Source organism: Ramlibacter sp. MAHUQ-53, assembly GCF_052600055.1.
Genome location: NZ_JBQWTS010000005.1, coordinates 107,499 through 161,377, shown reverse-complemented (window position 1 = coordinate 161,377; position 53,879 = coordinate 107,499). Strand labels below are relative to the sequence as shown.

The window sequence follows — 53,879 nt, the reverse complement described above, 5'->3', positions numbered from 1 at the left end:
GGGGTTCCGCGACCTGCGGGTGCAGCTCGAGGGAACCGAGAACCGCATCACCGTGGCCCGCAACCGCTACATCCAGGCGGTGCAGGAGTACAACGTGCTGGCGCGCAGCTTCCCGAGCAACCTCACCGCCATGGTCTTCGGCTACCAGCCCAAGCCCAACTTCGCCGTGCAGAACGAGGCCCAGCTGGCCACGCCCCCGAAGGTCGACTTCGGCGCAGACAAGAAGTAGGCGCGGGCATGACCTGGCTGCGGCTGGCGCTGCTGGCGCTCGCCCTGTGGCTGCCGGGCGTCGCGGCGCACGGCCAGGCGCTGCTGCCGGTACCGCCGCTCACCGCCCGCGTGGTCGACACCGCGGGCCTGCTGGAGGCCCCGGTCCGCGAGCGCATCGAGGCCACCCTGGCGGCGCTGGAACGCGAGAAAGGCGCACAGGTGGTGTTCCTGCTGGTGGCCACCACTGCGCCCGAGGACATCGCGGCCTATGCCAACCGCGTCGGCAACACCTGGAAGGTCGGCCGCCAGGGCGTCGGCGACGGCCTGCTGCTGGTGGTCGCGCGGGACGACCGCCGCGTGCGCATCGAGGTGGCCAAGACCCTGGAGGGCGCCATCCCCGACCTCGCCGCCAAGGTCATCATCGACGAGGCCATCACCCCCGCCTTCCGCCGCGGCGACTACGGCGGCGGTCTGCAGGCCGCCGCCGACCGCATCGGGGCGCTGGTGCGCGGCGAGGCCCTGCCCGAGCCGGCCCGCGGCGGCGGGCGCGAGGCGGGCTTCAACCTGGAGGACCTGGCGGTCTTCCTGTTCGTCGCCGTCCCGGTGATCGCCGCCGTGCTGCGCGGCCTGTTCGGGCGCAAGCTCGGCTCGCTGCTGGCGGGTGGCGGGGCCGGCGCCATCGCCTGGCTGGTCACGACCAGCCTGGGCATCGCCCTGGTCGCGGCGCTGGTCGGCGGCGTGCTGTCGCTGGCCGGGGTCGCGCCCTTCATGCGGCGCGGCGGGCACCGCGGCGGCTGGAGCCCGCCCCTGGGCGGCGGCTGGAGTGGCGGGGCCGGAGGCGGCTGGAGCGGCGGGAGCGGCGGCGGCTTCAGCAGCGGCGGCGGCGGCGATTTCGGGGGCGGCGGCGCCTCGGGAGACTGGTGATGTGGAAGAAGCTGCGGCGCATCCTGCGCCATCGCTGGCTCGACGAAGCGGACCTGCGCCGCGCCCTGCCGGCCGACCTGCTCGGGCGGCTGGCGGCGCGCGTTGCCGCCAGCGAGCGGCGCCACGGCGGCGAGATCCGCATCCACGCCGAGGCCGGCCTGCCCTGGAGCTACCTGTGGCGCGACGCCACGCCGCGCGAACGCGCGGTCACGCTGTTCGGCAAGCTGCGGGTGTGGGACACGGAGCAGAACAACGGCGTCCTGATCTATCTGCTGCTCGCCGAGCACGCGATCGAGATCGTCGCCGACCGGGGGCTGGCGCGCCAGGTGCCGCCCGCGCAGTGGCAGGCCATCGTCGGCGGGATGTCGCGGGCCTTCCGCGAGGGACGCTTCGAGGACGGCCTCACCCAGGCCCTGGAGGAGGTCTCGGCGCTGCTGGTGCAGCACTTTCCGCAGGCCGGAGTTGCAGCGGCCGGCAACGAGCTGCCCGACCACCCCACGCTGGGCGACTGAGGCCCGCGCCGCGCGATGCGGCGGCCCGCAAACAAAAAAGCCCCGCTCTTTCGAGCGGGGCCGAGTGCGCGGTTTTTAGCGCTTCTTGTGCTTAACGCTTCTGGCGGAACTTGCGCAGTGCGGCGAGCTGGGCCGCCATGACGGCCAGTTCGGACTGGGCCTTGGCCAGGTCGATGTCGCTCTTGGCGTTCTTCACCGCCTCTTCGGCGGCGCGGCGCGCCTCATTGGCCTTTTCTTCGTCGAGGTCCTTGCCGCGGATGGCGGTATCGGACAGGACGGTGACGGCGTTGGGTTGCACCTCGAGGATGCCACCGGCGACGAAGACGAATTCCTCGTTGCCGTCAGCCATCTCGATGCGCACCGAACCAGGACGGATGCGCGTGATCAGCGGGGTGTGGCGGGGGTAGATACCCAGCTCGCCGGCCTCGCCGGGCAGCGCGACGAAGCGGGCCTCGCCCGAGAAGATGGACTCCTCGGCCGAAACCACGTCGACGTGGATGGTGTGGGTGCTATCGACCATGGCTTAGGCCGCCAGCTTCTTGGCCTTCTCGAAGGCTTCGTCGATGGTGCCGACCATGTAGAAGGCCTGCTCGGGCAGGTGGTCGCACTCGCCGGCGGTGATCATCTTGAAGCCGCGGATGGTTTCCTTCAGCGGCACGTACTTGCCGGGCGAGCCGGTGAACACTTCGGCCACGTGGAACGGCTGCGACAGGAAACGCTGGATCTTGCGGGCGCGGGCCACGGCCAGCTTGTCCTCGGGAGCCAGTTCGTCCATGCCCAGAATCGCGATGATGTCGCGCAGTTCCTTGTAGCGCTGCAGCGTGCCCTGCACGGCGCGGGCCACGGAGTAGTGCTCGTCACCGACGACAAGCGGGTCCAGCTGGCGGCTGGTGGAGTCCAGGGGATCCACGGCGGGGTAGATACCCAGGGCGGCGATGTCACGCGACAGCACCACGGTGGAGTCCAGGTGGGCGAAGGTGGTGGCAGGCGACGGGTCGGTCAGGTCGTCCGCGGGCACGTACACGGCCTGGATCGAGGTGATCGAGCCGACCTTGGTGGAGGTGATGCGCTCCTGCAGGCGGCCCATTTCCTCGGCCAGCGTCGGCTGGTAGCCCACGGCGGAAGGCATACGGCCCAGCAGAGCGGACACTTCGGTACCGGCCAGGGTGTAGCGGTAGATGTTGTCCACGAAGAACAGCACGTCACGGCCTTCGTCGCGGAACGACTCGGCGATGGTCAGGCCGGTCAGGGCCACGCGCAGACGGTTGCCCGGGGGCTCGTTCATCTGGCCGTAGACCATGGCCACTTTGGATTCGGCCAGGTTGTCCAGCTTCACGACGCCGGAATCGGCCATCTCGTGATAGAAGTCGTTGCCCTCGCGGGTACGCTCGCCCACACCCGCGAACACCGACAGACCCGAGTGAGCCTTGGCGATGTTGTTGATGAGCTCCATCATGTTCACGGTCTTGCCCACGCCGGCGCCGCCGAACAGACCCACCTTGCCGCCCTTGGCGAACGGGCACACCAGGTCGATCACCTTGATGCCGGTTTCCAGCAGCTCCTGCGAGGGAGACAGCTCGTCGTAGGCCGGGGCCTTGCGGTGGATGGAAGCCGACAGGCTGCCGTCGACGGGACCACGCTCGTCGATGGGGTTGCCCAGCACGTCCATGATGCGGCCCAGGGTGGCCTTGCCGACCGGGACCGTGATGGGGGCGTTGGTGTTGTAGACCATGTTGCCGCGGCGCAGGCCGTCGGACGAACCCAGGGCAATCGTACGCACGATGCCGTCGCCCAGCTGCTGCTGGACTTCCAGGGTCAGGGCCGAGCCGTCCATCTTGAGGGCGTCGTACACCTTGGGCATCTGGTCACGCGGGAACTCCACGTCGACCACGGCGCCGATACATTGAACGATCTTGCCTTGAACTTGAGCCATTCTTTGCTCCAATCGATTTTTAAACTGCGGCCGCGCCGGCCACGATCTCCGAAAGTTCCTTCGTGATCGCCGCTTGACGCGTCTTGTTGTAGACCAGCTTGAGCTCGGCAATCACATTGCCGGCGTTGTCGGTCGCGGCCTTCATCGCCACCATGCGCGCCGATTGCTCGGACGCCATGTTCTCGGCGACAGCCTGGTAGACCAGAGCTTCGACGTAGCGGATCAGCAGCTCGTCGATCACGGTCTTGGCATCAGGCTCGTAGATGTAGTCCCACGCGTGCTGGCCTTCGTCGGCCTGCAGCTTGCTGCCGTCGAGGGGCAGCAGCTGTTCCACCACGGCTTCCTGCTTCATCGTGTTGATGAACTTGGTGTAGCAGAGGTAGACGGCGTTGAGCTTGCCTTCGGCGTACTGGTCCAGCAGGACCTTCACCGGGCCGATCAGCTTGTCGAGGTGCGGCGTGTCACCCAGCTGGGTCACGTGAGCCGACACCTTGGCGCCGATGCGGTTGAGGAAGCCCAGGCCCTTGTTGCCAATGGCCACGGCCTGCGAGTCCACGCCGGCGGCCTGGAGGTCGCGCAGCTTGTTGGTCACCGCGCGCAGCACGTTGGTGTTCATGCCGCCGCACAGGCCCTTGTCCGTCGTCACGACGATGAAGCCGGCCGTCTTGGCCTGGTCATTCACCTCCATGAAGGCGTGGGTGTACTCGGGGTTGGCCTTGCCCAGGTTGGCCGCGACGTTGCGCACCTTGTCGGCGTAAGGCCGGGCCGCACGCATGCGGTCCTGCGCCTTGCGCATCTTGGAGGCGGCGACCATTTCCATGGCCTTGGTGATCTTCTTGGTGTTCTCCACCGATTTGATCTTGCCGCGAATCTCTTTTCCTGCAGCCATGTCGGTCCCCTGGCTTTAGGCGAAGGTCTTCTTGAACGCTTGGATGGCAGCGGTCAGTTCGGCTTCGGCGTCCTTGTCCATGGCCTTGTCGTTCTCGAGCTTGGCCAGCAGGGCAGCGTGCTTGTCCTTCAGGAAGGAATGCAGGCCGGATTCGAAAGCCAGGACCTTCTTCACGTCCAGGTCGTCGAAGTAACCCTTGTTCACCGCGAACAGCGAAGCAGCCATCAGGGAGATGGGCAGCGGCTGGTACTGGGCCTGCTTGAGCAGTTCGGTCACGCGGGCACCGCGGTCCAGCTGCTTGCGGGTGGCTTCGTCCAGGTCGGAAGCGAACTGCGCGAAGGCAGCCAGTTCACGGTACTGGGCCAGGTCGGTACGGATACCGCCGGACAGCGACTTGATCAGCTTGGTCTGGGCAGCACCACCGACGCGCGACACCGAGATACCGGCGTTGATGGCGGGGCGGATACCGGCGTTGAACAGGCTGGTTTCCAGGAAGATCTGGCCGTCGGTGATCGAGATCACGTTGGTCGGAACGAAGGCGGACACGTCGCCGGCTTGCGTCTCGATGATCGGCAGGGCGGTCAGCGAACCGGTCTTGCCCTTGACTTCACCCTTGGTGAAGGCTTCCACGTAGTCGGCGTTCACGCGGGCAGCGCGCTCGAGCAGGCGGGAGTGGAGGTAGAACACGTCGCCGGGGTAGGCTTCGCGGCCCGGGGGACGGCGCAGCAGCAGCGAGACCTGGCGGTAGGCCACGGCCTGCTTGGACAGGTCGTCGTAAATGATCAGGGCGTCCTGGCCGCGGTCGCGGAAGTACTCGCCCATCGTGCAGCCGGAGTAGGCCGACACGTACTGCATGGCGGCGGACTCGGAAGCCGACGCGGCCACGACGATGGTGTAGTCCATCGCACCAGCCTGCTCCAGGGAGCGCACCACGTTCTTGATAGACGAAGCCTTCTGGCCGATCGCGACGTAGATGCAGGTCATGTTTTGACCCTTCTGGTTGATGATCGCGTCGATCGCCACGGCGGTCTTGCCGGTCTGGCGGTCGCCGATGATCAGCTCGCGCTGGCCACGGCCGATCGGCACCATGGAGTCGATGGACTTCAGGCCGGTCTGCACGGGCTGGTCCACGGACTTACGGGCGATCACGCCGGGAGCGACCTTCTCGATCACGTCCGTCATCTTGGCGTTGATCGGGCCCTTGCCGTCGATGGGCTGGCCCAGGGCGTTCACCACGCGGCCGATCAGCTCGGGGCCGACGGGCACTTCCAGGATGCGGCCCGTGCACTTGACGGTGTCGCCTTCGGAGATGTGCTCGTACTCGCCCAGAATCACGGCGCCGACGGAGTCGCGCTCGAGGTTCAGGGCCAGGCCGAAGGTGGGCTCACCCTTGGCGTTGGCGGGGAATTCCAGCATTTCACCGGCCATCACGTCGGACAGGCCGTGGATGCGGGTGATGCCGTCGGCCACCGAGACCACGGTGCCCTGGTTGCGGATGTCGGCGCTGGCGGCCAGGCCCTCGATCCGGCTCTTGATCAGTTCGGAAATTTCAGCGGGATTGAGTTGCATGACTCTTTCCTATACGTCTTGTGTGTTGCGGGCGGCGGGGGCCAATCAGGCCGTCAGCGCGGCTTTCATCTGTTCGAGGCGGGCCTTGACGGAGGTGTCGAGCACCTCGTCACCGACCACCACGCGGATGCCGCCGATGAGGGACGGGTCTTCCTGCACCGAGAGGTTGAGCTTGCGGCCGAACCGCTTCTCGAGCGCGGCGCCGACTTCAGCCAGCTTGGCCGCGTCGATCGCGAAGGCGCTGTACACCACGGCATCGGACGATCCGCCCTGGGCATTCTTGAGGGCCTTGAACTGCGTGGCGATCTCGGGAAGGGCCGCGAGGCGGCCGTTCTCGATGACGGTGCGCAGGAAGTTCTGGCCGGACGCCGGCAGTTGGACCTTGGCCACGCCCGTGATCACGTCGAAGACCTGCTGGTCGGTGACCTTGGGGTTAGCCGCGAAGTCCAGCAGCTGGGCGTTGCCGGCCACGGCGGCCAGCGCATCCAGCCACTGGGCCGTGCCGTTCAGGTCCGCGGAGGCGGCCTTGAACAGCGCCTCGGCATAGGGACGGGCGATGGTGGCGAGTTCAGCCATGGACAGTCCTTCTTACAGCTCGGTCTTCAGGCGGTCGAGCAGGTCAGCGTGCACGCCGGCGTTGACTTCGCGGCGCAGGATCTGCTCGGCGCCCTTGACAGCCAGCGCAGCCACTTGCTCGCGCAGGGCTTCGCGGGCCTTGACGGCCTGCTGGTCGGCTTCGGCCTTGGCGGCGGCAATGATCTTGTTGCCTTCTTCGGTGGCACGGCCTTTGGCTTCGTCGACGATGGCCTGGGCACGACGCTCGGCGTCAGCGCGCAGGGCAGCGACTTCGTTGCGGGCAGTGGCCAGCTCGGACTCGACGCGGCGGTCGGCGGCGGCGAGGTCGGCCTTGGCTTTGTCAGCGGCGGCCAGACCCTCGGCGATCTTGCGGGCGCGCTCATCGAGGGCCGCCGTGATGGGCGGCCAGATGAAGCGCATCGTGAACCACACAAGGATCGCGAAGACGATCGCTTGCAGGAACAGAGTCGCGTTGATGTTCACGGAACGGTCCTTTCCGTCGTGACGGCGCTAGCCGCCAATTACTTCAGGACGAAGGGGTTGGCGAAGGCGAACAGCAGGGCAATGGCCACGCCGATCAGGAAGGCGGCGTCGATCAGGCCGGCCAGAATGAACATCTTGGTCTGCAGCTCGTTCATCAGCTCGGGCTGGCGAGCAGAGGACTCGAGGTACTTGCCGCCCATCAGCGCGATGCCGATCGAAGCGCCGATAGCGCCCAGGCCGACGATGATGCCGCAAGCGAGGGCGACGAGACCGAGGATGTTTTCCATGAGATTGCTCCTAGTTAGAAAAGTGGAAAGAGAAAGGGAGAGAAAAGGGTTGCGAGATCAGTGCGCGTCGTGTGCCTGGCCCACGTAGATCAGGGTCAGCATCATGAAGATGAAGGCCTGCAGCGTGATCACCAGGATGTGGAACAGGGTCCACACGGTGCCGGCGAGCACATGGCCGATGGCCAGGCCGATGCCGGTGCCGGTCATCGCGAAGCCGCCGCCCATGAGGGCGATCAGCATGAACACGAGTTCGCCGGCGAACATGTTGCCGAACAGTCGCATGCCGTGCGAGACCGTCTTGGCGACGAACTCGATGATCTGCATGGCGAGGTTGAACGGCCACAGCGCGGGGTGGGCGCCGAAGGGCGCGGAAATGAGCTCGTGGCCCCAGCCGCCGAGGCCCTTGATCTTGATGTTGTAGAAGAAGCACACCAGCAGGACGCTGGTCGACAGGCCCAGGGTGGTGGACAGGTCGGCCGAGGGCACGACGCGCAGGTAATCCTTGAAGCCCAGGGCCGGGCCGGCGGTGTGCCAGGCGGCGGGCAGCAGGTCGACCGGCAGCATGTCCATGAAGTTCATCAGGAAGATCCAGACGAACACGGTCAGCGCCAGCGGGGAGACGAGCTTGCGGCTCTTCTCGTTGTGGATCACGCCCTTGGCCTGGGTCTCGACCATCTCGGCCAGGATCTCGACGGCAGCCTGGAAGCGGCCCGGCACGCCGGAGGTGGCGCGGCGAGCAGCCATCCACAGGATCAGGCAGCCCACGATGCCCAGCACCACGGAGAAGAACACCGAATCCAGGTTGAAAACGCTGAAGTCGACGATGGAAGTCTGCTTGACACTCTCGAAGGAGAAGTTCTTCTGCAGGTGCTGCAGGTGGTGCTGGATGTATTCACCAGCCGTCGGTCCGTGCTGTTCGGCAGACATCGTTTCAATTTCCGTTTCGTCGCGGGCGGCGCGCAATGACGAGCGCCACCCAGTACATCTTCGTTGCCAGGGCCACACCGGCCAGCAGCGCCAGCCAGTTCAACCCGGGCACCAGTCTCGGCGCGGCCAGCAGCAAGGCGACCGTCAATCCGAGCTTGACCCACTCCCACAACAGGATCATGGCGCCAGCCCCGCGCCGAAGCGCCCGGGCGAACACGCCTGCAGGCACCGCGACAGCGAGGGCTCCGTAGCCCAGGGACCAGCCGATGGCCGCGTTCCCGAACCAGGCACCGGCAGCCAAGGCCGCCAGCAAGCCCACCCCCACCTGAGCACCCACGACAGCCCAGGGTGACACCTGGGAAATCCGGCCACGCAACTCGTTCGCCTGCTCGGCGGTCAAGGGCGTGACGGGCGCCTCCTCGATCGGAGAATCCTGCAAATCTTCAGGAAGCGCGGGCGCAATCTTGTTGGTTTGGCTGCCGCGCACTTGAGCCCCTGAAATTCACAAAGCCTCTGATTATAGGTAGAAACCACGGGGTCTCGGCTAGCGTTTCGCGTCAGGTCCGTTTAAGTTGTGGGAACCTAAGTGTTTTGCAGTCATCGAGGGACACTGGCGCCTCGCACGCTGAATACTTTCCGGACCATGCCCCACCCTGACCGCGATCGCGAACGCAGCCTGGTCTGGCGCATGCGCCATTCCCTGCACCGCAGCATTCCCGCCCGCAGCGAGATCGCGGCCCACCCCTGGCTGCGTCCGGTCGCCGGCCAGCTGCTGGCGCCGCGCCTGTGGCACCTGCAGCACGAGGCGGTGGCGCGGGGCGTGGCCATCGGCCTGTTCTGGGCCTTCGTGATGCCGGTGGCCCAGATCCCGCTGGCGGTGGCCCACTGCGTCTGGTGGCACGCCAACATCCCCCTGGCGATTGCCGCCACCCTGGTCACCAATCCCCTGACCCTGGGCTTCTGGCTGTGGGCGGCCTACCAGGCCGGCGCCTGGTTCGTCGAGGCGCCACCCCTGGTGATGCCCGGCGCCGGCACCGGCCTGCTCGAATGGCTGCAAGCGCTGGGCAAGCCGGTGCTGGTGGGCATGGGCCTGTTCGCCACCACCGGCGCCTTGCTGGCCTACCTGGGCATCCAGTTGGCCTGGCGGGCCGTGGTGGCATGGCGCTGGCGCACCCGCCACGCCGGCCGCAAGGCGCGACAATCCCGGCCATGACTTCTCCCGCCTCCCGCGCCGACTCGCTGATCGAGTACCCCTGCCGCTTCCCCATCAAGGTGATGGGCGCCAAGGTGGAAGGCTTCGTCGCGGCCATCGCCAACATCGCCCTGCAGTTCGATCCCGGCTTCGACGAGACCGGCATCGAACTGCGTGACAGCAAGGGCGGCAACTACCTGGGCATCACCATCACCATCACGGCCACCAGCCGCGAGCAGCTCGACGAGCTGTATCGCACGCTATCCACGCACCCCATGGTCAAGGTGGTGCTCTGAGCGCCGAGCCCTGCGCGGAGGCCGCATGACCCTGCAGGTGCAAGCCCGGGGGCGGGTGGACTACCTGGCCACGTACGAGGCCATGCAGGCCTTCACCGCGGCGCGCGACGCCGCGACGCCCGACCAGCTGTGGATCTGCGAGCACCCGCCGGTGTTCACCCAGGGCCTGGCCGGCCAGGCCGGCCACGTGCTGGCGGCCGGCGACATCCCGGTGGTGCAGACCAACCGGGGCGGCCAGGTGACCTACCACGGCCCCGGCCAGGTGGTGGCCTACCCCCTCATCGACCTGCAGCGCGCGGGCTACTTCGTCAAGGAGTACGTCTACCGGATCGAGGAGGCGGTGATCCGCACCCTGGCGCATTTCGGCGTGACCGGCCTGCGCGTGGCGGGGGCCCCGGGCATCTACGTGAGCCTGTCCGACCCGTTCTCCCACCACCGGCCGGCCGGCCCGCAGCCGGCAGGCGACCCGTTCCGCGGCCTGGGCAAGATCGCCGCCCTGGGCATCAAGGTCAGCCGGCACTGCACCTACCACGGCGTGGCGCTGAACGTGGCCATGGACCTGGAGCCGTTCAACCGCATCAACCCGTGCGGTTATGCGGGCCTGCGGACGGTCGACCTTTCTACAATCGGTGTCGACACCACCTGGAACGAGGCGGCTGCCGTGCTGGGCCAGAAGCTCGGCGCGCTGCTCGCCCCCTGAGAACCCACCATGAGCTCCAACCCCGTCGTGCGCGAAGCGCAAAGCACCGAGAACTACAACGCCTCCGCCAAGCAGAAGGCCGCGGCCAAGCTCTCGCGCATCCCGGTCAAGGTCGAACAGGCCGAAGTGCTGAAGAAGCCGGAGTGGATCCGCGTCAAGGCCGGATCGCCCACGACCCGGTTCTACGAGATCAAGCAGATCCTGCGCGAGAACAAGCTGAACACGGTGTGCGAGGAAGCCTCCTGCCCCAACATCGGCGAGTGCTTCGGCAAGGGCACGGCGACCTTCATGATCATGGGCGACAAGTGCACCCGCCGCTGCCCGTTCTGCGACGTGGGCCATGGCCGCCCCGACCCGCTGGACCCGAACGAGCCGGAGAACCTGGCCAACACCATCGCCAAGCTGAAGCTGAAGTACGTGGTGATCACCAGCGTCGACCGTGACGACCTGCGCGACGGCGGCAGCCAGCACTTCGTGGACTGCATCCGGCGCACCCGCGAGCTCTCGCCCGAGACCACCATCGAGATCCTGGTGCCCGACTTCCGCGGCCGTGACGACCGTGCGCTGGAGATCCTGAAGGCCGCGCCGCCGGACGTGATGAACCACAACCTCGAGACCATCCCGCGCCTGTACAAGGAAGCGCGCCCGGGCTCGGACTACGCCTTCAGCCTGAACCTGCTCAAGAAGTTCAAGGCGCTGCACCCTAACGTGCCGACCAAGAGCGGCCTGATGGTCGGCCTGGGTGAGACGGACGAAGAGATCCTGCAGGTCATGCGCGACATGCGCGCGCACGACATCGACATGCTCACCATCGGCCAGTACCTGGCGCCGACCACCTCGCACCTGCCGGTGCGCCGCTACGTGCACCCGGACACTTTCAAGATGTTCGAGGAAGAGGCCTACAAGATGGGCTTCACCCACGCGGCAGTGGGCGCCATGGTGCGTTCGAGCTATCACGCCGACCAGCAGGCCCACGCCGCCGGCGTGGCCTGACCCCGCCCGGCGGCCCGCCCCTGCGCTGGCCTGAACCTCAACCCGCAGGCCAGGTGTAGACCTCGGCCTCGGGCTCGCCCGCCAGCGCCAGCTGGCGCACCACCTGCCCGGGCAGCACGTTCTCGCGCAGGTCCTTCATCACCTCCCGCGCGCCGCCGAAAGGCGCCAGCAGGTCCACCACCCAGACCTCCTCGCCCGAGCGCCAGTCCGCCGGCGTGAGGCGGTGCGGCAGGCAGCGGAAACGCCGCGCCACCTCGGGCGACAGGCGGGCCCACGACACGAAGGCCACCGGGGTTTCGTCACGCAGGTAGACCTTGGCCTGGTTCAGCATCAGCGGCGGCATGACGCGCCACTCCAGGTCGCTCAGGAGCGCGTGGCGCGTGGTCGGCGCGGCCAGCATCAGCCAGCTCACCGTGCCGAGCAGGGGCACCTTCTTCATGACCTTGGCGGCCTGGGTCCGGGCGAGCGCGGCCAGGGCGTCCAGGGGCTCGCCGTCGGCCGGCGCGGGCGGGAAGGTGGGGGATGCGGTCACGGGCACTCCTAGCGTTCGCGAAGGGACTCCTGCCACCCTCGCAGCAGGGGGCTGAGGAAGTAGTCGACCAGGCGGCGCCGGCCGGTGCGGATCTCGGCCGCCACGTTCATGCCGGGCACGGCCAGCCCCTCGGCGCCGTCGGCGCTGCGCGGCGTGCGCAGGGCATCCAGCCGGATCCGCACGGGATAGGCCGCGCCAAGCGCCGGGTCCTGGAGGGCGTCGGTGCCGACCCAGGTGACCTCGCCGCCGATCGCGCCGTGGCGCGTGAAGTCGAAGGCCTCGAGCTTGCTGGCCACCGGCTGGCCGACCCGCACATGGCCGATGTCGCGATTGAGCACCCGGGCCTCGACCTCGAGGGCGGCCTGCTGCGGCACCACGGTGAGCAGGGCCTGCGCCGGCGTGACGACGCCGCCCTCGGTGGCCACCGCGAGCTGCTGCACCACCCCGTCGATGGGGCTGCGCAGCACCTGCCACTCGCGCCGCTGCCGGGCCTTCACCAGCTCCTGCCCGGTGGCCTCGCGCCGGCGCCGGGCCTCGGCCAGCTCGGTGCGGATGCGCGAACGGAATTCCGCCTCGGCGAGCGCAACCTGGCGGTGCGCCGCCTGCCAGCCAGCCTCGGCCTCGCGCAGGCGGCTGGCCTGCAGGGCGAGGTCGCGCTCATGCTGCTGCGCCTCGAGCCGCGTGTCGATGAGGGCGCCGTCGGAGAGGAAGCCGGTGCGGGCCAGCGACTCGCGCATCTCCAGCCGCCGCCCCACCAGGGGTGCGCTGCGCGCGAGCGCCTCCAGCCCCGAGGCCAGCGTGTCACGCTCGGCCTGCCGGCGCACGGCTTCGGCCTGGAGGGCGTCCACCCGGGCGCGCTGCTCGACGGCGCGCGCGGCCAGCAGGGCCTGCTGGTGCGCGAGGAGGTCCGGCGGCATGCCGGGCAGCCCCGCCAGCGTGGCATGCCCGGCCAGCAGGCCGGCCAGGCGCTCCACGTCAGCCTGCGCCTCCCAGGCCTCGCGCTGCAGGCGCTCGCGGTCGGCGTCGCTGGCGGTGGGGTCGAGCTCGATCAGCACCTCGCCCGCCCGGACGGCCTGGCCGTCGCGCACTGCGATGCGGCGGACCACGCCGCCCTCGGGCGACTGCACGACCTTGCTGCGGCCGGAGGCGATCACGCGCCCTTGCGCGGTGATGACGATGTCGGTGCGGACCCAGCTGGCGTAGGCGAGCGTTGCGGCGAGCAGCGCGCACAGCGTCCACAGCACGAGGCGCGCGCGCAGGAGCGGCGGCTGCGCCTGCAGGGCGATGGCGTCGATGCCGAAGGGGTTGGCCGGCTCACGCATGGAGCGGCTCCAGGGGCGCGGCGCCGGCATCCGGCGCGCCGCGGTCGCTCGCAGCGGCGGAGGCACTCGACGCACTCGACGCACTCGACGCACTCGCAGCGCTCAGGTCGCCTGGCTCGCTGCCGGACACGGCGCGGCCCTGCCCGATCACGACCACGCGGTGCGCCAGCCGCAGCATGGAGGGCCGGTGCGCCACGACGACGACGCTGCGTTGCGCGCTCCAGGCGCGCAGCTGCGCCAGCAGCGCCGCCTCGCCCGCCTCGTCGAGCCAGGCACTGGGCTCGTCAAGCAGGAGTACCGCCGGGTCGGCGGCCAGGGCCCTGGCGATCGCGATGCGCGCCCGCTGCCCGCCGGACAGCCGCGCACCGCGCTCGCCGACCCGCGTGTCGTACCCCTGCGGCAGGCACAGGATGAACTCGTGCGCCCCCGCCGCGCGGGCGGCCTCGACCACGCGCTCCATCGGCAGGCCGGGGGCCGCCGCCGCGATGTTCTCGCGCACCGTGAGGTGGAACAGCACCGGCTCCTGCGGCACCACGGCCACCTGCCGGCGCAGCCAGGCCGGGTCCATCAGGGCGACGTCATGCCCGTCGACGAGGACCCGCCCGGCCTCGGGGGCGTGCAGCCGCTGCAGCAGCCGCAGCACGGTGGTCTTGCCCGCGCCCGATTCGCCGGCGAGGGCGACGATCTCGCCCGGGCGAACCTGCAGGCTGAAGCCGTCCAGCACCCGCGGCAAATGCGGCGCGTAGCGGAACGCCACGGCCTCCAGGCGCAGCTCGCCGCGCAGCGGCGGCGGCAGGCTGGTGCCCAACGCGAGCGCGGGCTCGGGGCGGACCTCCATGACCTGCGCGAGCCGGCGCAGGCTCACCCGCAGCTGCACCGTGTCCTGCCAGAGGGAGGCGAGCTTGAGCACGGGAGCATGGACACGGCTGGCCAGCATGTTGAAGGCGATCAGCCCGCCGACGGTGAGCGTGCCCGCGATCACCTCGCGGGCCCCCAGCCACAGCAGTGCCACGGTGAGCAGGCGCGAGGCCAGGGCCAGCGCCTGCTGCGTTCCCTGCGCCACCTGGCCGGCGTGGAAGGCTGCGCGCACCTGCCGCGCGAGGCGGCGCTCCCAGGCCCGCTGCCAGGCGGGCTCGAGCGCCTGGGACTTGAGGGTCTCGATGGCGCCGATGGCCTCGGTGAGGAAGGCCTGGTTCTCGGCGCCCAGCGCATGGCGGTCGTCCAGCTCACGCCGCAGGCGGGGCGCCAGGCCCCACGAGAGCAACGCGAAGACCGGCAGCGAGGCGGCGACCACCGCCGCGAGGCCCACGCTGTAGTGGGCCATGACCGCGAGGAAGATGAAGACGAACGCCAGGTCCAGCCCGCTGCCCAGTGCGGGGCCGGTGAGGAAGGCCCGCACGTTCTCCAGCTCGCGCAGGCAGGCGGCGGTGTCCGCCGGGCGCCGCCGGTCGAAGTAGGACAACGGCAGGCGCAGCAGGTGCCGGAAGACGCGCGCGCCGAGCGCCACGTCGAGCCGCTGGGCCGTGTGGTTGGACAGGTAGTGACGCAGGAGCGCAAGGACGGCCTCGAAGACGCCCAGGGCCAGCAGGCCCAGGACCAGCACGTCGAGGGTGGACGGGGTGCGCTGGGTGAGCACCTTGTCGATCACCACCTGCAGCACCAGCGGCGTGGCCAGTGCGAGCAGCTGCAGGAACAGCGACGCGAGCAGCACCTCGGCCAGCACGGCGCGGTGCGGGCGCAGGGCCTGCAGGAACCAGCCGAGGCCGAAGCGCGCCGCCCCGGGCGCCTCGCCCGCCAGCTCGCCCGGCGCACGCGGCACGGCCAGCCAGCGGCCGCCCCACAGGGCCGCGAGCGCGTCATCGCCCAGGGCCTGGGGCGCGGCCTCGCCGGCGCACTGCACGAGCCAGCCGCCGGCCGCGGCCGGCGAGGCCAGGAGGAGGCGACCATCCCGCGCCTCGGCGAGCACGGGCATCGGCCCGCGCCGCGCCCGGGAGAGCCGGCCACGGCGCGCCACCGGCTCCAGGCCCAGGGCCTGCAAGGCCAGGGCGGCCTGCGCAAGGCCGAGCGATCCGTCGGCGGCGCCATGCTCGCGCAGCAGCAGGGCGGCGTCGGGGTGCAGGCCGAAGAGGCCGGCGAACAGGCGCAGCACCTCGGCCTGCTGCGCCGCGCCGGCAGCCGGCGGGCGGGCGCTCATGCCGGCCTCCCGGGCGTGGCGCCGGCGGGGTCGTGCAGGGGCAGGAACGGGTCGATGGCGTACACATCGGCATCGCCGGGCAGCGGCGTGAAGGTGAGGGGCGGCGGCTCGGCCGCGGGCGAACTCGCCGCCCACGCCAGGAACACCTGGGCGCGGCGGGCGAGGTCCGCGGCCTCGTCGGCAGCCGCCGCCTGCGCGCCGAGCACCACGTCACCGGCCTGGGTGGTGGAGCCGTCGTCCAGCCGCACCGGGGAGGTGCCCAGGACCGTGTTGCCCTCGCTCGCCCAGGCTTCGCCGCCGCGCGCGAGGGAGATGCCGGCGACCTGCGTGTCCGAGATCGGCGTGAACGCGCCATCGGCCGCGAGCAGGCCGAACTCGGACCAGCGCGCGTCGGCGGCGTCGAACCAGCCGTCGCGGTTGCTGTCGAAGGCACGCAGGCCTTCGAGGTCCGAGGTGGCGCCGGGCTGGTAGCGGGCGAGGCTGATCTCGTCGATGCGGCGGACCGCGCCATCGCGGTCGTGGTCCCAGGCGAGCAGGGCGTCGTCGCCGGCGACCCACCCGATGCGCTCGATGCGGCCGTCACCGCCGAAGTCCGCATAGGCCACCGAATCCGCAGCGCCGACGAGGTCGATGCCGTCACCGGCGAGGTCGACCACCACCGGGCCGCCGTCCGCGCTGCTATCGACGAAGGGGTAGCCGTAGGTGCCGACCGCGAGCGTCATGTGGAACGGGGTGCGGTCGACGCCGTCCGTGGCCACCACGGTGAAGGTGGTCTGCCCGCCCTTCTCGCCGCGCGGGTCGTAGAGCCAGTCGCCCGTGGCGGTGTTCAGCGAGACGCTGCCGCGGTCCGGCGCGCGCGCGAGCTCCCAGGTGATGGGGCCGGGGCCGTCCACGTCCGTCGCGAGGAAGCGGCCGCGGTGCGGGCCCCAGGGGGTGGGCTCCTTGGGTGCGGGGTCGTCGCCGAGGACCACCGGGGCATCGTTGACGGCGTGCACCGTGACACGGGCGGTGGCCTCGGCGCTACCGCCACGGCCGTCGCTGGCGCGGTACAGGAAATCGGCGGGGCCGTGGTAGTCCGGCGCGGGCACGAACCGCACGGTGCGGGCGACGGGGTCGAGCTCGTAGGTCCCCGCGCCGGGGACCTGGGGCGTGATGGCCTCGATGGTGAGGCGTTCGCCGGTGGCCGGCGTGTCCGGGTCGGTGTCGTTGGCCAGCAGCTGGTCGAAGCTGATGAGGACGGTGCCGGGGTCCTCGTTGACGTGGAAGCTGTCGTCCGCGGCGCGGGGCGGGTGGTTGGTGCGCGCGAGGTCGATGCGCACGGTGGCCGCCGCCGTCGCGCCCTCGGCGTCCGCCACGGTGTACGAGAAGCCGGCGGGACCCGCGTAGCCGGGCTCGGGGTCGAAGACCACGCCGGCTTCGGTCAGCGACACCGTTCCGTGCGCGGCGGGGCCGACGCGCACGAGGCGCAGGCCGGTGGGCGTCTCGGCGTCGGTATCGTTGGCCAGCAGGGCCTCGGGCGTGAAGGTGTAGCGGGTGTCCATCACGCCGGTGAACGATTCGCCGGTTGCCGCCGGCGCGTCGTTCACCGGGGCGAGCTCGACCTGCACCTGCCCGTGCGCCGACGCGGTGCCGTCGCTGACGACATAGCGGAAGCCAGCCAGGCCCGCGTACTCGGGGTCGGGCGTGAACTCGATGCGCGGCGTGCCGTCCGGCGCGGCCACCATGCGCACGCTGCCGTGCAGGACGGCGTCGATCGACGTGATGCGCAGGGTGTCGCCGTCGGGATCCCGGTCGTTCGCGAGGAGCAGCCCGGGATCGAACAGGAGCACGGTGTCTTCCTGTGCCGAGACGGCCTCACCCTGGACCACGGGCGCATGGTTCTCAGGTGGCGGTGGCGGTGGCGGTGGCGGAGGCGGAGGCGGAGGCGGAGGCGGTGGTGCCGGTGCCGGTGCCGGTGCCGGTGCTGGTGCTGGTGCCGGCGCTGGTGCTGGTGCCGGCGCTGGTGCTGGTGCCGGCGCTGGTGCTGGTGCTGGTGCTGGTGCTGGTGCTGGTGCTGGTGCTGGTGCTGGTGCTGGTGCTGGTGCTGGTGCCGGTGCCGGTGCTGGTGCCGGTGCCGGTGCCGGTGCTGGTGCTGGTGCCGGTGCTGGTGCCGGTGCTGGTGCCGGTGCTGGTGCGGGAGGCGACGATGGCGCGGGCGCCTGGGCGCGCACCGGCTCGGTCGCCGGATGCGGCACAGCGGGCACCATGCCGGGCCCCAGGGGCTGCGCCTGGAAGGGCGGCGGTACGTCGGCGAGCGGCCACCGGCCCGGTGCAGCGTAGTGAACGATGGCGCCCGGGTCGAAGGGCGCCACCTCATCCGCTCCCCAGGCCCCTGGCCGATCCCGCGCGATCAGCGGCTCGGCCACGGACACCCGCACCAGGCCACCGGGTATCGCCGGCCAGGCCCCGCCGGGGCCGTCGGCGGCATCGGTCGCCGCACCCGCCCCACCGCTGTCCGTGCCCGCCGGGGATCGGAAGATGGCGACATCCGGACGCCCCGCCACCGACAGGGCCGAACCGCCGCCCGACTCCCCGGCCACCGGCATGGCCACGGCCGCCCCGGAGAAGCCCAGCGCCACCGACGCCATGAGCGCCCCCTCCGACGCGAACAGGTCCCCCTGGGCCGCGCGGACCATGCCCGCCGTCACCTCGACGCGGGACTGCGCGAGCGAGGTCGCGGCAGGCCGGCCGGTGAGCCGCGCATCGCCCGGCCGCACCACCGCAGGCTGCCGCCCCCGCGCGTCCTCCCCCTCATGGACACGGGCATCGACTTCGCGCGTGTTGACCGCATGGAAATACGCGTCAACCTGACCTTCGTCGGCTTCGCGCAGTTCGGTGACGCCCACCGCCTCGCCCTGACCCGCCCGCACGAGCCGGCCCTGCGACTCGCCCGTGATGGCGATGAGGCCGGCGGTTTCGCGGCGGCCATCGGACCATTCGAGGACGAGCCCCCCGGGCTGCAGCACGAGGGCCGCCAGGCCGCTGTCGGCCAGCGACACGGTCTCGTCATGCCCGCCGCTGCGGCTGGCGCCATCGCCCTCGAGATCGACCCACAGCCTCAGCGCGTGGAAGGCGGGATCGCGTGCGTCGATGCGGCCATCCCGGTTGGTGTCGAGGCCCTCGGGGTCCGCCCCGATCAGCTCGCGCGGCTGCAGCAGGCCGTCGCCATCGAGGTCCAGGCCGACCAGGGCCTGGCCCGGTGCGGCCCACCGGGTGCGCTCGAGGAAGGCGTCCGCATCCAGGTTGACCAGCACCTCGCGCGCGGGCCCGATGGCCGCGGCGGGCCGCCCCAGCGAGATGACGGTCAGGCCCTGCCGGCTGCCGTCCTCGCTGGCCTCGGGGGCCTGCCAGAGCTCACCGGCGAGCGGCCGCTCGCGCAGCGTCTCCAGGCGCACCTCCAGCGGGACGCCGGCCTGCGCCTGCTCGACCCAGTGCGCCCGCAGCCCCTCCACCTGCCAGTCGGGCGCGAGTGCGTAGTGTTGCGCCAGCCGGGCGAAATCGAGGCCGAGCTGGTAGGCATAGGGCGGGTAGTCGTCCTGCGCGCCGGTCCACAGCGGCCCCTGGGAGAGGGGGCTGTCGTCCCGCCAGCCGCGGCGGCCGAACTCGTCGTAGTACCGCACCTGCTGGCGGCCCTGGTCGTCGACCCAGGTCAGCGAGTACGGCGTGAGGCCTCCCGCCTGGTACATCCCCACGTGCAGCGCGGGCAGGCCGTCGGGGATGAGCGCCCACCCCGGCATCTGGGCGGCGACCTGCTGGGCCAGGCCCTCGGTGAGTTGCGTGAGCATGTCCCTCGCGATGCGCTCGCCGCCGTTTTCACCGGGCGGGCTGGTGAAGGCGAGGGCGCCGTCGTCGGCCCATCCCGCGCAGGCGTCGCCGGTGACGGGAGGCGGGTCCTCGTCGGCGATCAGCGAGAAGCCGATACTGAGCGCGATGGCCATCGGCCCGGCCCAGGCCGATCCGCTGAGGGATCCATACAGGCCGAGGCCGCCGCTGATGATGCCGGCCACGTCGCCGGCCTCGATCGCGAGGGCCAGCTGCAGGCCGGGGATGACGCCGGACACGGCGTCCCCGAGCCCGAGCCAGCCTGCAATCTCGCGGCTGGCCTCCAGCCCGAAGGTGTCGGCCAGGCGGATCGCTCCCAGCGCGATGCGCGCGGCATCGCCTTCCTCCACCGCTTGCCAGAGGGACAGGGCGGCCGACACCGGGTCCAGCGAACCCAGGCCGGAGGCCTCGCCCAGGGCGCCTTGCTGGAGGCCATCGATCTCGCGGTAGACCCCCAGGACCGCCTCGACGCGCTGCGAGTCGTCGAGCGTGGACCACTGGTCCAGGCGCAGGAAGGCCGAGCCGGCGGACAGCCCCGCCCCGGCCCCGGCGAGGGAGGCGTCGGGTAGCGGCGCGCGCGGGTGGGGCTCGGGGGAATCGGCGGGCCGGTCGGAGGGCGGGACGTCGAGGGGATGGGTCGGGCCCTCGATGTCGTCCAGCACCGCGTCGGACTCGAAGGCAGCGGCCGTCACGACCGGCTCCAGGCTCGCGTGGAGCTGGCCGGTGGCATCGGTCACGACGATGCGGCCGGTGGCCGGGTCACGCTCGAGCGTGTCGCCTGGACGGGTGCGCAGGCGCTCCTGGCCCTCCTCGTCGAGGACGACCACGACGCTGGCGCCGTTGCGGTCGGTCACGTTGCGCAGGATGAAGGCCGGGCCGTCGGGGTGGGCGGGATCCTGGGGGACGCGGGTGTCGATGGCGTCACCGGCCGACGAGTCGGGCGGGGTAGGCTGCGGTGATGGGCGCCGGCCCGCAACCCAGTCGTCGACCGTAGGGTCGCCGCGGCCCGCACCCTCAAACAGACGGCCGCCCTCATAGGTCGACCACCGCTCGTTGCCATAGTTGTCGATGGACGCGTCGTGGAGGAAATAGCGGTCTGGATTGGGGCGTAGCCCCTCGGGGATAGGCCCGACCGGGATGCCCTGGGCTTCCAATGTCCCAACTGCCATCTCGAGGGTCACGCCCGATATGCCATCAGGGTTGTAGCCGCCGCCTATGGTGGCATGGACGCCGGGCACCTTGATGACCCGAGCCTCCCCGTCGAACGGCATCAAGACAAAGGAGTAGCGCGGATCATCGGACACCAGCAACAGGGGTGGATTCGCGAGCCCCGGCGGAACGGTCGTGTTGCGTACCCCGTCGGCCTGGAGCACGGGGTCAAAGAAGGTGGCCTGAGCGACGTTCGCGGAGCCGGGAGGAATCAGGCCTTCGATTCCGCGGTCGTGTAACTCGTTGAGGAACACGAGGGCACTGGCTGAGCCACGACTGTAGCCGCTGACGGTGAAGACGATTTCGGCGTCGGGATTCTCGGTGAGGATCTCGGACACGCGTCGACGGACCTCCTCATAGGCGTAGTCCGCGTTGGCATTGACGATCCGTCCTGCATTCATGGGCAACGCATCCCAGACGCTCGGCTCGGTGTAAGGAAGCGCGACACCATTGCCATCGGTGGCACCCGCTGCGTTCAACTGTGCGCCGGGGCCGGGTATGTAGATGGTGTTTTGGATATCCCCCTGCGTTTGCTGCAACTGGGTCAGCAAGAAGATGTTCGTCGGCGATTCGCCCGGCCTGGGAAATTTGCCGTTGTTATGGGTCCCATCGAAATTGACGTTGATGACGATGGCGGAGGACGACGCCGTCTGGTTGACGGGAAATGACTGAGCGGCATTTCGCATCTCCTCGATTTGTCGGACTTGCTCAGCTGAAGCGGCGCGGTAGGGCGTCGTGCCCGTCACACCGATGTAACCCCTGTCCCGAAGGGAGGGGGCCAGGTAGGGCTGGTCGTCAGCGGACATGGGCCTCTACCCGCTCCGGGACGGTGTCCCACTTACTGTCGAAGTCGATGTCCTGCGCCGGTGTCCCCGGGACAGTCGCAACAATATGCTCCTCCCGGACATAGACCGCCGGCCCTACCGTGCCTGGTGGTTTCAGGCGCTCGGCAACAGGCCTCAGGTTGAAGACGATCTGCCACTTGAGTACGAGCCAACCGTCGGCCACAGCGATCGCGAACAGAGGCGGATGGTCACCAGTGGGACCAAAGGTACGGCGCTCTCGCTGGTGCTGCAGGAGAATCTGGCGGGTCTCGGCAAACTCACGCACCAAGCGCCCGACGTCGACGCGCTCTGCGATGAACTGACGACCGTCCTTGAGTTTCCAGCGGACATCCAGCGGGTAAAAGCCTGTGAGGCCGACAATGAATCCGGACCCCTCACCACCCGAAAAGTCTCCCCACGCGCGCTGGCTGTGGGGACTGTAGTTCACTTGTGCGCGGGCGACTTGCCGCTCGAACATCACCCGGTCCTGCGCGACGCCGAAGTTGTAGACCGGATGCCCGCCAGGGATCGCCGATGCTCCCGCCTGCCCCCCTGGCGAAGCGCACCCGACCAGCCACAGCAGCAGCAGAACGCTGCTCCCCCACCGGCCATACCGCACGAGCCGTCTTGCACTGTCCACGCCACGCATCACGCCTCCCCGGCACACGCGCACGCACGCCGACCACGTACTGCCTGCTTGCTTCGTGGACGGCTCCGGGTCATGCCGGCCCAGGGGGCCGGCGGCCTCTGCGGGCGGCCTCGGATGCCATCCTCCCTGGGTCGCCGGGCCCGCGGGCCCGGCGACGGACGAAGGCTCGTCTGCGGGCCATTCTTCCACCCACCGGACCCGGCCCTGGCCGCGGGGATGTCAGATCTGACAGGGCTTATCCTCCCACCCCATGCCCGCCAACCTCCACGCCCTGGGCGCCATCGCGCTCTGGGCCTCGCTGGCCTCGCTCGGCCTGGCGCTCTCGCATGTCCCGCCCTTCCTCCTCACCGGCCTCGCCCTGGTGATCGGCAGCGTCCCGGCCTGGCCGCTCGTGCGCCAGTGGCGGATCCCCCTGCGCACGCTGGCCCTGGGGATCTACGGCCTGTTCGGCTATCACCTCCTGCTGTTCATCGCGCTGCGATTGGCTCCGCCCGTGGAGGCCAACCTGGTGAACTACCTGTGGCCCCTGCTGATCGTGGTGCTGGCCCCGGTATTCCTGCCCGGGATGCGGCTGCGGCCGGCCCATGTGGTCGCCGCCCTGGCGGGCTTCACCGGCGCAGCCATCGCCATCCTCGGCGGCGGGCCCGCCACGGCCGGCAGCAGTTGGTCCTGGGGTTACCTGCCGGCGCTCGGCGCGGCCTTCGCCTGGTCCACTTACTCGCTGTGGACCCGGCGCGTGCCCGCCTTCCCCACCGCGGCGATCGGGCTGTTCGGGCTGGTGTCCGGCCTGCTGTCGCTGGCCTGCCATGCGCTGTTCGAACCCGCGGTCAGCCTGACCACGACCGACTGGGTCCTGGTCACCCTGATGGGCCTGGGCCCGCTGGGCGCCGCGTTCTTCCTCTGGGACAAGGCCCTCAAGCAGGGCGACGCGCGCCAGATCGGCATCCTGAGCTACATCACGCCGCTGGCGTCGACCGTGCTGCTCATGCTGGTGAGCGGCCGGCAGCTCTCCACGAGCATTGCCCTGGCAGCCGCCCTGATCATCGGCGCGGCGATCGCGGGAACCCGCGGGTAGGGGGCATCAGCGGGTGAGGCGGGGCCGCCTCACTCCATCAGCTTGGCCGGCTCCTCGGCCTCGACCACCTCGAGGGCCCAGGGCGCCAGCTTGACGGTGTCGGCCCGCAGCACCTCCTGCTTCACGGCCAGGATCTGCGCCGGGTGCATGGAGAACGAGCGCAGCCCCAGCCCCAGCAGCAGGCGGGTGAAGCTCACGTCGCCCGCCATCTCGCCGCACACGCTCACCGGCTTGCCCTGCGCGCGGCACTCGGCGATGGTGTCGGCCACCAGGCGCAGCACCGCGGGGTGGCACGGGTCGTACAGGTGGGCGACGGATTCGTCGGCACGGTCGATCGCCAGGGTGTACTGGATCAGGTCGTTGGTGCCGATCGAGAGGAAGTCGAAGTACTTGAGGAAGGTCTTGAGCGTGAGCGCCGCGGCCGGGATCTCGATCATCGCGCCCAGGCTCACCGGCCCGTAGGCCACGCCCCGGTTGTCCAGCTCGGCGCGGGCGAAGTCGACCAGCGACAGCGTGTGCCGGATCTCGCTCACGTGCGCCAGCATCGGGATCAGCATGTTCACCTTGCCGTGCGCCGCCGCCCGCAGGATGGCGCGCAGCTGCGTGAGGAACATCGCCGGGTCCGCCAGGCTCCAGCGGATCGCGCGCAGGCCCAGGGCGGGGTTCAGGTGCGCCAGGTCACGCTGCTGCGTGTCGTCCAGCGGCTTGTCGGCGCCCACGTCGATGGTGCGGATGGTCACCGGCAGGCCCTGCATGCCTTCCACGGCGCGGCGGTAGGCCAGGTACTGCTCCTCCTCGTCCGGGAGCTTGCCGTGGCGGCCCATGAACATGAACTCGCTGCGGAACAGGCCCACGCCCACCGCGCCGGCCTCGAGCGCGCCGGCGGCGTCCTCGGGCAGTTCGATGTTGGCCACCAGGTCGACCTTCTGGCCGTCGAGCGTGACGGCGGGGGTGTGCTTGAGGCGCGCGAGGCGGCCGCGTTCGAGTTCGGCCTGGCGCTGCTTGAAGCCGTACTCGGCGAGGATGATGGGCGAGGGGTCGACGATCATCACGCCGGCGTCGCCGTCGATGATGACCCAGTCGTCCTGGCGCACGAGCTGGCTGGCGCTGCGCGCGCCCACAACCGCCGGGATGTCCATGCTGCGCGCGACGATGGCGGTGTGCGAGGTCTTGCCGCCCACGTCCGTCACGAAGCCCGCGAACACCGACTGCTTGAACTGCAGCATGTCCGCCGGGGAGAGGTCGTGCGCGATCAGCACCAGGGGCACGTCCACCGTGCCATCGAGCAGCAGGTCCTGCTGGCGCGGTGCGGTGGCGCGCTTGGCCGGCGGCGCCGCCACCGGCGAGGCCACGCCCTTCATGTACCGCAGGATGCGCTCAGCCACCTGCTCGAGGTCGGCCTTGCGTTCGCGCAGGTAGTCGTCCTCCATCTCGTCGAACTGGCGCGAGAGCGACTCGAGGTGCGTGGTCAGCGCCCACTCGGCGTTGTAGAGGCGGTCGGAAATCCAGTGCTTGACGCCGGCGATGAGGTCCTCGTCCTGCAGCAGCATCAGGTGCACGTCGAGCAGGGCGGAGAGCTCGTGCGGCGCCTCCTTCGGGCCCATGCCCGCGATGGTCTGCTGCAGGCGGTGGAGCTCGTCCACCACCGCGTTGCGGCCGGCGCGGATGCGGGCGATCTCCGCCTCGACCTGGTCCGGCTCGATGAAGTAGTGCGCCACGTCGACCCGGCCGCCCATGAGCACGGCGCGGCCGATGGCAATGCCGCGTGCGACGGGAAGTCCGTGGATCGCGAAGGTCATGGCGTCTCCAGCCCGGTGGCGGGCCTCATTCTCCCTCGCCGAACTTGTCGGCGATCAATGCCAGCAAGGCATCCATGGCCTCCTGCTCACGCTCACCCTCGGTCTCGAGCACGACCTCGGAGCCCAGCCCGGCGGCCAGCATCATCACGCCCATGATGCTCTTGGCGTTGACGCGCCGCTCGCCGCGGGAGATCCACACCTCGCAGGGAAAGCTGCCTGCCAGCTTGGTGAGCTTGGCCGAGGCGCGGGCATGCAGGCCCAGCTTATTGCTGATGGTCGTGGTGGTCCGGGTCATGGGTCGGTCGCTTCTGGTTCTGGGGGGCGGTCACGGTCACCTGCATCACGCCCTGCGTGCCGCCGCTGACGGCACGCGCGACGAGCGAGTCCATCGACTCGTGGCGGTAGCTCACGCTGCGAAGCAGCATCGGCAGGTTCACGCCAGTGACCAGCCGCGAGCGCACGCCATCGACGAGCTTCTGCGCCACGTTGCTCGGGGTGGCGCCGAAGATATCGGTGAGCACGAGCACGCCGGTGACCTGGGGGGAGTGCGTGAGCTGCTCCATCGCGATGCGGGCGGTGGCCAGCGTCTCCTCGGGGGAGAGGTTCGGCTGCACGTCGATCGCGCCGACACCGGCGCCGCAATCCGGGAACACGTGCAGGGCGCACTGCCGCAGCGCGTGCGCCAGGGGCGCGTGGCCGATGATCAGGATCGCGTTCATTGCCGTTGATTATCCTGCCTGCCGGCCACCGACCAGGCCCAGGCCGCGACGCTGGCGACCAGGAACACCGCCATCGCCGCCCGGAAGCTTGGCGGGTCGGCCCAGCCCAGGGCGCGGAAGCCGTCCACCAGAAGGCCGATGCCCCACTGCACGAGGAAGATGCCGGAGAAGATGACCAGGTTGTAGGCCGAGAGCGCGCGCCCGGCCAGCGCCGGCGGGAAGGCCAGGCCGACCGCGGGCTGCGCCAGCGAGGCGAAGGTGGTGCCGGCGCAGAACGCCGCCCAGTGCCAGGCCCCGGCCTCCTCGCCCTGGAGGATGATCGCGACCATCGCCGCAAAGCCCAGGGGCAGGCCGCGGGCGATCAGCCGGTCGGTGGTCCAGCCGCGGGCGAACAGCCAGGGCGTGAGCAGCCCCCAGCCCCAGAACGAGGCCAGCATGCACAGGTTGATGGTGAACAGGCCCGTCGCCGCCTGCGCCGGCGTGTAGCCCGCCACGCGCACCAGCCAGGGCCCGGCCCACAGCGTCTGCATGGCGACCATGCCCCCGTACGTGATCAGGCCCACCGGGACCATGCGCCGGAAGTAGGGGTGGCGCCAGACCTCGCGGTAACTGGTGTCGCCATCGCCGTCCGCGGGCCGGGCGGCCGGCCATGCCGGCACCTTCCAGGCGATCACCACCCAGGCCAGCGCGAGCAACGCCGCCAGGCCCCAGAACAGCGGGCGCCAGCCCACCACCGGCATCAGCCACTGCACCGGCAGCGTCGAGGCCACCATGCCGCTGGAGCCCGTCATGAGCATCCAGGAGTTGGCGCGCATCTGCGCGTGGGGCGTGAGCCAGCGGCGAAAGCCGGTCATGGGCGCCATCAGGCTGGCGCTCAGGCCGACCCCGCACAGCACCCGCGCGGCGAGCAGGCCCGAGAAGCCGGTGGCCAGGGAGAACGCCAGGCAGGCCGCCACGGCCACGGCCATGAAACCGAGCACCACCCGCTTCGGGCCGTGGCGGTCCAGCCAGCGCCCCAGGGGCAGCTGCGTGATCGCGAAGCCGATGAAGTAGCCGCCGGCGAGCAGGCCGAGGTCTCGCGCGTTCAGCGCGAATTCCTGGGTGAGGGTGGGCGCCAGGGTGGCGGTGATCGCGCGCACCAGCGCGGAGAAGAAGTAGGCGAACGCGAAGGCGATGAACACCACCACCGCGTCACGGCGAGACAGGAGCATCCGCGGATTATGGGTGGAGCTTCGGGGCAGAATTCCCCCATGAACTCACTTGACGGCATCCGAGTCCTGGACCTCTCCCGCGTGCTCGCCGGCCCCTGGTGCACCCAGACCCTGGCCGACCTGGGCGCCGACGTGATCAAGATCGAGCGCCCCGGCACCGGCGACGACACCCGCGGCTGGGGCCCGCCCTTCCTGCAGGACACCGAGGGCCGGGACACGCCGGAGTCGGCCTACTACCTGGGCGCCAACCGCAACAAGCGCTCGGTCACCTGCGACATCGCACGTCCCGAGGGCCAGGCCCTGATCCGCGAGCTGGCGGCGCATTGCGACGTGTTCGTCGAGAACTTCAAGGTCGGCGACATGGCCCGCTACGGCCTGGACTACGACAGCCTGCGCGCGATCAACCCGCGCATCGTCTACTGCAGCATCACCGGCTTCGGCCAGGACGGCCCCTACGCCGAGCGCGCCGGCTACGACTACGCGGTCCAGGGCATGGGCGGCCTCATGAGCATCACCGGCGAGCGCGACGACCTCGGCGGCGGCCCCCAGAAGGTGGGCGTGGCCGTGGCCGACCTGTTCACCGGCCTGAATGCCACCGTGGCCATCCTGGCGGCGCTGCGCCACGCCGAGCGCACCGGCGAGGGCCAGCGCGTCGACATGGCCCTGCTGGACACGCAGGTGGCCATGCTCGCCAACCTCGGGGCCAACTACCTGGTCTCGGGCAAGGTGCCGGGACGGGCCGGCAACGCCCACGCCAACATCGTCCCCTACCAGGTGTTCGAGGTCGCGCCCAAGGCCGATGGCTCGGCCGACCACATCATCCTGGCGGTGGGCAATGACGGCCAGTTCGCCAAGTTCTGCGAGGTGGCAGGCTGCGGGGAACTCGCCGCGGACCCGCGGTTCATCCGCAACCAGGACAGGGTGCGCCATCGCGCCACCCTGGTGCCGATGCTCGAGGCGGTGATGAAGACGCGGCCGAAGGCGCAGTGGCTGTCGGCCCTGGAGGCCGCCAAGGTCCCGTGCGGCGCCATCAACAACCTGGCCGAGGTCTTCGACGACCCGCAGGTCAACGCGCGGGCCATGGTCGACACCTGGGCCCACCCGCACCGGCCCGGCTTGCGCCTGGTCGCCAGCCCGATCAAGCTTCGGGGCACGCCCGTGCGCAAGGACCTGCCGCCGCCGCTGCTGGGGCAGCACACGCGGGAGGTGCTGGCCGATGTCCTCGGGCTCGAGGCCGACCGCATCGAGGCGCTGCAACGCGAGCAGGTGATCTGAGAGGGATTCGAATGGCCCACTTCGTCCTCGTCCATGGCGCCTGGCATGGCGGCTGGTGCTGGCAGCGCGTGCTGCAGCAGCTGGCCGCGCAGGGGCACCGCGCCCATGCCGTCACGCTCACCGGCGTGGGCGAGCGCGCCCACCTGCTGTCCCCGGCGATCACGCTGGAAACGCACATCGCCGACATCACCGCCCTCATAGAGGCCGAGGAACTGCGTGACGTGGTGCTGGCGGTGCACTCGTACGCCGGCATGCTCGGCACCGCCGTCGCCGACCGTATGGGCGAGCGGCTGCGCCACCTCGTGTACGTGGACGCGGTCGTACCGCAGCCGGGCGAGATGTGGTGCAGCACGCATTCCGCCGCCACCCGAGAGGCGCGCATCGCCGCGTGCGAGGCCTCGCCCGACTACGCCTTCCCGCCGCCCGACCCCTCGGCCTTCGGCCTGGCCGGCGAGGACCACGCATGGGTGCAGCGCCGCCAGGTGCCGCATCCGGGGCACACGTACACCACGCCGCTGCCTTTCGACGCGGCGCGCGTGGCGCGCACACCACGCACCTTCATCGACTGCACGCGGCCGGCGCTGGCCACCATCGACGCCAGCCGGCAGCGCGTTCGCGACCCGGCTTTCTGGGGCGGCCAGTGGGCGGCCGGCGGCGGCGCACGCATCGTCGAACTCGCCACCGGCCACGACCCCATGGTGAGCGCGCCGCGCGAACTGGCCGACCTGCTGGCCGCCTGCGCCTAGCCAAAAGGTCGCAAACCGATGCGTTTTCTCCTAGAGTGTCAACTGCAGAGATGACACCCGGAGGGGAAGTGAACGACAAGTCGAACGGGACCGGCGCAACGGCGCCCGGCGCCGCCGCCACAGCGGCCCCGGCGGCGCCTGCCCGCGAACCGCTCCAGCCGGTCTCCGGCCCGCAGCTGGCCTCGGCCATCGGGGCCGCGCTGGCCGCCCCCCTGGCCCGCCTCGAACACCTGGCGGCCAGCCTGCGCGCGCGCCGCGACCTGCCCGAGGCCGAACAGGCCGAACTCGACGCGGGCCTGTCCGACATCCACCGCATTGCCATCCAGAGCCAGCAGGTCGGTCGCCTGGCCCACGGGCGCCTGCGCCAGTCGCACGAGAAGCTGGCCCTGCACCAGGCGGTGCATGACATCCTGCTGGAACGCCATGCGGCCTTCCAGGCCCGGGGCATGGAGGTGCGCCAGAGCCTGCGGGCCGTCGAGGTCATCGTCGACGCAGGCCTGCTCGTCGGCCTGCTGGGCGCCGCCACCGATTGGGCCGCGCACCAGGGCTCGCACCTGATGGTGAAGCTGGGGATGCAGAACTGGCCCGAGCACGGCCTGCTGGTGATCAAGGCGGTCGGCGCCGCGGCCGGGCGCGACCCGGACTGCCTCGCCTGGTTCCTCGTGCAGCACTTCGCGCAGGCCATGGAGGTCCGTGTCGACCGCGCCTTCGACGCCGAGTCGGCGCAGCTCACCCTGGAGTTCACCCGGACCGTGCGCAACCTCTCCGGCCTGACCACGCTCGACACCGAGCGCAAGGACAGCGGGCCCGACACCTGGCTGGTCGCCAGCGGCAGCAGCCGTCAGTTCGCGGGATCCCGTGTCCTCCTGGTCACCGACGACCCCGCGCTGCAGCGGGACGTCGCGCGTGTCTGTCAGCGCCTGGACCTGCGACTGGACACCGTGCCCTCGACCAGCAAGGCCACCCGCGCCTGCGAGCTGTCCACCCCACACCTGATCGTCATCGACGAGAACCTGCACGACGCCGACTTCGACCACCTGCATGCCGACCTCCTGCAGCGCAACCTGCGCTTCCCGGTGATCGAGGTGGCGCCGCAGAACAGCGGCTTCGCCATCTCGTCCTGGGACGCATCCAGCACCAGCCGCATCGGCCGCGATTCCATCCGAGAGCGGCTGCCGGAGGCGATCGAGATGGAACTGGGCAAGGCGGCCTGACTCCAAGTCCTACAATTTCGGACTCAGACAGGATCCTGATCGATGAAGACGCGTGTTTGGAGTGCCGCCCTGGTGGCCGTCGTCGTGGCCGCAGCGGCCGCCGTCTACCTGGGCACCGGCCGCTCCGCGGCCCCGGCCTCCACCTTCGTGCTGCTCGATGGCAGCCAGCAGACCACCGCCAGCCTCAAGGGCCAGGTGACGCTGGTCAATTTCTGGGCAACCAGCTGCGTGACCTGCGTGGCCGAGATGCCCGAACTGGTGGCCACCCACGAGAAGTACCGCAGCCGCGGCTACCAGACGCTGGCTGTGGCCATGAGCTACGACCCGCCGGCTTACGTGGTCAACTTCACGCAGAGCCGCAAACTGCCGTTCCAGGTGGCGATCGACAACACCGGCGCCGTGGCCAAGGCCTGGGGCGATGTGGCGCTCACCCCCACCACCTACCTGGTGAACAAGCGCGGCGAGATCGTCAAGCGCTATGTCGGCGCGCCCGACTTCGCCGAGCTGCACAAGCTGATCGAGAAGCTGCTGGCGGAGGCCTGAGCCCCCGCCGCAGGCGCCGAATCAGTTGGCGCGGTAGTTGTCGTGGCAGGCCTTGCAGCTGGCCGCGGTGCTCCCGAACGCGGTCTTGAGGTTGTCCAGATTGTTGGTCTTGGCGGCCGCCGACAGCTTGGCGGTCTCGGCCACCATCTTCTCGGCGTAATCCTTGAACTTGGCCTGCTCCGCCCAGATCTCCGGCTTCGCCTTGGCGGACAGCTTCTCGCTGCCGGGCACGAAGCCGGCCCAGGGCAGGCGGGAGAGTTCGCTGAGCACCTGTGCGTTGTCCTGGGCGACCTTGGCGTCGAAGGGCACCCGGCCATTGGCCATCTGGCCCAGGCGGGTCAGGTGGGTGCCCATCAGGCTCAAGGCGCTCTGGCGGTACTTCACCGCGTCCTCCGGCTTGGCGAACTGGGCGCTGGCGGGGACGGCGGCCAGTGCGGAAACGGCCAGGATCAGGGTCGCGGGGAATTTCATCAGGTCTCCAGTTGGTTGATGGACAAGCGACACAATGTATACATGAATCATGAGACCGTGCGGGTCTGGGACCTGCCCACCCGACTCTTCCACTGGGCCTTGCTCGCCTGCGTGATCGGCCTATTCGTCACCGCCTACGCGCCCGGCAACTGGATCGACTGGCATGCGCGCCTGGGGTTCTCGGTGCTCGCCCTTCTGCTGTTCCGGCTGGTCTGGGGATTCATCGGCGGGCACTGGTCACGCTTCGCGACCTTCCTGCCCAGCCCGGGTCGCATCCTGGCCCACCTGCGCGGGCAGCCCGGCGAGGCGCAGCGGCTGGGGCACAACCCGCTGGGATCACTGTCCGTCCTGGCCATGCTGGCCGTACTCGCCGCCCAGGTCGGCACTGGCCTGGTGGCCGATGACGAGATCGCCTTCACCGGCCCGTTGAACCGCTTCGTCAGCACGGCGAGCGGCCTGGCTGCCACCGCCTGGCACAAGGGCTGGGGCCAGTGGTTGCTCCTGGGTCTCATCGGCCTGCACGTGGCCGCCATCGTCTTCTATGCACGGGCGCGGCGTACCGATCTGGTCGGGCCCATGCTCCATGGGGACAAGCGAGTGGCTGGCCCGGCAATCTCCGCGCGCGATGACCTGGTCGTTCGGCTGTGCGCGCTGGTGGCGTTCACCGCGTGCGGCGCTGGGGTCTACGTGCTGGTAAACCTCCTGCCGCCTGCCTGAGGCCCGCGCTACACTGAGCCTCCCGCATTTCCGACGTTCCGCGGTGGACACCCTCCAGAAAGCAGAGATCCAGCTGATCGCCGCCCACCCGGGCGAGCACCTCGACACCGTCCGCGCCATCTTTCGCGAGTACGCGCAAGGCCTGGGCATCGACCTGTGCTTCCAGGACTTCGAGGGTGAATTGCGCGACCTGCCCGGTGATTACGCGCCGCCGCGCGGCGCGCTGCTCCTGGCTGCGGTGGACGGTGCGATTGCCGGCTGCTGCGCGCTGCGGCCCCTGGATTCGAGCGACTATCCCAACGCCGCCGAGATGAAGCGCCTGTACGTGCGCAAGGCGTTCCGCGGCTTCGGCCTGGGTCGCCGGCTGGCCGAGGCCACGCTCGACGCGGCCCGCCAGGGCGGCTACGCGAGCGTGCTGCTCGACACGCTCAGCGACATGGAGGCCGCGCGCGCCCTCTACGAGGAGCTGGGGTTCGAGGAGATCCCCCCCTACTACCACAACCCCATCGCGGGGGCGCACTACCTCAAGGTCGACCTTTGAGCTGACGGCCGAGGGCTCAGCCCTTGGCCTGGGCCAGCATCGTGGCCGCGTCGCTCACTTCAAACTTGCCCGGCGCCTCGATGTTCAGCGAGACGACCTTGCCGTCCTTGACGAGCATCGAGTAGCGGTTGCTGCGCAGGCCCATGCCGCGCGCGGTGAGGTCCAGCGTCAGGCCGGTGGCCTTGGTGAAGTCGGCGCTGCCGTCACCCAGCATGCGCACCTTGCCGTCGGTCTTCTGGTCACGCGCCCAGGCGCCCATCACGAAGGCGTCGTTCACGCTCACGCACCAGATCTCGTCGACACCCGCGGCCTTGAGCTCGGCGGCCTTCTCGACATAGCCGGGCACATGCTTGGCCGAGCAGGTCGGCGTGAAGGCGCCGGGCAGGCCGAAGATGGCGATGGTCTTGCCGGCGGCGGACTTGGCGACGTCGACCGGGTTGGGGCCGATGCTGCAGCCATTGCCCTCGACTTCCGAGTACTCCTGCAGCGTGGCGCCGGGGAGGGTGTCTCCGACCTTGATCATGGGTGTTGTTCCTTGTGTGTTGTTGAAAAAGAAAAACGGCCCACGATTGTGGGCCGTTTTCAAAGGGCGCGCAGGGCCGGGGTATCAGACCTCGGCGGCCTTCTCGACCAGGCGGGTCGCAACCCAGTTCTTGGTCTTGGAGATCGGGCGGGACTCGGTGATCTCGATGATGTCACCGATGTGGTACTCGCCCTTCTCGTCGTGCGCGTGGTACTTGCTGGACTTGGCAACGATCTTGCCGTACAGCTCGTGCTTCACGCGACGCTCGACCAGGACCGTCACGGTCTTGGCGCGCTTGTCGCTCACCACCTTGCCGATCAGGGTGCGCTTGAGGGAGGTTTTGGCTTCCGTCATGTTCACTCCTTACTTGGCGGATTCCGCACGCTTCTGGGCCAGGATGGTCTTGGCGCGAGCGATATCGCGGCGCGTGGCGCGCAGCGTGGCGGTGTTGTTCAGTTGTTGCGTGGCCTTCTGCATGCGCAGGCCGAAATGGGCCTTTTGCAGATCCTTGACCTCGGCTTCCAGGCCGGCAACGTCCTTCTGGCGCAGTTCAGCAGATTTCGTCATGTCGATGTTCTCCTGAATCAAGCGCCGAGCATGCGGCTGACGAACGTGGTGCGCAGCGGCAGCTTGGCGGCAGCCAGCTTGAACGCTTCGCGAGCGAGTTCCTCGGGGACGCCGACGATCTCGTACAGCACCTTGCCCGGCTGGATCTCAGCCACGTAGTACTCGGGGTTGCCCTTGCCGTTACCCATACGCACTTCAGCAGGCTTCTGGGAGATCGGCTTGTCGGGGAACACACGGATCCAGATGCGGCCGCCACGCTTGACGTGACGGGAGATCGCGCGACGCGCGGCCTCGATCTGGCGGGCCGTCAGGCGGCCACGGTCCGTGGACTTCAGGCCGAAGTCACCGAAGGCCACCGAGTTGCCCCGGGTGGCGATGCCGGTGTTGCGGCCCTTTTGCTCTTTACGGTATTTCCGGCGAGCGGGTTGCAGCATGTTTACTCTCCTTTGCCGTCGGACGCAGCGCCCGGCGCGGCAACCTTGCGGGTCACGCGCTTAACGGCAGATTTCGGTGCATCGGCACCTGCGGTTGCTTCTTGCGGCTTGTCGCTGCCGTCAGCGGGGGCCACGTTGCCGGCGCCGGCACGGCGCGGGCCGCCACGGCGGTCGCCACCGGGGCGCTGGCCGTCACGACGCGGGCCGCGCGGACCGCGACGCTCCTCGCCTTCGGGGCGGGGGGTGCTGTCCAGCGAGGGAGCGTCAGCGCGACCCAGCGTGTCGCCCTTGTAGACCCACACCTTGACGCCGATGACGCCGTAGGTGGTCTTGGCTTCGGAGAAGCCGTAGTCGATGTCGGCGCGCAGGGTGTGCAGCGGCACACGGCCTTCGCGGTACCACTCGGTACGGGCGATCTCGATGCCGTTCAGGCGGCCGGCGGACATGATCTTGATGCCCTGGGCGCCCAGGCGCATCGCGTTCTGCATGGCGCGCTTCATGGCGCGGCGGAACATGATGCGCTTTTCGAGCTGCTGGGTGATGCTGTCGGCGATCAGCTGGGCATCGACTTCGGGCTTGCGCACTTCCTCGATGTTCACTGCGACGGGCACGCCCAGGCGGGTCGAGAGTTCCTTCTTCAGGTTCTCGATGTCCTCGCCCTTCTTGCCGATCACGACGCCCGGACGAGCCGAGAAGATCGTGATGCGGGCGTTCTTGGCAGGGCGCTCGATCAGCACGCGCGACACGGCGGCGTTTTTCAGCTTGGCCTTCAGGTACTCACGCACCTTGATGTCTTCGGCCAGCATGCCGGCGAAGTCACGGTTGTTGGCGTACCAGCGGCTGGCCCAGTTGCGGCTGACCGCAAGGCGGAAGCCGGTCGGATGGATTTTCTGTCCCATGTTCTTCCTAGGCCTTAGTTACCGACGGTCACGTACACATGGCACGTGGGCTTGCTGATGCGGTTGCCGCGACCCTTGGCACGCGCGGTGAAGCGCTTGAGGGTGGCGCCCTGCTCGACGTAGATGGTCTTGACCTTCAGTTCGTCGATGTCGGCACCGTCGTTGTGCTCGGCGTTGGCAATGGCGGACTCCAGAACCTTCTTGACGATCACGGCAGCTTTCTTCTGCGTGAAGTTCAGGATGTTCAGAGCCTGATCCACCTTCTTGCCGCGGATCAGATCAGCGACCAGACGGCCCTTGTCGACCGAAAGACGGACGCCCCGGAGGACTGCACGAGTTTCCATGGTCATTCCTTATTTCTTCTGGACTTTCTTGTCCGCGGGGTGACCCTTGAAGGTACGGGTCAGGGCGAATTCGCCCAGCTTGTGACCCACCATCTGGTCGGTGACGTAGACGGGCACGTGCTGCTTGCCGTTGTGGACGGCGATCGTCAGACCGATGAACTCGGGCAGGATCATGGAGCGACGCGACCAGGTCTTGATCGGCTTCTTGTCCTTGGTGGCCACGGCCTTCTCGACCTTGGCGACCAGGTGATGGTCAACGAACGGACCCTTTTTGAGAGAACGAGTCATTGGCTACCCCTTACTTCTTGCGACGCGACACGATCATGACCTGCGTGCGCTTGTTGTTACGGGTGCGGTAGCCCTTGGTCAGGTTACCCCACGGGTCCACCGGCACGCGGCCTTCGCCGGTACGACCTTCACCACCACCGTGCGGGTGGTCGATCGGGTTCATGGCGGTACCACGGACGGTCGGGCGAATGCCCATGTGACGCTTCACACCGGCCTTGCCGAGCTGGCGCAGGCTGTGCTCTTCGTTGGCGACCTCACCGATGGTGGCGCGGCACTCGATGTGGATCTTGCGCACTTCACCGGAGCGCATGCGAACCTGGGCGTAGATGCCTTCGCGAGCCAGCAGGGTGGCGGAGGCGCCAGCCGAGCGGGCGATCTGCGCGCCCTTGCCGGGTTGCAGCTCGATGCAGTGGATGGTCGAGCCCACCGGGATGTTGCGGATCGGCAGGGTGTTGCCAGCGCGGATCGGGGCTTCCGAACCGGACAGCAGCGTTGCGCCGACTTCCAGGCCACGCGGGGCGATGATGTAGCGACGCTCGCCGTCGGCATAGCACACCAGGGCGATGTGGGCCGTGCGGTTCGGGTCGTACTCGATGCGCTCCACCTTGGCGGGGATGCCATCCTTGTTGCGACGGAAGTCCACCACACGGTAGTGGTGCTTGTGGCCGCCGCCCTTGTGGCGAACGGTGATGTGGCCGTTGTTGTTGCGGCCAGACTTCTGGTGCTGGGGTTCCAGCAGGGGCGCGTAGGCCTCACCCTTGTACAGGTGGTCACGCGTGACCTTGACCACGGCGCGCTGGCCGGGCGAGGTCGGTTTCATCTTGATGACGGCCATGATTAAGCAGCCTCCCCAGAGAGGTTGAGCTCTTGACCCGGCTTGAGCGTCACGTAGGCCTTGCGCACGTTGTCGCGGCGGCCCACCGAGCGGCCGAAGCGCTTGGTCTTGCCTTTGGTGTTCACCACGGAGACGCCGGTGACCTCGACCTTGAACATCAGTTCAACGGCGGCCTTGATCTCGGGCTTGGTGGCGTCTTGCAGCACCTTGAACGTCACAGCATTGGACTTCTCGGCCACGGCGGTCGCCTTCTCGGAGACGATCGGGGCGACGAGGACCTGCATGAGACGGCCTTCATCGAACTTGCGTTCGGCGGGGGTGGGGTTCACACGGCTCATGCGAACATCTCCTTGAGCTTCTCGACGGCGCCCTTGGTCACGAGGACCTTCTTGTAGTGCACCAGCGACAGCGGATCGGCGTAGCGGGGCTCGACAACCAGCACGTTGACCAGGTTGCGCGAGGCCAGGTACAGGTTCTCGTCCACTTCCTCGGCGATGACCAGGACGGAGTCCAGGTTCATGGCCTTGAACTTGGCAGCCAGCGGCTTGGTCTTGGGCGAGTCCACCTTGATGGAGTCGACCACGGCCAGACGGCCTTCACGGGCCAGCTGGGAGAAGATGGAGGCCATGCCGGCGCGGTACATCTTCTTGTTGATCTTCTGGGTGAAGTTCTCTTCCGGGCTGTTCGGGAAGATGCGGCCGCCGCCACGCCACAGGGGCGAGGAGGTCATACCGGCGCGGGCGCGGCCGGTGCCCTTCTGCTTGAACGGCTTCTTGGTCGAGTGCTTGACCTGCTCGCGGTCCTTCTGGGCGCGGGTGCCTTGACGGGCATTGGCCTGGTAGGCGACGACGATCTGGTGAACCAGGTCTTCGTTGTACTCGCGGCCGAACACGGTCTCGGGGGCGTCAAACTTGGACGCGGCCTGGCCCTGGTCGTTCAGGAGTTCGAGTTGCATTACTGGGCTCCCTTGACCTTGGCCTTCACGGCCGGACGCACGGTGACGAAGCCGCCCTTGGAGCCGGGAATGGCACCCTTGATCAGCAGCAGCTGACGGGCTTCGTCGATGCGGATCACGTCCAGGTTCTGGGTGGTGACGGTCACGTCGCCCAGGTGGCCGGACATCTTCTTGCCGGGGAACACGCGGCCCGGATCCTGGGCCATCGAGATCGAGCCCGGGACGTTGTGCGAGCGGCTGTTACCGTGCGAGGCGCGCTGCGAAGCGAAGTTGTGACGCTTGATCGTGCCGGCGAAGCCCTTACCGATCGAGGTGCCCTGCACGTCGACCTTCTGGCCCACGGCGAACACGTCGGCAGCAGGCACCACGGCGCCAGCGGCGTACTTGGCGGCGGCTTCGGCGGTGACGCGGAATTCCTGGACGATCTCACCGGCTTCGACACCCGCCTTGGCGAGGTGGCCGGCTTGCGGCTTGGTCACGCGCGAAGCTTTGCGCGAACCGAACGTGACCTGCAGGGCCACATAGCCGTCGTTCTCTTGGGTCTTGACCTGGGTCACACGGTTGTTGGACACGTCCACCACCGTGACGGGCACTGCGTCCCCGTCATCGGTGAACAGGCGCATCATGCCCACCTTGCGGCCCAGCAACCCGAGGGAGTTGCTCTGACTCATGTTTGTTACTCCGTTGCTTCCGCCGCAGCCGCTTCAATTGGCTTCTGCGTTTGACGTCCCCAGTCGCAAAAAGCGGTGGAAACGGCGAAAGAAGGTTAATGAAAGCCCCACCCAAAATGGGCGGAGCCACAAATTATAGCCCGCCCTCACCATTGCTGGCAAGGGCGGGCCTCAAGAGAAGCAGTTGGTATTACTGCAGCTTGATTTCGACGTCGACGCCGGCCGGCAGGTCCAGCTTCATCAGGGCGTCAACCGTCTTGTCGGTCGGGTCGACGATGTCCATCAGGCGCTGGTGCGTGCGGATCTCGAACTGGTCGCGCGACGACTTGTTGACGTGCGGCGAACGCAGGATGTCGAAGCGCTTCATGCGGGTCGGCAGGGGCACGGGGCCCTTGACGATCGCGCCGGTGCGCTTGGCGGTGTCGACGATCTCGGCGGCAGACTGGTCGATCAGCTTGTAATCGAAGGCCTTGAGGCGGATACGGATCTTTTGCTGGGCCATCTGATTACTCCATGATCTTGGCAACGACGCCGGCGCCGACGGTCTTACCGCCTTCGCGGATGGCGAAGCGCAGACCTTCTTCCATGGCGATCGGGGCGATCAGCTTGACGGTGATCGTCACGTTGTCGCCAGGCATGACCATTTCCTTGTCCTTCGGCAGCTCGATCGCGCCGGTCACGTCCGTGGTACGGAAGTAGAACTGCGGACGGTAGTTGTTGAAGAACGGCGTGTGACGGCCACCTTCGTCCTTGGACAGCACGTACACCTCGGCGGTGAAGTGCGTGTGCGGCTTGATGGAGCCGGGCTTGCACAGCACCTGGCCGCGCTCGACTTCTTCACGCTTGGTGCCGCGCAACAGGATACCCACGTTGTCGCCAGCCTGGCCCTGGTCCAGCAGCTTGCGGAACATTTCCACGCCCGTGCAGGTGGTCTTCAGGGTCGGCTTGATACCGACGATCTCGATTTCCTCGCCGACCTTGATGATGCCGCGCTCGACGCGACCGGTCACCACGGTGCCGCGGCCAGAGATCGAGAACACGTCTTCCACCGGCATCAGGAACGCGCCGTCAACCGCACGCTCAGGCGTGGGGATGTAGGAGTCCAGGGCCTCGGCCAGCTTCAGGATCGCGCCTTCGCCCAGCTCGCCCTTGTCGCCTTCCATCGCCAGCTTGGCCGAACCCTTGATGATCGGGGTGTCGTCGCCAGGGAAGTCGTACTTGGACAGCAGCTCGCGCACTTCCATCTCCACCAGCTCGAGCAGCTCGGCGTCGTCGACCATGTCGCACTTGTTCAGGAAGACGATGATGTAGGGCACGCCCACCTGGCGGGCCAGCAGGATGTGCTCACGGGTCTGGGGCATCGGGCCGTCAGCGGCCGAGCACACCAGGATGGCGCCGTCCATCTGGGCAGCGCCGGTGATCATGTTCTTGACGTAGTCGGCGTGGCCAGGGCAGTCCACGTGGGCGTAGTGGCGGTTGGCCGTCTCGTACTCGACGTGGGCGGTGTTGATCGTGATGCCGCGAGCCTTCTCTTCCGGGGCCGCATCGATCTGGTCGTAGGCCTTGGCTTCGCCGCCGAACTTGGTGGCCAGCACGGTGGTGATCGCCGCCGTCAGGGTGGTCTTGCCGTGGTCCACGTGGCCAATGGTGCCCACGTTCACGTGCGGCTTGGTCCGCTCGAATTTACCTTTTGCCATTTTCAAAAACTCCAAAGAGCAACGCCCGTGTACAGGTTTTAGGTCTGCACCGCATTGCTGGATCCCACGCCACGGGCAACGTGGGGCATGCGGTCGCAGACCGGCTGAAAATCAGCGCTGGTTTACTTGGCGCGAGCCGCGACGATCGCGTCGGCCACGTTCTTCGGAGCTTCGGCGTAGTGCTTGAACTCCATCGTGTACGTGGCACGGCCCTGCGACATCGAACGCAGCGTGGTCGAGTAGCCGAACATTTCGGACAGCGGGACCTCGGCCTTGATGGCCTTGCCGCCGCCGACCATGTCGTCCATGCCCTGGACCATGCCACGGCGGGAGGACAGGTCGCCCATCACGTTGCCGGCGTAGTCCTCGGGCGTCTCGACTTCCACGGCCATCATGGGCTCGAGGATGACGGGGTTGGCCTTCTTGGCGGCTTCCTTGAAACCGAAGATGGCGGCCATCTTGAACGCCTGCTCGGACGAGTCCACGTCGTGGTACGAACCGAAGGTCAGGGTGACCTTGACGTCAACGACGGGGTAGCCGGCCAGCACGCCGGAGTTCAGGGCTTCGATCACGCCCTTTTCCACCGCCGGGATGTACTCGCGAGGCACCACGCCGCCCTTGATGGCGTCGACGAATTCGAAGCCCTTGCCGGCTTCCTGCGGCTCGAGCGTGAACACGACGTGACCGTACTGGCCCTTGCCGCCGGACTGGCGAACGAACTTGCCTTCGACGTCGGTGACCTGCTTGCGCACGGTTTCGCGGTACGCCACCTGGGGCTTGCCCACGTTGGCTTCCACGCCGAACTCGCGCTTCATGCGGTCGACGATGATTTCGAGGTGCAGTTCGCCCATGCCGCCGATGATGGTCTGGCCGGACTCTTCGTCGGTCTGCACGCGGAAGGACGGGTCTTCAGCGGCCAGGCGGGACAGGGCGATGCCCATCTTCTCCTGGTCGGCCTTGGACTTGGGCTCCACGGCCTGGCGGATCACCGGCTCGGGGAAGACCATGCGCTCCAGGGTCACGACGGATTCCGGATCGCACAGGGTTTCACCGGTGGTGACGTCCTTCAGGCCCACGCAGGCGGCGATGTCGCCGGCGCGGATCTCGTCCACTTCCTGGCGGTTGTTCGCGTGCATCTGCACGATACGGCCGATACGCTCCTTCTTGCCGCGCACCGAGTTGTACACGGTGTCGCCCTTGGACAGCACGCCGGAGTACACGCGCACGAACGTCAGCTGGCCCACGAACGGGTCGGTCATCAGCTTGAACGCCAGGGCGGAGAACTTCTCGTTGTCGTCGGCCTTGCGGCTGGTGGGCTGCTCGTCTTCGTCCGTGCCGGCCACCGGGGGGATGTCCACCGGGGAGGGCAGGAAGTCGATCACGGCGTCCAGCATGCGCTGCACACCCTTGTTCTTGAAGGCGGTGCCGCACAGCATCGGCTGGATCTCGGTCGCGATCGTGCGGGTGCGGATGCCCAGCTTGATCTCTTCCTCGGAGAGGTCGCCCTCTTCCAGGTACTTGTTCATCAGGTCTTCGCTGGCCTCGGCAGCCGCTTCAACCATCTTCTCGCGCCATTCCTTCGCGGACTCGACCAGGTCGGCCGGGATGTCCTCGTAGTTGAACTTCATGCCCTGGGAGGCTTCGTCCCAGATGATGGCCTTCATCTTGAGCAGGTCGACCACGCCCTTGAAGTTTTCCTCGGCACCGATCGGGATCACGATCGGCACGGGGTTGGCCTTCAGGCGCAGGCGCATCTGGTCATAGACCTTGAAGAAGTTGGCGCCGGTACGGTCCATCTTGTTGACGAACGCGAGGCGGGGCACCTTGTACTTGTTGGCCTGGCGCCAGACGGTTTCCGACTGGGGCTGCACGCCACCCACGGCGCAGTACACCATGCAGGCGCCGTCCAGCACGCGCATGGAACGCTCCACCTCGATGGTGAAGTCCACGTGGCCGGGGGTGTCGATGATGTTGAAGCGGTGCTCGGGGTAGGACAGGTCCATGCCCTTCCAGAAGCAGGTCGTGGCGGCGGACGTGATCGTGATGCCGCGCTCCTGCTCCTGCTCCATCCAGTCCATGGTGGCGGCGCCGTCGTGCACTTCGCCGATCTTGTGGTTCACGCCGGTGTAGAACAGGATGCGCTCGGTGGTCGTGGTCTTGCCGGCGTCGATGTGCGCGGAGATGCCGATGTTGCGATAGCGCTCGATGGGCGTATTGCGGGCCATGATGAATCTCTTTCGGTTGAAACGGATTCGGGCCCGCTCGTGGCGGGCCCGTCATCCAGGGGAGGAATTGCTTAGAAGCGGAAGTGGCTGAAGGCCTTGTTGGCCTCGGCCATGCGGTGAACCTCGTCACGCTTCTTCATGGCACCACCGCGGCCTTCGGTGGCTTCCATCAGCTCGTTGGCCAGGCGCTGGGCCATCGACTTCTCGCCACGCTTCTTGGCGGCTTCCTTGAGCCAGCGCATGGACAGGGCCAGGCGACGCACCGGGCGCACTTCGACGGGCACCTGGTAGTTGGCGCCGCCGACGCGGCGGGACTTCACTTCCACCATCGGCTTGATGTTGTTGATGGCGGTGGTGAAGACTTCCAGCGGGTCCTTGCCCGGCTGCTTCTTCTCGATCTGCTCGAGTGCGCCATAGACGATGCGCTCGGCGACCGCCTTCTTGCCGCCTTGCATGATCACGTTCATGAACTTGGCGAGCTCGACATTGCCGAACTTGGGATCCGGCAGGATTTCACGTTTAGGGACTTCGCGACGACGTGGCATTTCTTACCTCTTCAATTGCTTCAGTTGGCGCACCCTTCCGGGATTGCCGCGAGAGCCATCAGGACCCTCACTTACTCGACCCGCAGGCGACATGCCTGTTTGGGGTCACTACGCCGGACCAGCCTGCCAAGGCGGCTCCAGCACCGATGAACGAATGACCGCTTAGGCCTTCTTCGGGCGCTTGGCGCCGTACTTGGAGCGGGCCTGCTTGCGATCCTTCACGCCTTGCAGGTCCAGCGAACCGCGGACGATGTGGTAACGCACACCGGGCAGGTCCTTGACACGGCCGCCGCGCACGAGCACCACGGAGTGTTCCTGCAGGTTGTGGCCTTCACCGCCGATGTAGGAGATGACCTCGAAGCCGTTGGTCAGGCGCACCTTGGCGACCTTACGCAGCGCGGAGTTCGGCTTCTTGGGGGTCGTGGTGTACACGCGGGTGCACACGCCACGACGCTGGGGGCTGTTTTGCATCGCGGGGCTCTTGGATTTGGTCTTTTCGACCTCCCGGCCCTGACGCACGAGTTGGTTGATGGTTGGCATTAAACGTCCCTAAACGTCTTCAAACAATCTGCCGGTACGCCAGGCCCCAGCAGGGACCGAAACGCATGCGCCCCGGCTCCAGCAGGAGCAAAAGCGCAAACACGGCAGGCACAAATTCCCCGCCCCAATAGCGGGAAAGCCCTCCAGTATATCCCGCGGCCCCGCCAGAGGCAAACCTGGCGCGGCCAGCGGGCCGGAGTTAAACTTTTCGTATTACTTGATCCAGAGGCGCACGGCGTCCCAGGCGCGGCCCAGCACGCCGGCCTGGGGCACGGCCTCCAGGGCCACGAGGGGCACGTCCACCACCGGTTGGTCAGCGGCCGAAACCTTCAGCACACCCACCGCCTGGCCACGGGCCAGGGGCGCCACCAGGGGATCGGGACGCACGACCTGCGTCTTGATCCGGGCCGCCATGCCCGCGGGCACGGCCACCACGATGGGCTGCGGGCGGCCGAGCTTGGCCTTGCCCTCGGTCCCCTTCCAGACATCGGGGGTGACCACGGCCTGGTTGGCATCGAACAGCTTGACCGCCTCGTAGGCGGTGTAGCCCCAGTTCAGGAGCTTCTGCGACTCGCCGGCCCGGGCGTTCTCGTTGGCCGCGCCCAGCACGATGGACAGCAGGCGGCGGCTGCCCACGTTCGGGAAGTCGCGCCTGGCGGTGGCGATCAGGCAGTAGCCCGCGGCGTCCGTGTGGCCGGTCTTGAGGCCGTCCACCGTCGGGTCGCGGAACAGGAGCATGTTCCGGTTGGTGTCGTTGGTCGCCGGCGTGCCCGGGTAGTGGTACTTCTTGATGGCGTAGTAGCCCACGTACTCCGGAAAGTCCTGCATCAGGCGGGTGGCCAGGATGCTCAGGTCGCGCGCGGTGGTGATGTGGCCGGCGGCGGTCAGGCCCTCGGGGTTGCGGTAGCTGGTGCCCTTCATGCCCAGGGCCTTGGCCTGGTCGTTCATCAGCTGGACGAAGCGCTCGACGCTGCCGCCCACGGCCTCGGCCAGGAGCACCGTGGCGTCATTGCCGGACTGGACGATCATGCCCTTGATCAGGTCCTCCACCGGCACCTGCATCTTGGGGTCGATGAACATGCGCGAACCCGGCATCTTCCAGGCGCGCTCGCTCACCGGCAGGGTCTGGGTCAGGGTCAGCTTCTTGGCCTTGAGCGCGTCGAAGACCAGGTAGGCCGTCATCAGCTTGGTCAGCGAGGCGGGCTCGACCGGCGAGTCGATGTCGCGGCCCACCAGGACCTGGTTGGCGGTGATGTCCACCAGCAGGTAGCTGCGGGCGGCGATCTCGGGCGGTTGCGGGGTCTGGGCCTGGGCGGCCAGGCAGCACAGGGCGAGCAGGGGCGCGGCCAGCGCCCGGAGGAATCGGTTCATGCGGTCGAAGCGGGGAAATCGAACGGTCAGCGCAGGTGGCGGGCCACCAGGCTCTTCAGCAGCGGTAATTGTCCGTGAAAGAAGTGCTCCACCCCGGGGATCACGGTAACGGGGAGCAACTGCGGGCGCGCCCAGTCCATCACGGCGGACAGGGGCACGGTGTCGTCCTGCTCGCCGTGGACCACCAGGGTGCGCTCATGCAGGTCGACAGGCACGGCGGCCGGCGCCGAGCGCACCACCGAGGTCCCCACGAGCACGAGGCGCTCGATGGCGCGCTGCGGCCACAGGTTCGCGACCACATGGGTGGTGACGAAGCCGCCGAAGGAGAAGCCGGCCAGGGCCAGCGGTCCCTCGGGCGCCACCTGGCCAACCAGGCCCAGCATGTCCTGCGCCTCGCCCAGGCCCTCGTCGTGCGCGCCTTCGCTGGCGCCCACGCCGCGGAAGTTGAAGCGGATGGCGGTCCACCCGGTCTGCACGAATGCGCGGGCCAGGGTCTGGACGACCTTGTTGTCCATGGTGCCGCCGAACAGCGGGTGCGGGTGGGCGATGACCGCCGTGCCGCGCGGCGCCATACCCTCCGCGGGATCGTCGCGCAGCGCCTCGATCACGCCGGCGGCGCCGGTGAAGCGCAGCTTCTGGGTACGCGGGTTCATGGGGTCAGCGCCCCAGGTGGGGCGGGGCGATCAGGCGCTCGACCACCTTGCCGTTCTTCAGGTGGGACTCGACGATCTCGTCGATGTCCGCGGCGTCGACATACGTGTACCAGACCGCCTCGGGGTAGACCACGGCCACGGGGCCCGCGGCGCAGCGGTCCAGGCAGCCGGCCTTGTTCACGCGCACCTTGCCCGGGCCGGCCAGGCCCGCTTGCTTCACCTTGGCCTTGCAATGGTCGAAGGCCTCCTGGGCCTTGTAGTTCGCGCAGCAGTCCTCGCCGTTGGCGCGCTGGTTCAGGCAGAAGAAGACGTGGTGCTTGTAGTAGGAGGAGGTCGGCTGGGTCATGCCGGGAATTCTAGGTGGCCCTCTCCGATCGGGAGGCCCGCAGCACCACGTACGCGATCACGGCATAGGGCCACAGCCACCCGAGCCACTGGGCCAGCCCGTTGAAACGGATGAAGCGCCCCTGCTCCCAGGCCTGGAGCGTGAGGCTGAAATAGGCGCTGGCCGGCGCCTGGTTCAACAGGCTCAGGTGCACCACGGATGCCAGCAGCACCAGCGCCGCGCAGCCCCGGCGCGGCACCGGAACGAGCAGCAGCGACAGCACCAGCCCGCCCACGAGCCCCAGCCGTACGGGCAGGGACAGCCAGGCCCAGGCATTCGCCGGCCCCCAGCTCAGGGCCGCCGACAGCGCCGAGGCGCCGAGGCCTGCCAGCAAGGTGGCAACGGCGAAGGCAGCGCGGCGCGGCAGTGACCGCATCACCGAATACCCCAGGAGGCAGGGAATCACCAGGCCGAGCGCGACGCACACCAGTTCGCTGCCCGGGACCAGGGGCTGCAGTTCCACGTCGCGCACGGGCAGCCACTCCAGGAACGGGGTGTCCATCAGCCAGTCGGTCAGCGCGATCTCGAGGCGCTCGAACACCTGCCCCAGTCCCAGGGGCACCGAAGCGGGGAATAGCAAGGCGAACGGCCACAGCGCAAGCAGGACCAGGGCGCCGCGCGACTCGTCGACGAACCAGCGCTGGCGGAAGCGGTGCCAGTGGTCGATCGCCCCGAACCGCTCCAGGCCCGCGGCCAGCACCCCGCCGAAGGCCACGCCGAGCACGTTCAGGGCGAAGTCCAGGTTGGACGGCACGCGCGCCGGCAGGTAGGTCTGCAGGGCCTCCATGGCGAACGACAGCGCGGCTCCCGCGAGGACGGCCAGGCCGATGGTGCGCCCCACCGCCCGCACGGCCGTGGTCCGCAGGCCCGCCAGGGCCAGCAGGAAGCCCAGGGGGGCATATCCGGCCACGTTGGCCGCGAGGTCGAACCTCGTCCAGTAGCGGGGCCAGGGGCTGGCGAGGAAGGCCCAGGGCGCGATGCCCTGGTCGCGCCAGCCGTCGAAGGGGTAGAGGCTGGCATAGACGATCAGCGCCGCATACGCCTGGGCCAGGGGCCAGGCGGACGTCTTGTGCGCAGCCATTGTGGCGACCGGGTCAGAACGGCTTGACTACCACCAGCACCACGCCCGCCACCAGCAGCAGCACCGGCACCTCGTTGAACCAGCGGTACCAGACATGGCTGCGGTGATTCCGGTCCGCCTCGAAGCGGCGCAGGATCGCGCCGCAGGCATGGTGGTAACCCAGGAGGGCGACCACGACCGCCAGCTTCGCGTGCATCCAGCCATTGCCCGGGCCGCGGCCGATGCCGTACCCGAGCCACAGCCACAGTCCCAGGGCGACGGCGGGCACCGCCAGCAGCGTCATGAACCGCATCAGCTTGCGCGCCATCAGCAGCAGGCGGTCGCGTTCAGCCGAGGCGCCCGGGCCGACCATGGCCAAATTGACAAATATTCGCGGCAGGTAGAAGAGACCGGCGAACCAGCTGGCGACGAAAACGATGTGGAAGGCTTTGACCCAGAGCATGGGGCCGAGTGTAGTGAGGCCGGCGCGGTCAAAAAAAACCCCGGCGCACAGCCGGGGTGGGAAGCCTTGTTGCTGTCACACATTAAGGCACCCGCTCAGGGAGGAAAAGCGGGGAGCGGCAAGCCGCCCGGGTCGAAATTTATCAGGGGGTCTATGGCGTTTCAAGCGCCATAGGGAGGAATTACCCGGAGATATCGGCAGAAAAGGCGCCCAAACCAAACCATAACTATTCATTCGGAAGGGCCTGGGCAGGCCGCCGCAGCCATGCGGCACAATTTTGCAATGACCCTGCACGCACCCTTCCCCCTGGGCCGCCCCCGCCGCCTGCGCCGCGATGAGTTCACCCGCAACCTGGTGCGCGAGCACCGGCTCTCGCCGCACGACCTGATCTACCCGGTGTTCGTGCAGGAAGGCAGCAACCGGCGTGACCCGGTGCCGTCGATGCCCGGCGTCGAGCGCCTGAGTCTGGACCTGCTGCTGCCGGTGGCCGAGGAGTGCGTGGCCCTGGGCATTCCGGTGATGGCCCTGTTCCCGGTAATCGACCCGTCCCTCAAGACGCCCGATGGCGCCGAGGCCTTCAACCCCGACGGACTGGTGCCGCGCGTCGTCGGCGAGTTGAAGAAGCGCTTTCCCGAGCTGGGCGTGATGACCGATGTCGCGCTCGACCCCTACACCAGCCACGGCCAGGACGGCCTGCTGGACGACACCGGCTACATCCTGAATGACGAAACCGTCGCCGTCCTCACGCGCCAGGCGCTGGCACAGGCCGAGGCCGGCGTGGACATCGTGGCCCCGAGCGACATGATGGACGGGCGCATCGCCTCGATCCGCCAGGCACTGGAGCAGGCCGGCCGCATCCATACGCGCATCATGGCCTACAGCGCCAAGTACGCCAGCGCGTTCTACGGCCCGTTCCGTGATGCGGTGGGCTCGGCCGCCAACCTCGGCAAGAGCAACAAGAAGGTCTACCAGATGGACCCGGCCAACACCGACGAGGCGCTGCGCGAGGTGGCCATGGACATCGCCGAGGGCGCCGACATGGTGATGGTCAAGCCCGGCATGCCGTACCTCGACGTGGTGCGCCGCGTGAAGGACGAATTCCGCGTGCCGACCTTCGCCTACCAGGTCTCGGGCGAGTACGCCATGCTCAAGGCCGCGGCGCAGAACGGCTGGCTGGATCACGACGCGGTGATGATGGAAAGCCTGCTGGCCTTCAAGCGCGCCGGCGCCGACGGCGTGCTGACCTACTTCGCGCGTGACGCCGCGCGACTGCTGCGGGCCTGACGCCGCCATGCGGATCGTCGAGTTCACCGAAGGCACGCTGCGCTTCCTGGACTCGGCGCCGCAGCAGCCGCCGTCGAGCGGCTTCCTCTGGGTCTACCTCGATCGCGAGGCGCTGCCGCAGCGGCTGGCCGAGCTGCAGGCGCTCACGCAGCGCCTGGGCGGCTCGACGCTGCTGGACCTGCACGTGAAGGACCTGGGCAACGCGGACCACCCGTCCAACTACGACTACACCTCGATCTACGACCTGGTGATATTCCGCCGCCTGGCCAGCCCCGAGGAGGTCGATGCCGACCTGCGTGGCGCCGCCATGCATACCGGGCCGGCGCAGGCCCTCGCCAGTTTCCGCCGCATCCGCACGCGGGCCATGGGCTTCGCCGTGTTCGACCGGCTGCTGGTGACGGTCCACCCAGCGGGCTGCATGACCGCGCGCACCTTCATCGAACGCTACGTGGCCGACACGGCATTGGCGGACGGCCAGGCCACCGTCTCGCGCAGCCGCCTGCCGGCGAGTCCCGCCGACCTGATGCTGCGCATGCTGAACGTGATGGTCGACGGCTACCTGGAGATGCGCAAGCAGCTCGCCGGCGAGCTGGGACAGTGGCAGGAGGGGCTGCTGCAGCCCCGCGGCGAGCGCGCGGACTGGCGCGCGCTGATGCTGGCGCGGGCCGAGCTGCACCGGCTCGAGGACCTGTGCGAGGACCAGCAGGACGCCCTCCAGGAATGGCTGGACACCGCGCGCGAGCAGCCCATGCCCTGGCTGTCGCAGGCCGAGCACGACACGCTGGTCGCGCGCGCCAACGACGTCATCGAGCATGTCGGCCGGGTGGTGCACCAGGTGCGCCGCATGGAGCAGGGCGCGGAGGCGGTGGTGCAGATCCACTTCTCGGCACAGAGCCACCGCGCCAACAACATCATGCGCACGCTCACCGCGCTGACCGCGATCTTCCTGCCGCTGAACCTGATCACCGGCATCTTCGGCATGAACTTCGACGCCATGCCCCTGCTGCACGAGGGGCGCGGCTTCTGGATCGCGCTGGGCGCCATGGCCGCCGTGGCGGCGGTCATGGGCGTGGTCTTCTGGCGCAAGCGTTACCTGCGCTCGGGGCGCTGAGGCCCCGCCGCGGCGATCAGGCGCGCAGGTGCTTGGCGAAGAAGGCCAGGGTGCGCTCGCGCGCCAGCTTGGCCGCGGCGGCATCGTACGAGCCGCGCTGGTCGCAGTTGAAGCCGTGGTTGGCGGCGTACACGTGCACCTCGACCTCCGGGTGCGCTCGCTTGAACGCTTCAACCGTGTCCATCGGGATCCAGTGGTCCTGGTCGCCGAAGTGCGCCATCACCGGCACGCGCGGCTGGCGGGCGGTCTCCTCGGGCGTGGTCACGCCACCGCCGTAATACGGCGCCGCGGCCGACAGGCCATGGACGCCGCAGGCCGCTCGCCAGGTCAGCAGGCCGCCCCAGCAGTAGCCCACCACGCCGACCTTGCCGGCCTGGCCGGCGTAGTCGACGGCAGCCTGGATGTCCTGCAGCACGCCGGGCGCGGGCAGGGCCTCGACCGCCGCCTTGAGGTCGATGCCGGCCTTCATGTCGGCCTCGGCATAGCCCAGTTCGACGCCGGCCTTCACACGGTGGAAGGTCGACGGCGCCACGGCCAGGTAGCCCTCCTGGGCATAGCCGTCGGCCACGGCGCGGATATGGGAGTTGACGCCGAAGATCTCCTGCAGCACCACCACCGCGCCCCTGGGCGCGCCGGCGGGACGGGCCACGTAGGCGGGGAAGGCGTGGCCGTCGGCGGCCTTGAGGTCGATGAATTCACCCATGGTTTCTCCTTGTGTCGTGAGTTGTCGTGGAAGGTGGGTCAGGCGGGCGCGCCGAGCTTGCGGGCCAGGAAGTCCAGCCGGTCCTGGCCCCAGAAGATCTCGCCGTCCACCACGTAGCTGGGCGCGCCGAACACGCCAAGCTCGATGGCAGCGCGGGTGTTGGCCTCGTAGGCCTCCTGCACGGAGACTTCGCGCGATGCCGCCAGGCACTCGGACGGCAGGCCCCGGGCGCGCAGCACGTCGGCCAGGACCTCGGCGTCGGCGATGTTGCGCTCCTCGGCCCACACCGCGGCGAGCAGGGCACCGGCCAGGCCGAGGGCGGCCTCGGCGCCCTCGCTGCGGTCGACCACGACGATCAGGCGCGCCGCATCATCGGCGGCAACGGGAAAGAACCGCGGCTTGAGGTTCAGGGGCAGGCCCAGGAATTTCGAGAAGCGTTCGAGCTCCACAAGGCGGTAGGCCTGCCGCTGCGGCGCGCGCTTGGCCAGCGGCAGGCCGCCCGAGACGGGGAAGACCTGGCCCAGGTCCATCGGCAGGACCCGCACCGGGGCGCCATGCTCGCGCGCCAGGCGCACGAGCCTGTCGTGTCCGAGGTAGGTCCAGGGGCTGTTCGGGGCGAAGTAGTAGTCGATGCGGCGGCTCACGTTGTCTCCGGTTGGTCGCCGCCTCGTGGACGGCTTTGCTCTAATCGAGCGCGAAGCTTACCCGCCCCGCGGAGATGGAGGTTGCACATGGACAAGATCCTGCTGGTCACCGGCGGCAGCCGCGGCATCGGCGCCGCGACGGCCTTGCTGGCGGCACGCCAGGGCTACGCGGTGGCCGTCAACTACGCGACGCGCCCGGACGCCGCGCAGGCCGTGGTCCGTCAGATCCGCGAGGACGGCGGCACGGCCATCGCCGTGCAGGCCGATGTTGCGCGGGAGGAGCAGGTGCTGGCGATGTTCGAGCGCATCGACGCCGAGCTGGGCCGCCTCACCGCCCTCGTGAACAACGCCGGCGTGGTCGACGTGCCGGCACGGGTGGACGAGATGGACATGGCGCGCTGGCGCCGCATGTTCGACATCAACGTGATGGGCACCCTGGCATGCTCGCGCGAGGCGGTGCGCCGAATGAGCACGCGCCATGGCGGGCGGGGCGGTGCGATCGTGAACCTGTCCAGCGCCGCCGCGCGCCTGGGCGCCGCCGGCCAGTACGTGGACTATGCGGCGGCCAAGGGGGCCATCGATGCCTTCACCATCGGCCTGGCGAGAGAGGTGGGCGGCGAAGGCATCCGCGTCAACGCGGTGCGCCCGGGCCTGATCGAGACGGAGATCCATGCCTCGGGCGGGTTGCCCGACCGGGTACGACAGCTCGCGCACCAGGTGCCCATGCAACGGGGCGGGCGGCCCGAGGAGGTGGCCGAAGCGATCGTGTGGCTGCTGTCGCCGCAGGCCAGCTACACGACGATGACGCTGATGGAGATTTCCGGAGGGCGTTGAGGCGCGCGGGTCAGTCGGTCACCAGAGACAGCAGCACGTTGTCGCGCCACTCGCCGTTGACCTTGACGAAGTCCCGCGCGTAGCCCTCCACCGTGAACCCCAGCCGGCGCAGCAACCGGGCGCTGCGCAGGTTCTCCGGCAGGTGCGTGGCCATGATGCGGTGCAGCTTGTAGCGGGCCAGGACCTCGCGCACCGCGGGTGCGATCGCGGCGTACATCAGGCCGCTGCCCTCCAGCGGCTCGTCGACCAGGAAGCTGATCGTGCAGGCCTGGAAGTCGCCATGCTCGATGGCCCAGAAGCTGGCCAGGCAGCCGATCTCCCGGGCGTCACCCTCCTTGGTGAACCCCACGAGGTGGACGGCCTGTCCGGCCGACATGGCCTGCCGGCGGCGCGCGAGCTCGCCTTCCCAGTGGGCAGCCTGCTCCAGCTCCGGCGCGAGGCTCATCGCCATGCGCAGGTGGTGGCGGTTGCGGGCATGAAAGCGCGCGAAGGGAGCGGCGAACTGCGGGTGAACCCCGTAGAGCCACCACCGCTCGTTGTCCATCCAGATGACGGGTTGGTCGACCGGCGTGACGACTCGGGCTTTCATGATGCGCGCTCCTCCAGCAGGCCAAGGCGGCGCCACATCGGCACCACCGTCTCGATGAACTGCTCGGCCCGTGCGGCCAGATCGCGCCGGACGGCGTCAGCGTCCTGCGCCCGCTCGGGGGCCTCGTGCCAGGGCCAGGCGACGTCAGCCAGCTGGCTGGCCGTGCGCGCGCCCTGTTCCCACGCCAGCAGGAACAGCCGCTCCGCCCGGGCGCTCTCGATGGCGTGGCCGGTCACGGGGCTGGCCAGGTACCGCAACGTGTCGTCGAACCGGGCCTGGCGGGCGACCGCGCGATTCATGGCGCGGGCCGGCACCGGGTCATGCGCAGCCAGGTCCTCGGGGAACACGGGGAACGCATGGACCTGGGCCACCAGGGCGGCCGCAGTCTCGAACACCCGCTCGACGGGATACCCGCCGAGCCCGGCGTCGTCGATCAGCCGCCCCAGGGGGACCGGTGCGTCCGCGACGTCCAGCGCCTGTACCAGCCGCGTGGCGATCTCAGGATCGAGCGAGATGCTGCCGTACGGGGTCTGCACCGTGGTGCCGATGGCAGCAGCGGGGCGCAGGAGGACCAGGGCCACCTCCCGCAGCCGAGCGTTGCGCTCGGGCCGGGACAGGCGGTTGGCGCCACGCACGAAGACATCCCGGCGGAAGCGGCGATTGAGCAGGAAGTCGGTGGTGGTTTCGCGCAGCGCCGGGTTGAGGGCCAGGTCGGCCACGCCACAGGCCTGGCGGCGCTGCAGAGACTCCCCCACGAGGTCGGACTTGTGCACCGAGCAGGCGAAACCCAGACCGGCGGCCTCGAGGGTTTCCGCCAGCTCGGCGAAATAGGTGATGTGCCAGGAGCGGTTGAAGTACTCGTGCGCGACGACGTTCACGTCGTCGCGCAGCATCTCGTCGAGCATCTGGCCGGCCTTGGCGTTCTGCTCGAAGTAGGCGGCCCGCCCCCGGCGCAGGCGCTGCGCGAACGCCAGCGAATCGCTGATGCGCGTGGCCGTGGAGGCGCCCCGGCCCCCGGCCAGTTCGGAGTGCAGCCACAGCAGGTCCCGCAAAGGCTTCTCGGCGGACCAGCCCGGCATCACGTTGTAGCTGACGTACACGATGCCCCCGGGGCGCAGGCGCCGCCGGATGAACTCGACGACCGCATGCCGCGCCGACGCATTGATCCAGGACCAGACGCCATGCAGGGTGATGAAGTCGAACTCAGGCAGGCTGGCCTCGAGCATGTCCTCGAAGCCGAGGGCCAGCCAGTGGGCCGGCAGCTGGGCCTGGCGCGCCAGCGACTGGGCGAAGACCGCATGGTCCGGGTTGAAGTCCGTGCCCCAGAACTCCCCTCGGGGGTTGGCCGCAGCGTGGAGATTGGCGCAGACGCCTTGCCCGTAGCCGAGCTCGCAGTAGCGGTAGGAGCCGTCGCCGGTGGCGTTGGACAGGCCGTTCAGGAGAAGGAAGAACCGCAGGAAGGGCGGTGACAGCTCATGGTAGTAGCCGTGGGAGTATGTGAGATCCGACACATACCCCTGTGACCAGTTCTGATTCATTCGACCCCCGTCGAGCGCCCATGGCTGAACAATTGAGCGTTGGTGATGGAGGACGCCGGCGAGTTCCAGCGGCTGGCCGGCCCCGCTGGCCTCAGAAGCCTTGCGCCAGGGCCTCGCGCAGGTGGTCCACCAGGCATTGCACTGCCCGCGGCACCCGGGCGGACCAGGGCCGCAGCGCGTAAATGTGGTCGCCGAAGAAGCCGAGCGGCCGCCACTTCGGCAGCACCTGCACCAGTTCGCCGGAGGCCAGGGCCGGGGAGGCGGTGAAGTCGGGCAACAGGCCGATGCCCAGGCCGGCCATCACGCATTCGCGCAGCACCTCGCTGTT

General features: G+C 68.9%; 62 protein-coding genes (2 of these 62 cut by a window edge). 17 read left to right on the top strand and 45 right to left on the bottom strand.

Going from position 1 to position 53,879, the window contains the following annotated elements; genetic code table 11:
* The 3 genes in view from ACT80S_RS09725 to ACT80S_RS09715 are tightly spaced (at most 8 nt apart) and all read left to right on the top strand, a layout consistent with a single transcriptional unit that may run on beyond the window.
* Nucleotides 1-229, top strand: partial view of a LemA family protein gene (locus tag ACT80S_RS09725; RefSeq protein WP_377415555.1) — the 3' end only. Its footprint begins 368 nt before the window's first position; 229 of the gene's 597 nt are visible here — the last part of the coding sequence; its start codon lies off the left edge, out of view; it ends in the stop codon at nt 227-229.
* An 8-nt stretch (nt 230-237) separates the two neighbouring features.
* On the top strand, nt 238-1,134 hold the full coding sequence (locus tag ACT80S_RS09720; RefSeq protein WP_377415427.1) for a TPM domain-containing protein: 897 nt from the start codon (nt 238-240) through the stop codon (nt 1,132-1,134).
* On the top strand, nt 1,134-1,646 hold the full coding sequence (locus ACT80S_RS09715; RefSeq protein ID WP_377415426.1) for a TPM domain-containing protein: 513 nt from the start codon (nt 1,134-1,136) through the stop codon (nt 1,644-1,646). Before ACT80S_RS09720 ends, ACT80S_RS09715 begins: the two co-directional genes overlap by 1 nt.
* A 91-nt stretch (nt 1,647-1,737) precedes the next feature.
* Here the strand turns inward: ACT80S_RS09715 and ACT80S_RS09710 are convergent, their stop codons facing one another.
* The 9 genes from ACT80S_RS09710 to ACT80S_RS09670 are packed head-to-tail and all read right to left on the bottom strand — an operon-like array spanning nt 1,738 to nt 8,797.
* Nucleotides 1,738-2,166 carry a F0F1 ATP synthase subunit epsilon gene (locus ACT80S_RS09710; protein ID WP_377415425.1) on the bottom strand — a complete coding sequence of 143 codons (429 nt, stop codon included), beginning with the start codon at nt 2,164-2,166 and terminating at the stop codon, nt 1,738-1,740.
* Nucleotides 2,167-2,169: 3 nt separating this feature from the next.
* Nucleotides 2,170-3,579, bottom strand: coding sequence for a F0F1 ATP synthase subunit beta (gene atpD / locus ACT80S_RS09705; protein WP_377415424.1), 1,410 nt, complete (start codon nt 3,577-3,579; stop codon nt 2,170-2,172).
* Between the two features lie 19 nt (nt 3,580-3,598).
* A complete protein-coding gene (atpG, locus tag ACT80S_RS09700) occupies nt 3,599-4,468 on the bottom strand; it encodes a F0F1 ATP synthase subunit gamma (protein WP_377415423.1) in 870 nt (289 codons plus the stop codon).
* 15 nt (nt 4,469-4,483) lie between these two features.
* Nucleotides 4,484-6,037 (bottom strand): F0F1 ATP synthase subunit alpha, encoded by a 1,554-nt coding sequence (gene atpA, locus ACT80S_RS09695; RefSeq protein ID WP_377415422.1) that lies wholly within the window; start codon nt 6,035-6,037, stop codon nt 4,484-4,486.
* 45 nt (nt 6,038-6,082) lie between these two features.
* Nucleotides 6,083-6,613 (bottom strand): F0F1 ATP synthase subunit delta, encoded by a 531-nt coding sequence (locus ACT80S_RS09690; protein WP_377415421.1) that lies wholly within the window; start codon nt 6,611-6,613, stop codon nt 6,083-6,085.
* A 12-nt stretch (nt 6,614-6,625) separates the two neighbouring features.
* Nucleotides 6,626-7,096 (bottom strand): F0F1 ATP synthase subunit B, encoded by a 471-nt coding sequence (locus ACT80S_RS09685; protein ID WP_377415420.1) that lies wholly within the window; start codon nt 7,094-7,096, stop codon nt 6,626-6,628.
* Between the two features lie 38 nt (nt 7,097-7,134).
* The gene (gene atpE / locus ACT80S_RS09680; RefSeq protein ID WP_377415419.1) at nt 7,135-7,383 is read right to left on the bottom strand and encodes a F0F1 ATP synthase subunit C; all 249 of its coding nucleotides are present in this window, start codon (nt 7,381-7,383) and stop codon (nt 7,135-7,137) included.
* Between the two features lie 57 nt (nt 7,384-7,440).
* Complete coding sequence (gene atpB / locus ACT80S_RS09675) at nt 7,441-8,310, bottom strand: F0F1 ATP synthase subunit A (protein ID WP_377415418.1); 870 nt, start codon at nt 8,308-8,310, stop codon at nt 7,441-7,443.
* 4 nt (nt 8,311-8,314) lie between these two features.
* Nucleotides 8,315-8,797, bottom strand: coding sequence for an ATP synthase subunit I (locus ACT80S_RS09670; RefSeq protein WP_377415417.1), 483 nt, complete (start codon nt 8,795-8,797; stop codon nt 8,315-8,317).
* 156 nt (nt 8,798-8,953) lie between these two features.
* Between ACT80S_RS09670 and ACT80S_RS09665 the strand changes: the two genes are divergently transcribed.
* Genes ACT80S_RS09665 through lipA form a run of 4 tightly spaced genes read left to right on the top strand, consistent with a single transcriptional unit; the run spans nt 8,954 to nt 11,491 of the window.
* Complete coding sequence (locus ACT80S_RS09665) at nt 8,954-9,523, top strand: DUF2062 domain-containing protein (RefSeq protein ID WP_377415416.1); 570 nt, start codon at nt 8,954-8,956, stop codon at nt 9,521-9,523.
* Nucleotides 9,520-9,798 (top strand): YbeD family protein, encoded by a 279-nt coding sequence (locus ACT80S_RS09660; protein ID WP_377415415.1) that lies wholly within the window; start codon nt 9,520-9,522, stop codon nt 9,796-9,798. Before ACT80S_RS09665 ends, ACT80S_RS09660 begins: the two co-directional genes overlap by 4 nt.
* A gap of 25 nt (nt 9,799-9,823) precedes the next feature.
* A complete protein-coding gene (gene lipB, locus ACT80S_RS09655; protein ID WP_377415414.1) occupies nt 9,824-10,498 on the top strand; it encodes a lipoyl(octanoyl) transferase LipB in 675 nt (224 codons plus the stop codon).
* Between the two features lie 9 nt (nt 10,499-10,507).
* Nucleotides 10,508-11,491, top strand: coding sequence for a lipoyl synthase (gene lipA / locus ACT80S_RS09650; protein WP_377415413.1), 984 nt, complete (start codon nt 10,508-10,510; stop codon nt 11,489-11,491).
* A 37-nt stretch (nt 11,492-11,528) separates the two neighbouring features.
* Here lipA and ACT80S_RS09645 read toward each other — a convergent pair whose 3' ends face one another.
* The 5 genes from ACT80S_RS09645 to ACT80S_RS09625 form a co-directional block, all read right to left on the bottom strand.
* Nucleotides 11,529-12,023 carry a toxin-activating lysine-acyltransferase gene (locus tag ACT80S_RS09645; protein WP_377415412.1) on the bottom strand — a complete coding sequence of 165 codons (495 nt, stop codon included), beginning with the start codon at nt 12,021-12,023 and terminating at the stop codon, nt 11,529-11,531.
* A gap of 8 nt (nt 12,024-12,031) precedes the next feature.
* Nucleotides 12,032-13,345: an HlyD family type I secretion periplasmic adaptor subunit gene (locus tag ACT80S_RS09640; protein WP_377415411.1), complete on the bottom strand. Its 1,314-nt coding sequence runs from the start codon at nt 13,343-13,345 to the stop codon at nt 12,032-12,034.
* Nucleotides 13,338-15,539, bottom strand: a complete 2,202-nt coding sequence (locus tag ACT80S_RS09635; RefSeq protein WP_377415410.1) for a peptidase domain-containing ABC transporter — start codon at nt 15,537-15,539, stop codon at nt 13,338-13,340. Before ACT80S_RS09635 ends, ACT80S_RS09640 begins: the two co-directional genes overlap by 8 nt.
* Nucleotides 15,536-20,254 carry an Ig-like domain-containing protein gene (locus tag ACT80S_RS09630; protein WP_377415409.1) on the bottom strand — a complete coding sequence of 1,573 codons (4,719 nt, stop codon included), beginning with the start codon at nt 20,252-20,254 and terminating at the stop codon, nt 15,536-15,538. The genes ACT80S_RS09635 and ACT80S_RS09630 overlap by 4 nt, the downstream gene beginning before the upstream one ends.
* A gap of 1,150 nt (nt 20,255-21,404) precedes the next feature.
* Nucleotides 21,405-22,082, bottom strand: coding sequence for a hypothetical protein (locus tag ACT80S_RS09625; protein ID WP_377415408.1), 678 nt, complete (start codon nt 22,080-22,082; stop codon nt 21,405-21,407).
* Between the two features lie 250 nt (nt 22,083-22,332).
* On the opposite strand from ACT80S_RS09625, the gene ACT80S_RS09620 reads away from it, so the two are divergent.
* Nucleotides 22,333-23,157 carry a DMT family transporter gene (locus ACT80S_RS09620; protein WP_377415407.1) on the top strand — a complete coding sequence of 275 codons (825 nt, stop codon included), beginning with the start codon at nt 22,333-22,335 and terminating at the stop codon, nt 23,155-23,157.
* Between the two features lie 29 nt (nt 23,158-23,186).
* Here the strand turns inward: ACT80S_RS09620 and ptsP are convergent, their stop codons facing one another.
* From ptsP to ACT80S_RS09600, 4 genes are read right to left on the bottom strand one after another with little or no spacing between them, the layout of a single operon-like run.
* Nucleotides 23,187-24,956, bottom strand: coding sequence for a phosphoenolpyruvate--protein phosphotransferase (gene ptsP / locus ACT80S_RS09615; RefSeq protein WP_377415406.1), 1,770 nt, complete (start codon nt 24,954-24,956; stop codon nt 23,187-23,189).
* A 25-nt stretch (nt 24,957-24,981) separates the two neighbouring features.
* The gene (locus ACT80S_RS09610; RefSeq protein ID WP_377415405.1) at nt 24,982-25,251 is read right to left on the bottom strand and encodes an HPr family phosphocarrier protein; all 270 of its coding nucleotides are present in this window, start codon (nt 25,249-25,251) and stop codon (nt 24,982-24,984) included.
* Nucleotides 25,220-25,675 carry a PTS sugar transporter subunit IIA gene (locus ACT80S_RS09605; protein ID WP_377415404.1) on the bottom strand — a complete coding sequence of 152 codons (456 nt, stop codon included), beginning with the start codon at nt 25,673-25,675 and terminating at the stop codon, nt 25,220-25,222. The genes ACT80S_RS09610 and ACT80S_RS09605 overlap by 32 nt, the downstream gene beginning before the upstream one ends.
* On the bottom strand, nt 25,672-26,886 hold the full coding sequence (locus ACT80S_RS09600; protein WP_377415403.1) for an MFS transporter: 1,215 nt from the start codon (nt 26,884-26,886) through the stop codon (nt 25,672-25,674). Before ACT80S_RS09600 ends, ACT80S_RS09605 begins: the two co-directional genes overlap by 4 nt.
* A gap of 39 nt (nt 26,887-26,925) precedes the next feature.
* Here ACT80S_RS09600 and ACT80S_RS09595 point away from each other — a divergent pair, with 39 nt between their 5' ends.
* The 4 genes from ACT80S_RS09595 to ACT80S_RS09580 all read left to right on the top strand — a co-directional run bounded on the left by ACT80S_RS09595 (nt 26,926) and on the right by ACT80S_RS09580 (nt 30,664).
* A complete protein-coding gene (locus ACT80S_RS09595) occupies nt 26,926-28,161 on the top strand; it encodes a CaiB/BaiF CoA transferase family protein (RefSeq protein ID WP_377415402.1) in 1,236 nt (411 codons plus the stop codon).
* Nucleotides 28,162-28,172: 11 nt separating this feature from the next.
* On the top strand, nt 28,173-28,907 hold the full coding sequence (locus ACT80S_RS09590) for an alpha/beta fold hydrolase (RefSeq protein ID WP_377415401.1): 735 nt from the start codon (nt 28,173-28,175) through the stop codon (nt 28,905-28,907).
* A gap of 68 nt (nt 28,908-28,975) precedes the next feature.
* Nucleotides 28,976-30,121 carry a hypothetical protein gene (locus ACT80S_RS09585; protein WP_377415400.1) on the top strand — a complete coding sequence of 382 codons (1,146 nt, stop codon included), beginning with the start codon at nt 28,976-28,978 and terminating at the stop codon, nt 30,119-30,121.
* A 42-nt stretch (nt 30,122-30,163) separates the two neighbouring features.
* The gene (locus tag ACT80S_RS09580; RefSeq protein ID WP_377415399.1) at nt 30,164-30,664 is read left to right on the top strand and encodes a TlpA disulfide reductase family protein; all 501 of its coding nucleotides are present in this window, start codon (nt 30,164-30,166) and stop codon (nt 30,662-30,664) included.
* 21 nt (nt 30,665-30,685) lie between these two features.
* Here ACT80S_RS09580 and ACT80S_RS09575 read toward each other — a convergent pair whose 3' ends face one another.
* Complete coding sequence (locus tag ACT80S_RS09575) at nt 30,686-31,135, bottom strand: c-type cytochrome (protein ID WP_377415398.1); 450 nt, start codon at nt 31,133-31,135, stop codon at nt 30,686-30,688.
* Nucleotides 31,136-31,177: 42 nt separating this feature from the next.
* On the opposite strand from ACT80S_RS09575, the gene ACT80S_RS09570 reads away from it, so the two are divergent.
* Nucleotides 31,178-31,852, top strand: a complete 675-nt coding sequence (locus ACT80S_RS09570; RefSeq protein WP_377415397.1) for a cytochrome b/b6 domain-containing protein — start codon at nt 31,178-31,180, stop codon at nt 31,850-31,852.
* Between the two features lie 67 nt (nt 31,853-31,919).
* Entirely contained in the window at nt 31,920-32,393 is a 474-nt protein-coding gene (locus tag ACT80S_RS09565; RefSeq protein WP_377415554.1) for a GNAT family N-acetyltransferase, read from the top strand.
* 16 nt (nt 32,394-32,409) lie between these two features.
* Here the strand turns inward: ACT80S_RS09565 and ACT80S_RS09560 are convergent, their stop codons facing one another.
* From ACT80S_RS09560 to ACT80S_RS09460, 21 genes are all read right to left on the bottom strand, one after another.
* Nucleotides 32,410-32,916, bottom strand: coding sequence for a peroxiredoxin (locus ACT80S_RS09560; RefSeq protein WP_377415396.1), 507 nt, complete (start codon nt 32,914-32,916; stop codon nt 32,410-32,412).
* Between the two features lie 84 nt (nt 32,917-33,000).
* Complete coding sequence (rpsQ, locus tag ACT80S_RS09555) at nt 33,001-33,270, bottom strand: 30S ribosomal protein S17 (RefSeq protein ID WP_377415395.1); 270 nt, start codon at nt 33,268-33,270, stop codon at nt 33,001-33,003.
* Nucleotides 33,271-33,279: 9 nt separating this feature from the next.
* Nucleotides 33,280-33,483, bottom strand: a complete 204-nt coding sequence (gene rpmC, locus ACT80S_RS09550; protein WP_377415394.1) for a 50S ribosomal protein L29 — start codon at nt 33,481-33,483, stop codon at nt 33,280-33,282.
* Between the two features lie 17 nt (nt 33,484-33,500).
* Nucleotides 33,501-33,917: a 50S ribosomal protein L16 gene (rplP, locus tag ACT80S_RS09545; RefSeq protein ID WP_377415393.1), complete on the bottom strand. Its 417-nt coding sequence runs from the start codon at nt 33,915-33,917 to the stop codon at nt 33,501-33,503.
* Nucleotides 33,918-33,919: 2 nt separating this feature from the next.
* Nucleotides 33,920-34,816: a 30S ribosomal protein S3 gene (gene rpsC / locus ACT80S_RS09540; RefSeq protein WP_377415392.1), complete on the bottom strand. Its 897-nt coding sequence runs from the start codon at nt 34,814-34,816 to the stop codon at nt 33,920-33,922.
* Between the two features lie 14 nt (nt 34,817-34,830).
* Complete coding sequence (gene rplV / locus ACT80S_RS09535; protein WP_013899634.1) at nt 34,831-35,160, bottom strand: 50S ribosomal protein L22; 330 nt, start codon at nt 35,158-35,160, stop codon at nt 34,831-34,833.
* 9 nt (nt 35,161-35,169) lie between these two features.
* Nucleotides 35,170-35,448 carry a 30S ribosomal protein S19 gene (gene rpsS, locus ACT80S_RS09530; protein WP_377415391.1) on the bottom strand — a complete coding sequence of 93 codons (279 nt, stop codon included), beginning with the start codon at nt 35,446-35,448 and terminating at the stop codon, nt 35,170-35,172.
* A gap of 10 nt (nt 35,449-35,458) precedes the next feature.
* Nucleotides 35,459-36,283: a 50S ribosomal protein L2 gene (gene rplB, locus ACT80S_RS09525; protein WP_377415390.1), complete on the bottom strand. Its 825-nt coding sequence runs from the start codon at nt 36,281-36,283 to the stop codon at nt 35,459-35,461.
* Nucleotides 36,284-36,285: 2 nt separating this feature from the next.
* The gene (gene rplW, locus ACT80S_RS09520; RefSeq protein ID WP_377415389.1) at nt 36,286-36,621 is read right to left on the bottom strand and encodes a 50S ribosomal protein L23; all 336 of its coding nucleotides are present in this window, start codon (nt 36,619-36,621) and stop codon (nt 36,286-36,288) included.
* Nucleotides 36,618-37,238, bottom strand: coding sequence for a 50S ribosomal protein L4 (rplD, locus tag ACT80S_RS09515; RefSeq protein WP_377415388.1), 621 nt, complete (start codon nt 37,236-37,238; stop codon nt 36,618-36,620). The genes rplW and rplD overlap by 4 nt, the downstream gene beginning before the upstream one ends.
* Nucleotides 37,238-37,909, bottom strand: coding sequence for a 50S ribosomal protein L3 (gene rplC, locus ACT80S_RS09510; RefSeq protein WP_377415387.1), 672 nt, complete (start codon nt 37,907-37,909; stop codon nt 37,238-37,240). The genes rplD and rplC overlap by 1 nt, the downstream gene beginning before the upstream one ends.
* A 190-nt stretch (nt 37,910-38,099) precedes the next feature.
* Complete coding sequence (rpsJ, locus tag ACT80S_RS09505; RefSeq protein WP_145895499.1) at nt 38,100-38,411, bottom strand: 30S ribosomal protein S10; 312 nt, start codon at nt 38,409-38,411, stop codon at nt 38,100-38,102.
* A 4-nt stretch (nt 38,412-38,415) separates the two neighbouring features.
* Nucleotides 38,416-39,606, bottom strand: coding sequence for an elongation factor Tu (tuf, locus tag ACT80S_RS09500; RefSeq protein ID WP_377415386.1), 1,191 nt, complete (start codon nt 39,604-39,606; stop codon nt 38,416-38,418).
* Between the two features lie 122 nt (nt 39,607-39,728).
* A complete protein-coding gene (gene fusA, locus ACT80S_RS09495; RefSeq protein WP_377415385.1) occupies nt 39,729-41,831 on the bottom strand; it encodes an elongation factor G in 2,103 nt (700 codons plus the stop codon).
* Between the two features lie 71 nt (nt 41,832-41,902).
* On the bottom strand, nt 41,903-42,376 hold the full coding sequence (rpsG, locus tag ACT80S_RS09490) for a 30S ribosomal protein S7 (protein ID WP_377415384.1): 474 nt from the start codon (nt 42,374-42,376) through the stop codon (nt 41,903-41,905).
* Between the two features lie 162 nt (nt 42,377-42,538).
* A complete protein-coding gene (rpsL, locus tag ACT80S_RS09485; protein WP_027477404.1) occupies nt 42,539-42,916 on the bottom strand; it encodes a 30S ribosomal protein S12 in 378 nt (125 codons plus the stop codon).
* A 213-nt stretch (nt 42,917-43,129) separates the two neighbouring features.
* Nucleotides 43,130-44,287 carry a D-alanyl-D-alanine carboxypeptidase family protein gene (locus ACT80S_RS09480; RefSeq protein WP_377415383.1) on the bottom strand — a complete coding sequence of 386 codons (1,158 nt, stop codon included), beginning with the start codon at nt 44,285-44,287 and terminating at the stop codon, nt 43,130-43,132.
* A 26-nt stretch (nt 44,288-44,313) separates the two neighbouring features.
* Nucleotides 44,314-44,940: an alpha/beta hydrolase gene (locus ACT80S_RS09475; RefSeq protein WP_377415382.1), complete on the bottom strand. Its 627-nt coding sequence runs from the start codon at nt 44,938-44,940 to the stop codon at nt 44,314-44,316.
* A 4-nt stretch (nt 44,941-44,944) separates the two neighbouring features.
* Nucleotides 44,945-45,286 (bottom strand): (2Fe-2S) ferredoxin domain-containing protein, encoded by a 342-nt coding sequence (locus tag ACT80S_RS09470; RefSeq protein WP_377415381.1) that lies wholly within the window; start codon nt 45,284-45,286, stop codon nt 44,945-44,947.
* 10 nt (nt 45,287-45,296) lie between these two features.
* Nucleotides 45,297-46,406 carry a VanZ family protein gene (locus tag ACT80S_RS09465; protein ID WP_377415380.1) on the bottom strand — a complete coding sequence of 370 codons (1,110 nt, stop codon included), beginning with the start codon at nt 46,404-46,406 and terminating at the stop codon, nt 45,297-45,299.
* A 13-nt stretch (nt 46,407-46,419) separates the two neighbouring features.
* Nucleotides 46,420-46,848, bottom strand: coding sequence for a CopD family protein (locus ACT80S_RS09460; RefSeq protein WP_377415379.1), 429 nt, complete (start codon nt 46,846-46,848; stop codon nt 46,420-46,422).
* Nucleotides 46,849-47,130: 282 nt separating this feature from the next.
* On the opposite strand from ACT80S_RS09460, the gene hemB reads away from it, so the two are divergent.
* Both hemB and ACT80S_RS09450 read left to right on the top strand, forming a co-directional pair.
* Nucleotides 47,131-48,132 carry a porphobilinogen synthase gene (hemB, locus tag ACT80S_RS09455; RefSeq protein WP_377415378.1) on the top strand — a complete coding sequence of 334 codons (1,002 nt, stop codon included), beginning with the start codon at nt 47,131-47,133 and terminating at the stop codon, nt 48,130-48,132.
* A gap of 7 nt (nt 48,133-48,139) precedes the next feature.
* On the top strand, nt 48,140-49,243 hold the full coding sequence (locus ACT80S_RS09450; RefSeq protein ID WP_377415377.1) for a magnesium transporter CorA family protein: 1,104 nt from the start codon (nt 48,140-48,142) through the stop codon (nt 49,241-49,243).
* Nucleotides 49,244-49,259: 16 nt separating this feature from the next.
* Here ACT80S_RS09450 and ACT80S_RS09445 read toward each other — a convergent pair whose 3' ends face one another.
* The gene (locus tag ACT80S_RS09445) at nt 49,260-49,946 is read right to left on the bottom strand and encodes a dienelactone hydrolase family protein (RefSeq protein WP_377415376.1); all 687 of its coding nucleotides are present in this window, start codon (nt 49,944-49,946) and stop codon (nt 49,260-49,262) included.
* A 38-nt stretch (nt 49,947-49,984) separates the two neighbouring features.
* Nucleotides 49,985-50,590, bottom strand: a complete 606-nt coding sequence (locus ACT80S_RS09440; RefSeq protein WP_377415375.1) for a 2-hydroxychromene-2-carboxylate isomerase — start codon at nt 50,588-50,590, stop codon at nt 49,985-49,987.
* Between the two features lie 87 nt (nt 50,591-50,677).
* Here ACT80S_RS09440 and ACT80S_RS09435 point away from each other — a divergent pair, with 87 nt between their 5' ends.
* Entirely contained in the window at nt 50,678-51,424 is a 747-nt protein-coding gene (locus ACT80S_RS09435) for an SDR family oxidoreductase (RefSeq protein WP_377415374.1), read from the top strand.
* A gap of 10 nt (nt 51,425-51,434) precedes the next feature.
* Here the strand turns inward: ACT80S_RS09435 and ACT80S_RS09430 are convergent, their stop codons facing one another.
* From ACT80S_RS09430 to ACT80S_RS09420, 3 genes are all read right to left on the bottom strand, one after another.
* Nucleotides 51,435-52,013: a GNAT family N-acetyltransferase gene (locus ACT80S_RS09430; RefSeq protein ID WP_377415373.1), complete on the bottom strand. Its 579-nt coding sequence runs from the start codon at nt 52,011-52,013 to the stop codon at nt 51,435-51,437.
* Nucleotides 52,010-53,524, bottom strand: coding sequence for a methyltransferase regulatory domain-containing protein (locus tag ACT80S_RS09425; RefSeq protein WP_377415372.1), 1,515 nt, complete (start codon nt 53,522-53,524; stop codon nt 52,010-52,012). The genes ACT80S_RS09430 and ACT80S_RS09425 overlap by 4 nt, the downstream gene beginning before the upstream one ends.
* A 118-nt stretch (nt 53,525-53,642) precedes the next feature.
* Nucleotides 53,643-53,879, bottom strand: the 3' end of a protein-coding gene (locus tag ACT80S_RS09420) for a LysR family transcriptional regulator (RefSeq protein WP_377415371.1). Its footprint extends 681 nt past the window's final position; the window shows 237 of its 918 coding nt (coding positions 682-918); its start codon lies beyond the right edge, outside the window; the stop codon is at nt 53,643-53,645.

Coding starts and splice junctions, on each gene's coding strand:
- tuf (WP_377415386.1), bottom strand. CDS start 39,606: ATGGCAAAAGGTAAATTCGAGCGGACCAAGCCGCACGTGAACGTGGGC.
- atpD (WP_377415424.1), bottom strand. CDS start 3,579: ATGGCTCAAGTTCAAGGCAAGATCGTTCAATGTATCGGCGCCGTGGTC.
- ACT80S_RS09665 (WP_377415416.1), top strand. CDS start 8,954: ATGCCCCACCCTGACCGCGATCGCGAACGCAGCCTGGTCTGGCGCATG.
- atpA (WP_377415422.1), bottom strand. CDS start 6,037: ATGCAACTCAATCCCGCTGAAATTTCCGAACTGATCAAGAGCCGGATC.
- ACT80S_RS09620 (WP_377415407.1), top strand. CDS start 22,333: ATGCCCGCCAACCTCCACGCCCTGGGCGCCATCGCGCTCTGGGCCTCG.
- ACT80S_RS09445 (WP_377415376.1), bottom strand. CDS start 49,946: ATGGGTGAATTCATCGACCTCAAGGCCGCCGACGGCCACGCCTTCCCC.
- atpB (WP_377415418.1), bottom strand. CDS start 8,310: ATGTCTGCCGAACAGCACGGACCGACGGCTGGTGAATACATCCAGCAC.
- rplD (WP_377415388.1), bottom strand. CDS start 37,238: ATGCAACTCGAACTCCTGAACGACCAGGGCCAGGCCGCGTCCAAGTTT.
- ACT80S_RS09575 (WP_377415398.1), bottom strand. CDS start 31,135: ATGAAATTCCCCGCGACCCTGATCCTGGCCGTTTCCGCACTGGCCGCC.
- ACT80S_RS09710 (WP_377415425.1), bottom strand. CDS start 2,166: ATGGTCGATAGCACCCACACCATCCACGTCGACGTGGTTTCGGCCGAG.
- ACT80S_RS09660 (WP_377415415.1), top strand. CDS start 9,520: ATGACTTCTCCCGCCTCCCGCGCCGACTCGCTGATCGAGTACCCCTGC.
- lipA (WP_377415413.1), top strand. CDS start 10,508: ATGAGCTCCAACCCCGTCGTGCGCGAAGCGCAAAGCACCGAGAACTAC.
- ACT80S_RS09715 (WP_377415426.1), top strand. CDS start 1,134: ATGTGGAAGAAGCTGCGGCGCATCCTGCGCCATCGCTGGCTCGACGAA.
- ACT80S_RS09640 (WP_377415411.1), bottom strand. CDS start 13,345: ATGCGTGAGCCGGCCAACCCCTTCGGCATCGACGCCATCGCCCTGCAG.
- ACT80S_RS09600 (WP_377415403.1), bottom strand. CDS start 26,886: ATGCTCCTGTCTCGCCGTGACGCGGTGGTGGTGTTCATCGCCTTCGCG.
- rplB (WP_377415390.1), bottom strand. CDS start 36,283: ATGGCCGTCATCAAGATGAAACCGACCTCGCCCGGCCAGCGCGCCGTG.
- ACT80S_RS09460 (WP_377415379.1), bottom strand. CDS start 46,848: ATGCTCTGGGTCAAAGCCTTCCACATCGTTTTCGTCGCCAGCTGGTTC.
- ACT80S_RS09625 (WP_377415408.1), bottom strand. CDS start 22,082: ATGCGTGGCGTGGACAGTGCAAGACGGCTCGTGCGGTATGGCCGGTGG.
- ACT80S_RS09595 (WP_377415402.1), top strand. CDS start 26,926: ATGAACTCACTTGACGGCATCCGAGTCCTGGACCTCTCCCGCGTGCTC.
- rplP (WP_377415393.1), bottom strand. CDS start 33,917: ATGCTGCAACCCGCTCGCCGGAAATACCGTAAAGAGCAAAAGGGCCGC.
- rpsS (WP_377415391.1), bottom strand. CDS start 35,448: ATGACTCGTTCTCTCAAAAAGGGTCCGTTCGTTGACCATCACCTGGTC.
- ACT80S_RS09465 (WP_377415380.1), bottom strand. CDS start 46,406: ATGGCTGCGCACAAGACGTCCGCCTGGCCCCTGGCCCAGGCGTATGCG.
- rpmC (WP_377415394.1), bottom strand. CDS start 33,483: ATGACGAAATCTGCTGAACTGCGCCAGAAGGACGTTGCCGGCCTGGAA.
- ACT80S_RS09450 (WP_377415377.1), top strand. CDS start 48,140: ATGCGGATCGTCGAGTTCACCGAAGGCACGCTGCGCTTCCTGGACTCG.
- ACT80S_RS09470 (WP_377415381.1), bottom strand. CDS start 45,286: ATGACCCAGCCGACCTCCTCCTACTACAAGCACCACGTCTTCTTCTGC.
- rplV (WP_013899634.1), bottom strand. CDS start 35,160: ATGGAAACTCGTGCAGTCCTCCGGGGCGTCCGTCTTTCGGTCGACAAG.
- lipB (WP_377415414.1), top strand. CDS start 9,824: ATGACCCTGCAGGTGCAAGCCCGGGGGCGGGTGGACTACCTGGCCACG.
- ACT80S_RS09580 (WP_377415399.1), top strand. CDS start 30,164: ATGAAGACGCGTGTTTGGAGTGCCGCCCTGGTGGCCGTCGTCGTGGCC.
- ACT80S_RS09475 (WP_377415382.1), bottom strand. CDS start 44,940: ATGAACCCGCGTACCCAGAAGCTGCGCTTCACCGGCGCCGCCGGCGTG.
- atpG (WP_377415423.1), bottom strand. CDS start 4,468: ATGGCTGCAGGAAAAGAGATTCGCGGCAAGATCAAATCGGTGGAGAAC.
- ACT80S_RS09605 (WP_377415404.1), bottom strand. CDS start 25,675: ATGAACGCGATCCTGATCATCGGCCACGCGCCCCTGGCGCACGCGCTG.
- ACT80S_RS09430 (WP_377415373.1), bottom strand. CDS start 52,013: ATGAAAGCCCGAGTCGTCACGCCGGTCGACCAACCCGTCATCTGGATG.
- ACT80S_RS09690 (WP_377415421.1), bottom strand. CDS start 6,613: ATGGCTGAACTCGCCACCATCGCCCGTCCCTATGCCGAGGCGCTGTTC.
- rpsQ (WP_377415395.1), bottom strand. CDS start 33,270: ATGACGGAAGCCAAAACCTCCCTCAAGCGCACCCTGATCGGCAAGGTG.
- ACT80S_RS09720 (WP_377415427.1), top strand. CDS start 238: ATGACCTGGCTGCGGCTGGCGCTGCTGGCGCTCGCCCTGTGGCTGCCG.
- hemB (WP_377415378.1), top strand. CDS start 47,131: ATGACCCTGCACGCACCCTTCCCCCTGGGCCGCCCCCGCCGCCTGCGC.
- rpsJ (WP_145895499.1), bottom strand. CDS start 38,411: ATGGCCCAGCAAAAGATCCGTATCCGCCTCAAGGCCTTCGATTACAAG.
- ACT80S_RS09635 (WP_377415410.1), bottom strand. CDS start 15,539: ATGAGCGCCCGCCCGCCGGCTGCCGGCGCGGCGCAGCAGGCCGAGGTG.
- atpE (WP_377415419.1), bottom strand. CDS start 7,383: ATGGAAAACATCCTCGGTCTCGTCGCCCTCGCTTGCGGCATCATCGTC.
- rpsL (WP_027477404.1), bottom strand. CDS start 42,916: ATGCCAACCATCAACCAACTCGTGCGTCAGGGCCGGGAGGTCGAAAAG.
- ACT80S_RS09480 (WP_377415383.1), bottom strand. CDS start 44,287: ATGAACCGATTCCTCCGGGCGCTGGCCGCGCCCCTGCTCGCCCTGTGC.
- ACT80S_RS09435 (WP_377415374.1), top strand. CDS start 50,678: ATGGACAAGATCCTGCTGGTCACCGGCGGCAGCCGCGGCATCGGCGCC.
- ACT80S_RS09590 (WP_377415401.1), top strand. CDS start 28,173: ATGGCCCACTTCGTCCTCGTCCATGGCGCCTGGCATGGCGGCTGGTGC.
- ACT80S_RS09610 (WP_377415405.1), bottom strand. CDS start 25,251: ATGACCCGGACCACCACGACCATCAGCAATAAGCTGGGCCTGCATGCC.
- fusA (WP_377415385.1), bottom strand. CDS start 41,831: ATGGCCCGCAATACGCCCATCGAGCGCTATCGCAACATCGGCATCTCC.
- rpsC (WP_377415392.1), bottom strand. CDS start 34,816: ATGGGACAGAAAATCCATCCGACCGGCTTCCGCCTTGCGGTCAGCCGC.
- rpsG (WP_377415384.1), bottom strand. CDS start 42,376: ATGCCACGTCGTCGCGAAGTCCCTAAACGTGAAATCCTGCCGGATCCC.
- rplW (WP_377415389.1), bottom strand. CDS start 36,621: ATGAGCCGTGTGAACCCCACCCCCGCCGAACGCAAGTTCGATGAAGGC.
- ptsP (WP_377415406.1), bottom strand. CDS start 24,956: ATGACCTTCGCGATCCACGGACTTCCCGTCGCACGCGGCATTGCCATC.
- rplC (WP_377415387.1), bottom strand. CDS start 37,909: ATGAGTCAGAGCAACTCCCTCGGGTTGCTGGGCCGCAAGGTGGGCATG.
- ACT80S_RS09570 (WP_377415397.1), top strand. CDS start 31,178: ATGAATCATGAGACCGTGCGGGTCTGGGACCTGCCCACCCGACTCTTC.
- ACT80S_RS09560 (WP_377415396.1), bottom strand. CDS start 32,916: ATGATCAAGGTCGGAGACACCCTCCCCGGCGCCACGCTGCAGGAGTAC.